This window comes from Mesorhizobium captivum (assembly GCF_033977165.1).
GTDB lineage: Bacteria > Pseudomonadota > Alphaproteobacteria > Rhizobiales > Rhizobiaceae > Mesorhizobium > Mesorhizobium captivum.
Window position 1 is genome coordinate 1 of record NZ_JAVIJB010000043.1, and the last position, 52,344, is coordinate 52,344.

Annotated in this window: 47 protein-coding genes; 22 read left to right on the forward strand and 25 right to left on the reverse strand. The window is 64.6% G+C overall.

Features of this window, described 5'->3' with window-relative positions; all coding sequences use genetic code 11:
* The first annotated feature begins 179 nt into the window (after positions 1-179).
* Positions 180-1,103 (forward strand): DMT family transporter, encoded by a 924-nt coding sequence (locus tag RFM40_RS27440; protein ID WP_320228239.1) that lies wholly within the window; start codon positions 180-182, stop codon positions 1,101-1,103.
* An 11-nt stretch (positions 1,104-1,114) separates the two neighbouring features.
* Here the strand turns inward: RFM40_RS27440 and RFM40_RS27445 are convergent, their stop codons facing one another.
* Positions 1,115-2,017, reverse strand: coding sequence for a phosphotransferase family protein (locus tag RFM40_RS27445; RefSeq protein ID WP_320278600.1), 903 nt, complete (start codon positions 2,015-2,017; stop codon positions 1,115-1,117).
* A 97-nt stretch (positions 2,018-2,114) separates the two neighbouring features.
* Between RFM40_RS27445 and RFM40_RS27450 the strand changes: the two genes are divergently transcribed.
* Positions 2,115-2,765 (forward strand): class I SAM-dependent DNA methyltransferase, encoded by a 651-nt coding sequence (locus RFM40_RS27450; RefSeq protein WP_320228241.1) that lies wholly within the window; start codon positions 2,115-2,117, stop codon positions 2,763-2,765.
* A 302-nt stretch (positions 2,766-3,067) separates the two neighbouring features.
* On the opposite strand, the gene RFM40_RS27455 is transcribed toward RFM40_RS27450, so the two are convergent.
* Together RFM40_RS27455 and RFM40_RS27460 are read right to left on the reverse strand one after the other, a co-directional pair.
* A complete protein-coding gene (locus tag RFM40_RS27455) occupies positions 3,068-5,521 on the reverse strand; it encodes a GcvT family protein (RefSeq protein ID WP_320278601.1) in 2,454 nt (817 codons plus the stop codon).
* Positions 5,518-6,417: a phosphotransferase family protein gene (locus RFM40_RS27460; protein WP_320228243.1), complete on the reverse strand. Its 900-nt coding sequence runs from the start codon at positions 6,415-6,417 to the stop codon at positions 5,518-5,520. Before RFM40_RS27460 ends, RFM40_RS27455 begins: the two co-directional genes overlap by 4 nt.
* Positions 6,418-6,817: 400 nt before the next feature.
* Here RFM40_RS27460 and RFM40_RS27465 point away from each other — a divergent pair, with 400 nt between their 5' ends.
* From RFM40_RS27465 to RFM40_RS27500, 8 genes are all read left to right on the forward strand, one after another.
* The gene (locus tag RFM40_RS27465; protein ID WP_320228245.1) at positions 6,818-7,582 is read left to right on the forward strand and encodes a DeoR/GlpR family DNA-binding transcription regulator; all 765 of its coding nucleotides are present in this window, start codon (positions 6,818-6,820) and stop codon (positions 7,580-7,582) included.
* A gap of 72 nt (positions 7,583-7,654) precedes the next feature.
* On the forward strand, positions 7,655-8,566 hold the full coding sequence (locus RFM40_RS27470) for a LysR family transcriptional regulator (RefSeq protein ID WP_320218908.1): 912 nt from the start codon (positions 7,655-7,657) through the stop codon (positions 8,564-8,566).
* Positions 8,567-8,849: 283 nt separating this feature from the next.
* Complete coding sequence (locus RFM40_RS27475) at positions 8,850-10,004, forward strand: ABC transporter substrate-binding protein (protein ID WP_320228246.1); 1,155 nt, start codon at positions 8,850-8,852, stop codon at positions 10,002-10,004.
* Positions 10,005-10,173: 169 nt separating this feature from the next.
* Positions 10,174-11,172 (forward strand): ABC transporter ATP-binding protein, encoded by a 999-nt coding sequence (locus RFM40_RS27480; protein ID WP_320228247.1) that lies wholly within the window; start codon positions 10,174-10,176, stop codon positions 11,170-11,172.
* Positions 11,173-11,479: 307 nt separating this feature from the next.
* Entirely contained in the window at positions 11,480-12,385 is a 906-nt protein-coding gene (locus RFM40_RS27485; RefSeq protein WP_320228279.1) for an ABC transporter permease, read from the forward strand.
* A complete protein-coding gene (locus tag RFM40_RS27490; protein ID WP_320278602.1) occupies positions 12,375-13,190 on the forward strand; it encodes an ABC transporter permease in 816 nt (271 codons plus the stop codon). Before RFM40_RS27485 ends, RFM40_RS27490 begins: the two co-directional genes overlap by 11 nt.
* A 105-nt stretch (positions 13,191-13,295) precedes the next feature.
* Positions 13,296-14,723 carry a gamma-aminobutyraldehyde dehydrogenase gene (locus tag RFM40_RS27495; protein WP_320228249.1) on the forward strand — a complete coding sequence of 476 codons (1,428 nt, stop codon included), beginning with the start codon at positions 13,296-13,298 and terminating at the stop codon, positions 14,721-14,723.
* 209 nt (positions 14,724-14,932) lie between these two features.
* Positions 14,933-15,418, forward strand: coding sequence for an ester cyclase (locus RFM40_RS27500; protein WP_320228250.1), 486 nt, complete (start codon positions 14,933-14,935; stop codon positions 15,416-15,418).
* Positions 15,419-15,569: 151 nt separating this feature from the next.
* On the opposite strand, the gene RFM40_RS27505 is transcribed toward RFM40_RS27500, so the two are convergent.
* The 10 genes from RFM40_RS27505 to RFM40_RS27550 all read right to left on the reverse strand — a co-directional run bounded on the left by RFM40_RS27505 (position 15,570) and on the right by RFM40_RS27550 (position 25,817).
* Complete coding sequence (locus RFM40_RS27505; protein WP_320218558.1) at positions 15,570-15,884, reverse strand: hypothetical protein; 315 nt, start codon at positions 15,882-15,884, stop codon at positions 15,570-15,572.
* 42 nt (positions 15,885-15,926) lie between these two features.
* Complete coding sequence (locus tag RFM40_RS27510; protein ID WP_292301572.1) at positions 15,927-16,289, reverse strand: nuclear transport factor 2 family protein; 363 nt, start codon at positions 16,287-16,289, stop codon at positions 15,927-15,929.
* A gap of 78 nt (positions 16,290-16,367) precedes the next feature.
* Positions 16,368-16,841 carry a carboxymuconolactone decarboxylase family protein gene (locus RFM40_RS27515; protein ID WP_320228253.1) on the reverse strand — a complete coding sequence of 158 codons (474 nt, stop codon included), beginning with the start codon at positions 16,839-16,841 and terminating at the stop codon, positions 16,368-16,370.
* Positions 16,842-16,949: 108 nt separating this feature from the next.
* The gene (locus tag RFM40_RS27520; protein WP_320228254.1) at positions 16,950-18,503 is read right to left on the reverse strand and encodes an alpha/beta fold hydrolase; all 1,554 of its coding nucleotides are present in this window, start codon (positions 18,501-18,503) and stop codon (positions 16,950-16,952) included.
* A gap of 124 nt (positions 18,504-18,627) precedes the next feature.
* On the reverse strand, positions 18,628-18,942 hold the full coding sequence (locus RFM40_RS27525) for a formate dehydrogenase subunit delta (RefSeq protein ID WP_320228255.1): 315 nt from the start codon (positions 18,940-18,942) through the stop codon (positions 18,628-18,630).
* On the reverse strand, positions 18,932-19,762 hold the full coding sequence (gene fdhD, locus RFM40_RS27530; protein ID WP_320228256.1) for a formate dehydrogenase accessory sulfurtransferase FdhD: 831 nt from the start codon (positions 19,760-19,762) through the stop codon (positions 18,932-18,934). Before fdhD ends, RFM40_RS27525 begins: the two co-directional genes overlap by 11 nt.
* 5 nt (positions 19,763-19,767) lie before the next feature.
* Positions 19,768-22,680 (reverse strand): formate dehydrogenase subunit alpha, encoded by a 2,913-nt coding sequence (gene fdhF / locus RFM40_RS27535; protein ID WP_320228257.1) that lies wholly within the window; start codon positions 22,678-22,680, stop codon positions 19,768-19,770.
* Between the two features lie 10 nt (positions 22,681-22,690).
* Entirely contained in the window at positions 22,691-24,247 is a 1,557-nt protein-coding gene (locus RFM40_RS27540) for a formate dehydrogenase beta subunit (protein ID WP_320228259.1), read from the reverse strand.
* On the reverse strand, positions 24,244-24,723 hold the full coding sequence (locus tag RFM40_RS27545) for a formate dehydrogenase subunit gamma (RefSeq protein WP_320228260.1): 480 nt from the start codon (positions 24,721-24,723) through the stop codon (positions 24,244-24,246). The genes RFM40_RS27540 and RFM40_RS27545 overlap by 4 nt, the downstream gene beginning before the upstream one ends.
* A 194-nt stretch (positions 24,724-24,917) precedes the next feature.
* Positions 24,918-25,817, reverse strand: coding sequence for a LysR family transcriptional regulator (locus tag RFM40_RS27550; protein WP_320218566.1), 900 nt, complete (start codon positions 25,815-25,817; stop codon positions 24,918-24,920).
* Between the two features lie 159 nt (positions 25,818-25,976).
* On the opposite strand from RFM40_RS27550, the gene RFM40_RS27555 reads away from it, so the two are divergent.
* A complete protein-coding gene (locus RFM40_RS27555) occupies positions 25,977-26,618 on the forward strand; it encodes a DUF47 domain-containing protein (protein ID WP_320278603.1) in 642 nt (213 codons plus the stop codon).
* A 3-nt stretch (positions 26,619-26,621) separates the two neighbouring features.
* Complete coding sequence (locus RFM40_RS27560) at positions 26,622-27,626, forward strand: inorganic phosphate transporter (RefSeq protein WP_320228261.1); 1,005 nt, start codon at positions 26,622-26,624, stop codon at positions 27,624-27,626.
* Between the two features lie 18 nt (positions 27,627-27,644).
* Here RFM40_RS27560 and RFM40_RS27565 read toward each other — a convergent pair whose 3' ends face one another.
* Positions 27,645-28,022 (reverse strand): VOC family protein, encoded by a 378-nt coding sequence (locus RFM40_RS27565; RefSeq protein ID WP_320228262.1) that lies wholly within the window; start codon positions 28,020-28,022, stop codon positions 27,645-27,647.
* A gap of 215 nt (positions 28,023-28,237) precedes the next feature.
* On the opposite strand from RFM40_RS27565, the gene RFM40_RS27570 reads away from it, so the two are divergent.
* A complete protein-coding gene (locus RFM40_RS27570; protein ID WP_320228280.1) occupies positions 28,238-29,425 on the forward strand; it encodes an Mrp/NBP35 family ATP-binding protein in 1,188 nt (395 codons plus the stop codon).
* Positions 29,426-29,442: 17 nt separating this feature from the next.
* Here RFM40_RS27570 and RFM40_RS27575 read toward each other — a convergent pair whose 3' ends face one another.
* On the reverse strand, positions 29,443-29,895 hold the full coding sequence (locus tag RFM40_RS27575; RefSeq protein WP_320228263.1) for an SRPBCC family protein: 453 nt from the start codon (positions 29,893-29,895) through the stop codon (positions 29,443-29,445).
* A gap of 151 nt (positions 29,896-30,046) precedes the next feature.
* On the opposite strand from RFM40_RS27575, the gene RFM40_RS27580 reads away from it, so the two are divergent.
* Together RFM40_RS27580 and RFM40_RS27585 are read left to right on the forward strand one after the other, a co-directional pair.
* Positions 30,047-31,852, forward strand: a complete 1,806-nt coding sequence (locus RFM40_RS27580; protein ID WP_320228264.1) for an IlvD/Edd family dehydratase — start codon at positions 30,047-30,049, stop codon at positions 31,850-31,852.
* 130 nt (positions 31,853-31,982) lie between these two features.
* On the forward strand, positions 31,983-32,381 hold the full coding sequence (locus RFM40_RS27585) for a hypothetical protein (protein ID WP_320228265.1): 399 nt from the start codon (positions 31,983-31,985) through the stop codon (positions 32,379-32,381).
* 1 nt (position 32,382) lies between these two features.
* Here RFM40_RS27585 and RFM40_RS27590 read toward each other — a convergent pair whose 3' ends face one another.
* The 3 genes from RFM40_RS27590 to RFM40_RS27600 form a co-directional block, all read right to left on the reverse strand.
* Positions 32,383-33,972, reverse strand: a complete 1,590-nt coding sequence (locus tag RFM40_RS27590) for a trimethylamine methyltransferase family protein (protein ID WP_320278604.1) — start codon at positions 33,970-33,972, stop codon at positions 32,383-32,385.
* A gap of 220 nt (positions 33,973-34,192) precedes the next feature.
* Positions 34,193-35,686, reverse strand: a complete 1,494-nt coding sequence (pdxR, locus tag RFM40_RS27595) for a MocR-like pyridoxine biosynthesis transcription factor PdxR (RefSeq protein ID WP_040993852.1) — start codon at positions 35,684-35,686, stop codon at positions 34,193-34,195.
* 117 nt (positions 35,687-35,803) lie between these two features.
* The gene (locus RFM40_RS27600; protein WP_320278605.1) at positions 35,804-36,064 is read right to left on the reverse strand and encodes a hypothetical protein; all 261 of its coding nucleotides are present in this window, start codon (positions 36,062-36,064) and stop codon (positions 35,804-35,806) included.
* A 108-nt stretch (positions 36,065-36,172) separates the two neighbouring features.
* Here RFM40_RS27600 and pgi point away from each other — a divergent pair, with 108 nt between their 5' ends.
* Together pgi and RFM40_RS27610 are read left to right on the forward strand one after the other, a co-directional pair.
* Positions 36,173-37,816, forward strand: a complete 1,644-nt coding sequence (pgi, locus tag RFM40_RS27605; protein ID WP_320278606.1) for a glucose-6-phosphate isomerase — start codon at positions 36,173-36,175, stop codon at positions 37,814-37,816.
* A 5-nt stretch (positions 37,817-37,821) separates the two neighbouring features.
* Positions 37,822-38,547 (forward strand): HAD family hydrolase, encoded by a 726-nt coding sequence (locus RFM40_RS27610; RefSeq protein WP_320278607.1) that lies wholly within the window; start codon positions 37,822-37,824, stop codon positions 38,545-38,547.
* Here the strand turns inward: RFM40_RS27610 and RFM40_RS27615 are convergent.
* Both RFM40_RS27615 and RFM40_RS27620 read right to left on the reverse strand, forming a co-directional pair.
* On the reverse strand, positions 38,544-39,182 hold the full coding sequence (locus tag RFM40_RS27615; RefSeq protein ID WP_320278611.1) for a class I SAM-dependent methyltransferase: 639 nt from the start codon (positions 39,180-39,182) through the stop codon (positions 38,544-38,546). The two genes, RFM40_RS27610 and RFM40_RS27615, sit on opposite strands and share 4 nt — an antisense overlap.
* Before the next feature lie 77 nt (positions 39,183-39,259).
* Entirely contained in the window at positions 39,260-41,242 is a 1,983-nt protein-coding gene (locus tag RFM40_RS27620) for a long-chain fatty acid--CoA ligase (protein ID WP_320278608.1), read from the reverse strand.
* Positions 41,243-41,721: 479 nt separating this feature from the next.
* Between RFM40_RS27620 and RFM40_RS27625 the strand changes: the two genes are divergently transcribed.
* The 5 genes from RFM40_RS27625 to RFM40_RS27645 are packed head-to-tail and all read left to right on the forward strand — an operon-like array spanning position 41,722 to position 46,996.
* The gene (locus RFM40_RS27625) at positions 41,722-43,320 is read left to right on the forward strand and encodes an ABC transporter substrate-binding protein (protein WP_292372303.1); all 1,599 of its coding nucleotides are present in this window, start codon (positions 41,722-41,724) and stop codon (positions 43,318-43,320) included.
* Positions 43,321-43,371: 51 nt separating this feature from the next.
* Entirely contained in the window at positions 43,372-44,379 is a 1,008-nt protein-coding gene (locus RFM40_RS27630; protein ID WP_320228271.1) for an ABC transporter permease subunit, read from the forward strand.
* Positions 44,379-45,290, forward strand: a complete 912-nt coding sequence (locus RFM40_RS27635; protein ID WP_430691736.1) for an ABC transporter permease subunit — start codon at positions 44,379-44,381, stop codon at positions 45,288-45,290. Before RFM40_RS27630 ends, RFM40_RS27635 begins: the two co-directional genes overlap by 1 nt.
* Positions 45,290-46,141, forward strand: a complete 852-nt coding sequence (locus RFM40_RS27640; protein ID WP_320228272.1) for an ABC transporter ATP-binding protein — start codon at positions 45,290-45,292, stop codon at positions 46,139-46,141. The genes RFM40_RS27635 and RFM40_RS27640 overlap by 1 nt, the downstream gene beginning before the upstream one ends.
* A 30-nt stretch (positions 46,142-46,171) precedes the next feature.
* Positions 46,172-46,996 (forward strand): dipeptide ABC transporter ATP-binding protein, encoded by an 825-nt coding sequence (locus RFM40_RS27645; protein ID WP_320278609.1) that lies wholly within the window; start codon positions 46,172-46,174, stop codon positions 46,994-46,996.
* A gap of 143 nt (positions 46,997-47,139) precedes the next feature.
* On the opposite strand, the gene RFM40_RS27650 is transcribed toward RFM40_RS27645, so the two are convergent.
* The 5 genes from RFM40_RS27650 to RFM40_RS27670 form a co-directional block, all read right to left on the reverse strand.
* A complete protein-coding gene (locus tag RFM40_RS27650) occupies positions 47,140-48,420 on the reverse strand; it encodes a cysteine desulfurase-like protein (RefSeq protein ID WP_320278610.1) in 1,281 nt (426 codons plus the stop codon).
* Between the two features lie 40 nt (positions 48,421-48,460).
* Complete coding sequence (locus RFM40_RS27655) at positions 48,461-49,138, reverse strand: amino acid ABC transporter permease (RefSeq protein ID WP_320228275.1); 678 nt, start codon at positions 49,136-49,138, stop codon at positions 48,461-48,463.
* A gap of 106 nt (positions 49,139-49,244) precedes the next feature.
* Positions 49,245-50,030 (reverse strand): ABC transporter substrate-binding protein, encoded by a 786-nt coding sequence (locus RFM40_RS27660; protein ID WP_292301618.1) that lies wholly within the window; start codon positions 50,028-50,030, stop codon positions 49,245-49,247.
* Between the two features lie 82 nt (positions 50,031-50,112).
* A complete protein-coding gene (locus tag RFM40_RS27665; RefSeq protein WP_320228276.1) occupies positions 50,113-51,252 on the reverse strand; it encodes an aminotransferase class V-fold PLP-dependent enzyme in 1,140 nt (379 codons plus the stop codon).
* Positions 51,253-51,412: 160 nt separating this feature from the next.
* Positions 51,413-52,141: a GntR family transcriptional regulator gene (locus RFM40_RS27670; protein ID WP_320228277.1), complete on the reverse strand. Its 729-nt coding sequence runs from the start codon at positions 52,139-52,141 to the stop codon at positions 51,413-51,415.
* Positions 52,142-52,344: the final 203 nt, after the last annotated feature.

The following is a 52,344-nucleotide window of genomic DNA, read 5'->3' on the forward strand; positions in this document are numbered from 1 at the left end:
CCACTCGGTCTCCTTCCCACTTCAACCATACACCAGAACCAACACACAGGATCCTCGGGTCTGCGCGTCCGCTTCGCCCGTGGATGACGAAGTTCCGGAACTTCGGCCAACCTAGATTTCCGCCGCTGGTCTTACGGATTTCGCTCGTCAAGCCGCCGGCTTGCGGCTAGGGAGCCGGCATGGCCCAGTCGCTTGCCCGCAATTTCACGATCCGCAACGTCCTGCTCGCCGGCATCCTCCTGATGCTGGCCGGCGATTTCATGTTCGCGCTGAACGACGCAATGGGCAAATGGCTGGTCGCCTCCTTCTCCGTCGGTCAGGTGGTGCTGATCCGTTCCATCGGCGCTTTCTTCGTGCTCGGGCCCATGATCGCCAACCAGGGCGCGGGCAAGCTGTTCCGGATGGAGCGGCCCGTGCTGCAGTTCCTCCGCGTCGTGGCGACCACGCTCGACACCGGGCTGTTCTATGCGGCCGTCGTCTATCTGCCGCTCGCCGACGTGATGAGCTTCTACATGGCCGGGCCGATCTATGTCGCGGCGCTCTCGCATCTCCTGCTTGGCGAGAAGGTCGGCTGGCGGCGCTGGCTGGCGATCCTGGTGGGTTTCTGCGGCGTGTTGATCATCCTTAAACCCTCGTCGGCGGCGTTCTCGCTGGCGTCGGCTTATGCGCTCATCGGCAGCGTCGCCTTCGGCTTCGCCATCATCCTCGGCCGGCGTTTGCGTGGAACGAGCGACACGACACTGGTGAGTTGGCAGACGATCGCCACGCTGATCGTCGGCGGCGCGCTCACCATCGGCGCCTGGCGGACCCCGACCGCGCTCGATTTCGGCGCCATGCTCCTCCTCGGCGTCGTGTCCTGCGCCGCCCATCTGATGATCACCCGGGCGCTGAAGCTGGCGCCGGCCTCGACACTGGCGCCGCTGCATTACAGCCTGCTTCTATGGGCGGTTGTCTTCGGCCTTGTCTTCTTCGGCGATATGCCGAGCCCGCGCATCCTTGTCGGCTCGGCCATCGTCGTGCTCGCCGGCATCTTCATCTTCCACCGCCAGAAGGTGGTCGAGACCGTCGTGCCGCCGGAAAACGTGCCGAAGGGCGTCAATTAGGTTTTCAGAACTCAGCCGGCCCGCACGGCCGCCAGATGCCGTGAAAATTCGGCCGTCTCCATCAGCACCCTGCAGCGCGCGAAGCGGCCGTCGGCATAGGCGCGGAAGTCGTCGACCGGGTTGCTGTTGGCGAGCTGGATCAGCCCCCACAGTGTCCAGAGCAAGTCGCACATCGCCTTGTGGATGACGACGCGGCCGCGCTCGACCGGTTTCGCCTCGCCGCCGAAATAGGCGCGCATCAGCTCCTCGTCCTGGCCGGCGTCGAACTTGCCTTCGACGGAGAGGTCGCCGAGGTCCCAAAGCGGATCGTTCATGCCGGAATATTCCCAGTCGACGATCCACATCCGCTCGCCCGTATCGAGGAAGTTCTCGCAGAGCGGATCGCAGTGGCAGGCAGCGAGCTGGATGGGATGGGCGGCAAGCGCCTCGCGCACAATGCCAGCCTCGCGCACCACGTCGTGATAGCCGGGAGGCAGCGCCACATCCTTGGTCGACAGCACCTTCAGATAGTCGTCGATCATCGCAAACAGCTCGAAACGAAACGGGAAGACCGCGCCCGACATATGCAGCTTGCGGAAGGCCTCGCCCGCGCGGGCCGCGCTGCCCGGCCTCGCCTTGAATTTTTCCGGCGACATTGTTTCAGCGCCGGCGATGAAACGCGTCGCCATTACGCCCGACGCCGGATCGGAAAAGAGCACCTCTGGACTGACGCCGGCCTTGGCCGCCTCCTGCGCCGCCACCGCCTCGTTGGCGCGGTTGATATATTCCTCCGTGCCCTTGCCGGGAATGCGCAGGCAGATGTCGCCGGCCCGGTAGACGCGGTTGGTGAGACCACCCAGACGCTCAAGCGGACCGTTGTAGCCGGCAAGCACCGGGATTGCGGCCAGCGCCGCGCGCGCCTCGTCCATCGTCATCCCCCTTAACCATCACGCCATGTTTTGTGGCGGAACGGTTCCACAGTTTTTGCCGCTTGGCTACCATAGGGCGCGCGAATCGGCGGCGGGAGCGGCAATGAAGGACGGCAAGCACAACAGCGCGCTGGGCGCTGCTTACGCCGCGACACGGCCGGATGAGGTGGCCGCGATCTACGACAGCTGGGCGGAGACTTATGACGCGGACATGTCGGCGGCCGGCTATCGCCATCCGACGATCTGCCTGGCGCTGCTTGCCCGCCATCTGCCGCGCGGCGCCGAACCACTGCTCGATGCCGGCGCCGGCACCGGCCTCATCGGCGAATGGCTCGCCATCACCGGCTACCCACAAGTCGAGGCGCTCGACATCTCGCAAGGCATGCTGGACAAGGCGGCCGCGAAGGGCGTCTATGCGGCGCTGCATCGCCTGGCGCTGGGCGGTGCTTTGCCCTTCGCCAACGGCGCCTATGCGGGCATCGTCTCGGCCGGCGTTTTCACCTCGGGCCATGTCGGGATCGAAGGCCTGGACGAACTGATCCGCATCTGCCGTCCAGGCGGCGTCATCGTGCTGACGGTGAAGAATACGCTCTGGCAGGCCGGCTTTGCCGAGCGGATCGCCGAACTTGAAGCGGAGGGCGTCATAACCCGGCTTGAGGAGACACGGCCTTACGCCTCGATGCCCGGCGAGGGCGACACGGTGCCGAGCAGGGGTCTCGTGCTGCGCGTCGGCAAAGTCCAACAAGGTTCATAAGTAACTTCGCCGCAAGGCCGATAAAGTCGCGCCCCAGTTATGTTGCGACGCCGGGACTATATCTCCGAGCGTCGCGCCGCCCCCCATCCGCCTCCCGGCACCTTCTCCCCGTAAAACGGGGAGAAGAAGGCTGGCCGCGGCCCCGGCGCTCATTCTGCGACGCTTGTGATTGGCGAAACGATGGGTGACAGCGACCCTTCTCCCCGTTTACGGGGAGAAGATGGCGGCAGCCAGATGAGGGGCAGCGCGACGCTCGGAGATCTGTTTCTCCGCGTTGAACCGACGTAAGCGGAGCGGAGACGTTACGCTTTGATCTTCTCTCCCGCCGGATCATACATCGGCTCGAGATGGATTTTTGCCGGCGTGCGCTCCGTCGCCACCATCAACTCGTAGTCGCGGGAGGCGAGGAAATCGTCGCCGACGCCGTCGGCGTTGCGCACATAGCCGTAGCCGATGTTCTTCTCCAGCGTATAGCCATAGCCGCCGCTGGTGAGATAGCCGACCGGCTCGCCGTTGCGCAGGATCGTCTCGCGGCCGACCAGCACGATTTCAGGATTGTCGACCGTGAAGCCGGCAAGCCGTTTTGTCAGCGGCTTGCCGGCCGCCGTCTCCAGTGCCCGGCGTCCCACGAAATCGGTATTCTTCCTGAGCTTGACCGCCCAGCCGAGACCCGCTTCATGCGGCGTGTCGTTCGGCGTGATGTCCGATCCCCAGGCGCGATAGCCCTTTTCCAGCCGAAGCGATTCCAACGCCCGGTAGCCGACCGGCCGGATGGCATATTTTTCTCCTGCCGCCATCAGCGCGTCGAAGATCTCGCCCGTGGCGGCGATCGGCACATGCAATTCCCAGCCGAGCTCGCCGACATAGGTTACGCGCAGCGCCCGCACCACGTGGCCGGCAATTCCAATCTCCCGCGCGTGGCCGAAAGGGAAGGCGGCGTTGGAGACATCGGCGTCCGTCACCGCCGCCAGCACGTCGCGGGCGCGTGGCCCCATCAGCGACAGCGTGCCGAAATCTTCGGTAACATCCTTCAGCCGGGCGTCGAGACCTTCGCCGATATGGTCGCCGATCCATGAAAGATCGTGGGTGCGGAAGCCCGTCCCGGTGACGATGTAGAACCGGTCCTCGCCGAACCTCGACACGGTAAGGTCCGCCTCTATGCCGCCGCGCGTGTTGAGGAGCTGCGTGTAGGTCAGCCGGCCGACCGGCTTGTTGATGTCGTTGGCGCAGATCCAGTCGAGCGCCTTCAGCGCGTCGGCGCCGGTTATCTCGTATTTGGCGAAGGAGGACTGGTCGAATATGCCGACTTTTTCGCGCACATGCCGGTGCTCGTCGCCGACCGGTCCGAACCAGTTCTGCCGCCCCATCGAATAGATGTCCTCAGGCGCTGTGTCATCCGGCGCGAACCAGTTCGGCCGTTCCCAGCCGAGCTTGGAGCCGAACACGGCGCGGTGCGTCTTCAGCCGCTCATAGAGCGGCGAGACGATACGTGGGCGGCCGGACAGATATTCCTCATGCGGGAAGCCGATCGTGTAGTGCTTGCCATAGGCTTCGAGCGTGCGGTCGCGGACCCAGTCGCGGTCGCGGTGCAGGTCGGAAAAGCGCCTGATGTCGACGACCCAGAGGTCGAGTGGCGCCTCGCCGTCGACAACCCACTGCGCCAGCACCCAGCCGGCGCCGCCGCCGGACGCGATGCCGAAGGCATTGAAGCCGGCGCCGACGAACATGTTGGCGCATTCGGGCGCTACGCCGAGAATGAAATTGCCGTCCGGGGTGAAGCTCTCCGGCCCGTTGATCATCTGCTTGACGCCGGCGTTGGCCAGTGCCGGCACGCGCTCGATCGCCTGGTGCATATGCTGCTCGAAGTGATCGTAGTCGTCGTCGAACAGCCGGAACTCCCAGTCGTTGGGGACGTCGCCGCCAGGAAGCTCGGTTGCCCAAGCCTGTGGATTCGGCTCATATCCGCCCATCACCAGCCCGCCGACCTCTTCCTTGAAATAGGTGCGGCGGTCGGGGTCGCGGATCGTCGGCGCGTCGTTGGCGAGCCCGTCGATCTTCTCGGTGATGATGTACTGGTGCTTGACCGGCTGCAGCGGCACGTTGATGCCGGCCACGGCGCCGACCTGGCGTGCCCATTGCCCGGCGCAGTTCACCACCTTGTCGCAGGCGATGTCGCCTTTTGAAGTCTTCACCGCGGTGATGCGGCCGTCCTTTATCTCGAAGCCGGTGACGCGCACGTCCTCGAACAGTTTGGCGCCATGCATGCGCGCGCCCTTGGCGAGCGATTGCGTGATGTCGGAGGGACTTGCCTGGCCGTCTGTCGGCAGCCAGGAAGCGCCGACGAGGTCGCTTGTTTCCATTAGCGGCCACATCCGCTTCACCTCGGCCGGCGACAGGAGCTGCATATCCATGCCGAAGCTCTTGGCGGTGGTCGCCAGTCGCTTGAACTCGGTCCAGCGGTCGGCGTTGGTGGCGAGCCTGAGGCACCCGGTCATCTTCCAGCCGGTCGCCAGTCCGGTCTCGGCTTCCAGGCCCTTGTAGAGCTCGACGGAATATTTGAGCACCCGCGTGATCGAGGCCGATGACCGCAGCTGTCCGACCAGGCCGGCCGCGTGCCAGGTCGAGCCGGAGGTCAGCTTGCCCTGCTCCAGCAGCACCACGTCGGCCTTGTGGTCGCGCGCCAGATGATAGGCGGTCGAGCAGCCGATGATGCCGCCGCCGATGACGACGATCCCGGCATGGCTGGGCAGGGTCATGGGGTTAGTCTTCCGTATTTCGTCCGGTAGTTTTCCAGCGCCGCATCGAGCCGCACGAGGTTCTCTTCGGTGTAAGCGACGTAGTCGATGCCGGGCGCGTCGAGATAGAGCTCGGAGACCATGCTCCACATCGCCTCGCGCAGCAGCGATGCGCATTGCATGGCGGCATGCGATCGGCGGATCTCGCTATCCGGCTCCTTCATGAAATAGGCGGTGAGGAAGGCGAAGGACTCGTCGTCGCTCATGCCGGCGTTGGAGGCGGCGCCCGCGAGGTCGAACATCGCGGTGTTGAAGCCGGCATATTCGAAATCGATCAGCCACAGCCGCTTGCCGTCGTCGAGGATGTTCGCCGGCAAAAGATCGTTGTGGCCGAAGACGATCGGCAAAAGCTTCTGCGCCCGTTCGAGCTCGTCGGCTAAAGTCAGATAGCGCGGCAGCTCGTCCTTCTTGCGGCTGCCGCCTTCGTCCAGCGTGCGGGCGTAGTCACGGATGACGTGGAACACCCAGAACATGAAGCCGGGACCGGAGACGTGGTTGGGCATCTCGCGATGGAAGGCGCGCAGCAGCGCCGCCACGCGGCCGAGATCGGCACGCACGTCCTCGGCGAGAAAGGTCCTGGCGCCGAGAAATGCCGTCACCAGAATTCCAGGCTCGGCATAATGCACGGCCGGCGCGAAGCCCGCCGCATGCGCCGCCCGCGCCGTCATCACCTCGCGCTCGCGAAAGACATGGTGGAACGGGAAGTCCTGGCCGAAGCGCACGACATGCCGCCCGGCGGCGTCCGTGACGACATAGTTGGCGTTGCTGAGACCGCCCGGCAGCGGCTCGATCTCGATGCTGCCGATCCAGCAGGGCAGGGCACGGATGCGGTCTTCGGCGACTACGGGGGCACTCACGGGTTTGTTCCTGCTTCAGCCGGCTTTCGACAAAGCGCCGGTTTTTGACAAAGCGATGAGAGAGAACAAAAAAGCCTCGTCGGTGCGGGACGCCAGGATCGATATCCCGCACCGCACCGACGAGCCCCTTGGCCAGGTTTAGGATCCCGGCATCCGCCCCCGCGGATTCGAAAAAAGCTCACGCCAGGCACGTTCCAGAAAATCTGGTCGGTCGATTGCGGCTCTGCCATCACCCTCCCGTGGCAGTTCCGAGCCTGTCACTCTATCAATCTCACGCCAGCGTGACATTGCTGTCAATAAAAAGCTGTGACCTTTTTTGGGTGTTTTGCCCGAAAATATAAGCAATTCCTTTAAAAGCGTTAGGAATGCCTTAGAATCGGTCAAAATCCCGGACATCCACATGATCCATTCGAAACGGCATGGCGAGATCCTGCGGCTCCTCGGCGAGGAGGGGACCATTACCATCGCCAGCCTGGCAGGGCGGCTGGGCGTGTCGCTGGAAACGGTGCGGCGCGACGTCAGGCCGCTTACTGACGAGGGGTCGATCCTCAAGATGCATGGCGCCGTCAGCCTGCCGTCGATGGCAGGCGAAGCCCCGTTCGAACGCCGCATGCGTGAGAACGCCGAGGCCAAGCGCCTGATCGCCCGCATGGTCGCGGCCACCATCCGCGACGGCGAGTCGGTCATGCTCGACACCGGCACCACCACGTCCTTCCTGGCGCGCGAATTGCTCGGCCACCGCCGGCTGACGGTGGTCACCAACTCGTCCGACATCGCCCGCACGCTGGCGACCGTGAACGGCAACAAGGTCTATATGGCCGGCGGCGAGCTGCGCAGCGATTCAGGCGCGGCTTTCGGCGTCACCGCGATCGATTTCGTCAGCCGCTTCTCGGTCAGCCACGCCGTGATCTCCATCGGCGCGGTCGACGCCGTCGCCGGCCTCGCCGACTATGAGCTGGAGGAAGCGGAATTCGCCCGCATGGTGCTGTCGCGCGGCCAGCGCTCGCTGGTCATCACCGACCACACCAAGTTCGGCCGCCAGGGGTTGGTTCAAGTCTGCGGCTTCGACGGCTTCTCGGAGCTCGCCACCGACCAGCCTCCGCCGCGCGACATCGCCGCCGCGCTCAGCCAGGCCGGCGCGCGGCTCACCATTGCGGCGGCCTGAAGCGAGATCCGAAAAGCGGCAATCGGTTGGCCGGCACTTCCCTCGGCGGTCGTCCCCGTGTTTAGTCCGGCCATGGCCTTCACCATCCGCCAGCTCCAGTTCTTCGTCGCCGTTGCCGAGCAGGGCACGGTGTCGGGCGCCGCCCAAAACCTCTCCATCTCGCAATCCTCGGTCACCGAGGCGATCAAGGAGCTGGAGAGCGATCTCGGCGTCGAACTGTTCGAGCGTCATCCGCGCGGCTTGAACATCACCCACAAGGGCCACCAGTTCCTGCGTCATGCGACAAAAATCCTGGCCGATGTGTCCGACGCGCGCCGTGCTTTCCTCGGCGACCAACTGACGGCCGGCGGGCGGCTGCAGCTCGGCGTCACCTCGCTGGTCGCCGGCTATGTGCTCTCCGATCTGCTGGCCCGCTACCGCCGCGCCTATCCGAGCGTCGAGGTCTCGGCCATCGAAGACAATGGCGACTATCTCGAGCACCTCTTGGTCGGCGGCAAGCTCGACATCGCCGTGATGGTCACCTCCAACCTGCGCGACCGCACCGCGCTGCAGTCGGAAATCCTCGAAGTCTCGACCTATCGGCTCTGGCTGCCGCTCAGCCACAAGCTCGCCAGCGCCGACATCATCTCGATCGGCGATATCGCGTCCGAGCCGCTGATCATGCTCACCGTCGATGAGATCGAGGAGAACACCGGCAAGCTGCTGTCGGCGATCGGCGCCAGGCCGCACGTCGCCTTCCGAACCCGTTCCGTGGAAGCCGTGCGCAGCCTCGTCGCCACCGGGGCCGGCGTGGCACTCCTGCCCGACCTCGTCTACCGGCCCTGGTCGCTGGAAGGCGACCGCATCGAATCCCGCGATATTTCCGGCTCGTTGCCGGTCGTCCAGGTCGGCATGGTCTGGCGCCGCGGCTCCGGCTTGCCGCAGGCTGCCCGCGACTTCATCGGCCTTGCCCAGTCGCAGCGCATGGTCCGCCAGCGGCTCTGATCGGAGCAATTCCAGGAAAAGTGTGAAACGATTGGGCTCGGCGACTTTGCCGTAGCCTTCGTCCGGATTGCGCCACATAAAAGTATCGGAAAAACCGATATCGGCTTTCTGATAAATGAATTTGCGAAACCGGATTTTTCGCAGCACTTTTCGCTCAGGGAACAAAGCCGCTCGGGAACGCGGCTGTCGGGGCACTTGAGAGTTCCGGCGTTCAGGTTGCGCATGATCCTTTCCGAAAACCGAAACCGGTTTCGGGGTCATGCGCCAAAATGGGAGATCGATGATGAATGCATTCCTGAAGTCATGCACGGCGTTGACGGTTGCGCTGACCTTCTCGGGTCAGGCGATCGCCCAGGTCAAGGAGCTCGGCAAGGGCGAGGGCGAGCTCAATATCGTCGCCTGGCCTGGTTACATCGAGCGCGGCGAGACCGACAAGAACTACGACTGGGTGACTGCCTTCGAGAAGGAGAGCGGCTGCAAGGTCAACGTCAAGACCGCCAACACATCGGACGAAATGGTCTCGCTGATGAACGAGGGCGGCTTCGATCTCGTCACGGCTTCGGGTGACGCCTCGCTGCGCCTTGTCGCCGGCAAGCGCGTGCAGCCGATCAACACCGATCTCATCAAGAGCTGGAAGACGGTCGACGACCGCCTGAAGGACGCGCCCTGGTTCACCGTCGACAAGGTGCACTACGGCGTTCCCTACCAGTGGGGCCCGAACGTCCTGATGTACAACACCGATGTCTTCAAGGAAGCGCCCAAGAGCTGGAACGTCGTCTTCGAGGAAATGAAGCTGCCCGACGGCAAGTCGAATAAGGGCCGCGTTCAGGCCTATGACGGCCCGATCCACATCGCGGATGCCGCCAACTATCTGATGTTCCACAAGCCGGAACTTGGTATCAAGGACCCGTACGAGCTCACCGAAGACCAGTATAAGGCTGCGCTCGATCTCTTGCGTACACAGCGCACGCTCGTCGGCCGTTACTGGCATGATGCCGCCATCCAGGTCGACGACTTCCAGAACGAAGGCGTGGTCGCCTCCGGCTCCTGGCCCTATCAGGTGAACACGCTCGTTGCCGCCAAGAAGCCGGTCGCCTCCACCGTGCCGGAAGAAGGCGTCACCGGCTGGGCCGACACCACGATGATGGAGGCGGACGCCGCCCATCCGAACTGCGCCTATATGTGGCTCGAGCACTCGCTCTCGCCCAAGGTCCAGGGCGATGTGTCGTCGTGGTTCGGCTCGCTGCCGGTCGTGCCTGCCGCCTGCAAGGGCAACGAGTTGCTCGGCGACGAGGGCTGCAAGACCAACGGCTACGACAATTTCGACAAGATCAAGTTCTGGAAGACGCCGGTGTCGAAATGCGCCACCGAGAACGACCAGTGCGTGCCTTACTACCGCTGGGTGTCGGATTATATCGGCGTCATCGGCGGGCGGTGACGCCATACCCTCCCCCTTGTGAGGAGGGTCGATGCGCAGCATCGGGGTGGGGGTCCGCGGCGGTTCGTGCCAGGCCACCCCCACCCGCGGCTTCGCCGCGACCTCCCCACAAGGGGGAGGTAGGAAGTCGCGCGAACTCAACCAGACCCTGGAACTGACCGACAGGCCCATGACCTCCGCCGTTTCCTTCAAACAAGTCTCGCGCCACTTCGGCAGCGTGCGCGCCGTCGACGCGGTCGATCTCGACATCGCGCCGGGTGAGTTCTTCGCCATGCTCGGGCCGTCCGGTTCCGGCAAGACCACCTGCCTTAGGCTGATTGCCGGCTTCGAGCAGCCGACGGCGGGCTCCATCTCCATCTTCGGCGAGCGCGCCGAGGGCGTTCCACCCTACCGCCGCAACGTCAACACCGTCTTCCAGGACTATGCGCTGTTCCCGCATCTCAACGTGCTGGACAACGTCGCCTATGGCCTGATGGTGAAGGGTGTCGGCAAGGCCGAGCGGCTGAAGGCGGCGGAAGAGGCGCTGTCGCTGGTCCGGCTGCCGGGCTACGGCGCCCGCCGCCCCGGCCAGCTCTCCGGCGGCCAGCGCCAGCGCGTCGCGCTTGCCCGCGCGCTGGTCAACCAGCCGAAGGTCCTGTTGCTCGACGAGCCGCTCGGCGCGCTCGACCTCAAGCTGCGCGAGAACATGCAGGAAGAATTGAAGTCGCTGCAGAAGGTGCTCGGCATCACCTTCGTCTTCGTCACCCACGACCAGGGCGAGGCGCTGTCCATGGCCGACCGCGTCGCCGTCTTCAACGACGGCAGGATCATGCAAATCGGCACGCCGGAGGATATCTACCAGCGGCCAAGGACGCGCTTCGTCGCCGACTTCGTCGGCTCGTCCAACGTGCTGCCGCCCGACTTCGTCCAGCGCTATTCCGGCCAGCACCGCTGGGGGAGTCTCAGGCCCGAATCCATCCGAATCTCCCACGCGACAAGCGGCGACGGCGTCGCCGCTCGCCTGGTCGGAACCAACTATCTCGGCGCCACCACAAGGCTGGCGCTCGATGCCGATGGGCTGCGGCTCCACGCCATGGTGCCGGCGGGGACCACGCTGCCGGCAGAGGGTGAGGCGGTGATGCTCACGTTCAACCGTGAGCATTTGCATCTGATGGATGAACAGGCATGAGGACGGATTGCGGAATTTGGACAAGCGTAGCGCTCTACGGCGCCCCCCTCTGTCCTGCCGGACATCTCCCCCACAAGGGGGGAGATCAGCAGTTTCGCCGCCGGCTCTCTTTTTCCAACGCTGACAATTGGCGAAAGCGGCCGCGACGTCCAATCTCCCCCCTTGTGGGGGAGATGTCCGGCAGGACAGAGAGGGGCGCGAAGGATCTCGGCCTCTCGCATAATTCGCATCAACACAGAGCGGCGCCATGACCGTCGCCGCGCTCAACTCGAACCCCGCCCCCGCCATCCTGCCCGGCAGCGGCGGCATGCGCGGCGCGTTCTCCGACCTCTTCTGGCGCCGCCCAAAACTCCTGCTGTTGCTGATGCTGCTGCCGCCGGTGCTGTGGCTGGGCATCGTCTATATCGGCTCGCTGTTTGCGCTGCTCTTGCAGAGCTTCTTCTCGATCGACGAATTCTCCGGCCTCATCAACCGCGAGTTCACGCTGAAGACCTATGGCGACCTCTTCCAGGCCGCCAACCTCGACATCATCCTGCGCACGGTGACGATGGCCGCCCTCGTCACGCTCGCCTCCGCCGTCATCGCATTCCCGATCGCCTACTACGCGGCGCGCTATGCGCGCGGCCGCTGGAAGGCGCTGTTCTATCTCGGCGTCATGCTGCCGCTCTGGTCGAGCTACCTGGTCAAGATCTATGCCTGGAAGCTGATCCTTGCCAAGGAAGGCATCCTCACCTGGCTGCTCGCCAAGCTCAATCTGCTTTGGCTGCTCGATGCCTGGCTGTCGCTGCCGATCGTCGGCGGCAACTCGCTCTCGGTCTCCTTCACCGGCACCTTCATCGTCTTCGTCTATGTCTGGCTGCCTTTCATGATCCTCCCTGTTCAGGCAGCCCTCGAGCGCGTGCCCGGCAATCTGGTCGAGGCCTCGTCCGATCTCGGCGCCTCGCCCGGCCAGACCTTCCGCAACGTGCTGTTTCCGCTGGCGCTGCCAGGCATCGTCGCCGGCTCGATCTTCACCTTTTCGCTGACATTGGGTGACTACATCATTCCGCAGATCATCGGCACCTCGCGGCTCTTCATCGGCCAGGCCGTCTATTCGCAGCAGGGCACCGCTGGCAACATCCCTTTAGCCGCCGCCTTCACCGTCGTGCCCATCGTCATCATGGGCTTCTATCTCTGGGGCGCCAAGCGCATGGGGGCTTTCGATGCGCTCTGATCGTGGCCAATCCGCCCCGCTCCGCCTGAAGATCGCCGCCGCCTGCGGCCTGCTCTTCCTGCATCTGCCGATCCTCCTGATCTTCGTCTACGCCTTCACGACGGAGGAGAAGAGTTTTGTGTGGCCGCCGCCGGGGCTCACCACGCAATGGTTCGCCGTCACCTGGAACCGGCCGGACGTGTGGGAGGCGCTGTCGCTGTCGATCCGCGTCGCCGCCATTTCGACGGCGATCGCACTGATGCTCGGCACGCTCTGCGCCGCCGCCGTGTCGCGGACCCGCTTCTTCGGCCGCGAGACCATCTCGCTGCTGGTCATCCTGCCGATCGCGCTGCCCGGCATCATCACCGGCATCGCGCTGCGCTCGGCCTTCGCGCTCGCCGACATCCCGTTCTCGTTCTGGACGATCGTGCTCGGTCACGCCACCTTCTGCGTGGTCGTCGTCTACAACAACGCCGTCGCCCGCTTCCGCCGCACCTCAGGCTCGATGATCGAGGCCTCGATGGACCTCGGCGCCGACGGCTTCCAGACCTTTCGGCATGTCGTCCTGCCCAACATCGCAACCGCGCTGCTTGCCGGCGGTATGCTGGCCTTCGCGCTGTCCTTCGACGAGGTCATCGTAACCACCTTCACCGCCGGCCAGCAGCAGACCGTGCCGATCTGGATGCTGGAGGAACTGATCCGCCCGCGCCAGCGCCCGGTCACCAATGTCGTGGCGATGGTCGTCGTGCTGGTGACGCTGCTGCCGATCCTGTTGGCCTATTACCTGACCTGCGACGGCGACCAGATTGCGGGCAGTGGAAAATGAAAACAGCGAATAGGGAATAGCCAATAGCGAATAGGGAAAATCGATCGCCAAACCCCTACTCGCTATTCGCTACTCGCTACTCGCTCCTGCGAAGGGAGAAACCCCATGGACACCCAGATGCTGATCGGCTCGAAGTTCGAGACGGGCACCGAGACCGAGGAGCCGATCCTCAATCCAAAGACCGGGGCGATCATTCTCAACCTGCCGGAAGCAAGTCCGGCGCAGATCGAGGCGGCTGTCAGTGCCGCCGAACAAGCGTTCGTCAGTTGGTCGCGCACCACTCCGGCGCAGCGGTCGGGCTATCTGTTGAAGATCGCCGACCGTATCGAGGCGGAGGCGAAGGAGTTCGCGGCGCTCGAGGCCTTGAACTGCGGCAAGCCGATCAATGCCGTGCTCAATGACGAGATTCCGGCGATCGTCGACTGCTACCGCTTCTTCGCCGGCGCGGTCCGCTCCATGCCCGGCCAGGTCGCCGGCGAATATCTGCCCGGCCACACCTCGATGGTCCGGCGCGATCCGATCGGCATCGTCGCCTCCATCGCGCCCTGGAATTATCCGCTGATGATGATGGCCTGGAAGCTGGCGCCGGCGATCGGCGGCGGCAACACCGTCGTCTTCAAGCCGTCGGAGCAGACGCCGCTGACGACGCTGAAGCTGGCGAAAATCCTCTCGGAGATACTGCCCGAGGGCGTCGTCAATGTTGTGCTCGGCCGTGGCGACAGCGTTGGCAACACGCTGATCAACCACGCCAAGGTCAACATGATCTCGATCACCGGCGACGTCGCCACCGGCAAGAAAGTGCTGCAGGCGGCAGCCAAATCGGTCAAGCGGACGCATCTCGAGCTCGGCGGCAAGGCGCCCGTCATCGTCTTCGACGACGCCGACCTCGGCGCGGTGGTCAACGGCCTGCGGGCCTTCGGCTACTACAATGCCGGCCAGGACTGCACCGCCGCCTGCCGCATCTATGCCGGCAAGAAGGTCTACGACAAGCTCGTCGCAGACCTCTCCTCGGCGGTCTCCACCATCAAATACAATCAGGCGGACGACACCGAAAACGAGATCGGGCCATTGATCTCGCGCCGCCAGCGCGATCGCGTGTCGAGCTTCGTCGAGCGCGCCTCGGAGCTGAATCACATCGAGATCACCACCGGCGGCAAGCCGGGCGAGGGCTCCGGCTTCTATTACCAGCCGACGGTCGTCGCCGGCGCGCTGCAGGAGGACGAGATCGTGCGCCGCGAGGTGTTCGGCCCCGTCGTCTCGGTGACCCGCTTCTCGGAGGTCGATGAGGCGGTGAACTGGGCGAACGACAGCGACTACGGGCTTGCTTCCTCGGTCTGGACCAAGGACGTCTCGCGCGCCATGGCGACCGCCGCTCGGCTGCAATATGGCTGCACCTGGATCAACACCCACTTCATGCTGACCAACGAGATGCCGCACGGCGGACTGAAGCAGTCCGGCTACGGCAAGGACATGTCGCTCTACGCGCTGGAGGACTACACCGCCGTCCGCCACGTGATGGTGGCGCACGGCTAGCGCCTTTACCTCTCCCCCTGTGGGAGAGGTCGGATTGCCCCGATTTGTCCTTCGCAAATCGGTTGGCAATCCGGGTGAGGGGTAAGCTGGCGCCAGGATGGAACACCCCTCATCCGTCTTGTCGCTACGCGACAAGCCACCTTCTCCGACAAGGGGAGAAGGGAAGACGAGTGCGTATGCAAGCATTCAACCAAGGGAGGAAAACAACAATGCAACGCCGCCAGTTTCTGACATCCGCAGCAATCGCCGCCGCGCTTCTCGCCGTGACGCCATCTTTCGCCGAAGACTCCTCGCAGTCGGTGGTCGAGGCCTATGTCGCGGCCTGGAATGCTCATGACTCGGCCAAGGCCGCCGGCTACTTCGCCGACGACGTCAGCTACTACGACGCTTCGGTCGGCAAGCCGGTGGCCGGCAGGGAAGCCGCCAAGACTGGCGTCATCGACAACTTTCTGAAGGCCGTTCCCGATGCGGTCTGGACGATGAAGGGCAAGCCGTTGGTCGACGGCGACCGCGTCTCCTTCGAATGGGAGTTTTCCGGCACCAACACCGGCGCCTGGGGAGACGGCACCGCCGCGACCGGCAAGAAGTTCTCCATCACCGGCGCTTCGATGTTTTCCGTCAAGGACGGCAAGATCGCCACCCAGAGCGACTATTATGACGCGCTCGGCTTCTACAAGCAGCTCGGCTTGATGTAGGGCGCGGCGATCTTTCCTTCTCCCCGTTCCACGGGGAGAAGGTGGCCCGAAGGCCGGATGAGGGGCAGCGCCAAGTTCTGAGAAACTGGCGCCGCCCCTCATCTGCCTGCCGGCATCTTCTCCCCGCAGGCGGGGAGAAGAACGCAGGCCACTACTCGACGACCCTCAAGATCTGCCAAAGGCTGGTGCCCGACACGACATAGGGTTCCAGCTCCTTGCCCCATTTGGCGTGCGCGTCGATCTTGGCGATCTTGGCGAAGAATTCCTCCAGCTGAGCCAGGCTTTCGACCTGGTGGTGGGCCTCGATCGTCGCTTCGCGCGCGCCGACGGAACCGGTCATGAGCTGGAACTTCAGATCGGCGAGCCCGACCTGCGAGCCGATCTCGCGCTCCCATTTCCGCATCAGCTCGAGCGCGGTCTGCTTGTGACCGAACTTGGCGTCGATCTGCCATCTGGCGCTGAACATCGTCATTCTCCTCCCTGACTTGCGGTTGAGCCCGCGGTTGATCTACTCGTCCCAGGCCTGCACGACGGTCTGCCGTGCGATGCGGCCGTTTTTCAGCTCCAGCATCGCCGCGCAGAACACTCTTGTGCCGTCCGGATAGGCGCAGGCCTGGGTGAAGGCGAGGCTGTCGCCCTCGGCGATGGTGGTATCGACCTTGTGGATCATCGCCCGGCTGCAGATGTCGTCCCAGAAGATGCTGATTGCCGCGCGGCCGCGGATTTCGCGCGGCTTGCTCGGCGGGTTGTTGCGGTCGATCACCCGCACGACCGCATCGTCGTTGTAGAAGCTCGACAGCATCTTGCCGTCGCGGCCTTCGATTGCCTTCTTGATCGCCGCGCCGTCCACTGTTTGGGTCTTGGTCAGCATTTCATCCTCCCTGTGCCCGTTCCTCGGGCGGCTGATGGGTGAAGTGCTGCCCGGCAGACATCGCCGGGCAGGGTTTCCTCACTGCGACTTGGCCTTGACGGCCGCGAACACGTCGTCGGTCTGCTTCTTGAAGGTGGCGAGGTCGACCTGGCTGCCGTTGAGCATGGTCGACCAGTGACGCACGATCGCCGCCATCGCCACCGCTTCCTTGATCTCCTCGTCGCTCGCGCCGTTGAGCTTGGCGGCCTCGGTGTGGAAATAGATGCAGTACTGGCAGGGGATCTGCGCGGCGACCGCAAGGCCCAGCAGTTCCTTGGTCTTGCCGTCGAGCGCGGTGTTGGGATTGAGCTGCACGCCCTTGATCTCGGCCCAGGCGCCGGCAACGGCCACGTCCGGCAGCGTCTTGAACATGTCGGGCACCGAGCCGAGCGTGGCCTGGATGTCCTTGTAGGTGGCGGTTGCCGAAGCGTCTTCGGCCTGCGCCGGGGTGATGGCCAGCAGCGCGCCAGCAGCCAATACGACCAGTCCGATCTTGCCTTTCAGTGTCAGCATTTCATCCTCCATTTGCAGTGCCGTCTCGGCGACATCGCCCGGCCTGCATGGGAAGAATTCGTAACCCTCGAGGTGCCTTCGCCGCTTCGCTCGAAAGCGCCATGGCTCTCATGGCCCGTCCGGGCCAGTGTGTCTGGCCGAGAACGCCGCCGCCGCCGCCCGGGACGGCAGGTCGAGCTTGAGCAATATATTGGCGACGTGCCGCTTGACCGTATGCTCGCTGAGCTTCAGCTCAGCGGCGATCGCCGCATTGCTCATGCCGTCCGCAATCAGGCTCACCACCTCGCTTTCCCGCGCCGTCAAGGCCGCCGGCTCCATCGGTTTGGATTTGGGGCGGCAGGCCGGTTCCAGATGCTGTTCGGACGTGGCCTGCACCACCGGCAGCGGCTCGCCCAATTCGTCCAGGCTGATGCGGCCAGCATCGACGAAACGCAGGCCGGAGCCTATCGCAAGTTCGGCGACCAGCCGCGAGGCAAGGATGTCGCCGCGCCCGGCATGGGTGGCAAGCTGCATCGTTACCCGCGCCGTCAGGCCGACCGGCGCGCCGCGCATCTCGATCTCGCCGACATGCACCCCTTGAGCGCTAGCCACGCCGATCTGCTGCGCGGCGTCGCGCAGCGCCGCCGCGCAGCGTATGGCGCGCGCCGGCCCATCGAAGCGCGAGATCATCAGCTCGCCATGCGTGCCGGCGACGCGCCCGCCATGGCGGCCGACCAGCAGCCGCCACGTCTCCTGGAAGCGCTGGCTGCGTTCGCTCCACATCCGGTCGCCGAGCTTGGCCGTGTCGTAGATGCGCGTCACCAGAAGTGCTGCCAGCACGCGCTCGGTGTCGGCGACCGCCGGCTGGCCGGTCAGGAACTCCTCGATCAGGTCGGCCACCCGGTCGACGTCCCCGGTCCAGATCGGGTGGTCGCGCCCGGGTAACTCGACCAGCCGGGCGCCATGGATCTTCCTGGCGAGGAAGCGGCTGGCCTCCGGGTCGACGCGCGCGTCGTTGCGGCGATGAATGAGCAGCGTCGGCGCGCTGATTGTCGAGAGAATGCCGCGCACGTCGATCCCGGCATTCATGCGGGCAAGCGCGGCCGCGGCGGTCGGGCTGGCCGACAACCGCTCGAACCGTCCCCACCACTGGGCGAAATGCGTGTCGTCCACCCGGCCCGGCGCGAAGTTCGGCAAGGTCGCGCCGGTGCCCCAAGACGTCTCCGCCGTCTCGACGAAGGCTTCCAGCCGCTCCGGCGCCATCACCCATTTGTGGAAATGTGCATAGCCGCCATAGAGCGCCAGCGCCCGGGTCCGCTCAGGGTAGGTGGCGGCGAACAGCATTGCCATCGGCGCGCCTTCCGAGGCGCCGAGGATCGCCGCGCGGCCGCTGCCGGCGGCGTCCATCACCGCGCGCACGTCGTCCATGCGGGTCTCCAGGCTGGGCAGGTGACGGGTGTCGACGCGGTCGGAAAGCCCGGTGCCGCGTTTGTCGAACAGGATCAGCCGTGAGAAGGCCGAGAGCCGTTTCAAGAGGCGGCTGTAGCCTTCGTCTTCCCACTGCAGGTCGAGATTGGAGATGAAGCCGGGAACGAAGACGAGATCGAACGACCCCTGGCCGACCACTTGGTAGGCGATCCGCACATCCCCGCTACGGGCATATCTGGTCTCGATCGGCCTCACGCAACTGTCCCGCCCGGCCAGACGATTTTCTGTCGCAGACCATAACAGAAGCCGGCCGCTTGCGGCAGCCAAACTTTAGAGAGCGGGAATATAAGACGTTCGGCGCCGACGAGGCGCGTCAGCACTATTTTCGCGGAACGGCGCCCTCGGCCTCCACCGGCCTGGCGTAGCCGAGGCTTTTGTCGGCCTGTTCCGATGTCAGCGGCCGCTTGATCTTGGCCGAGGCAGCGATCACCAGTTCGTCGAAATCCTCCGCGTCACCGTCCAGCAGCTCGAAGAACTGCCGCCGCATCCTGGGCTCCCAGAACTTGTTGATGTGCTCGGCAACGCCGGTAATGCCTTCCTCGCGCGGCTTCGAATGGAAGAAGGTGGCGATCTGGTTGGCCATGCGCACCAGCTTTTCCCTGGTGCCGGCGATGTGGTCTTCGTCATGCGACATGCTTGGCAACTCCGCAAGCCACCCGTTCGGGGTGGGTGAAAATATCGAAATCGTCGCCGCGCACCAGCGCCACCAGCGTCATGCCGGCGGCCTCGGCCGTGCGGATGGCAAGTGCGGTCGGCGCCGAGACGGCCATGATGATCGGCGCGCCGATGGCGGCCGTCTTCTGCACCATTTCCACCGACACGCGCGAGGTCACGACAACGGCGCCGGTCGCGCCGTCGATGCCGGCTTTCGCCAGCGCGCCGGCCAGCTTGTCCAGCGCATTGTGCCGGCCGACATCCTCGCGCGCCATGACGATGCCCTTGCCGGGAACATAGAAGCCGGCAGCATGCACCGCGCCGGTCTCGGTGTGCAGCGGCTGCAGCTTCGACAGCAGCCTGACCGAACGGGTGACGTCCTCGGCGTCAAGAGTAAGCTTCGACGAACCGACCGCGTCGACCGAGCGCATCGCTTCCTCGATGGATTCGATGCCGCACAAGCCGCAGCCGACAGGTCCGGCGAGCCGGCGACGCCGCGCCTGGAAGCGCGTGTTGGCCTTGTCCTTCAGCCTGATCTGGATGTCGATGCCGGCGCCGAGATCCTCGACCTCGATCGCCTCGATTTCTTTCGGGTCGGCAACGATCCCTTCGGTCAGCGAGAAGCCGAGCGCGAAATCCTCGAAATCGGCGGGACTTGCCATCATCACCGCATGCGTGGTGCCGGCATAGGAGAATGCCACCGGCGTCTCCTCCGGCACCATGCGGTTCGCGGCCGCCGTGCCGCCGGCGCGACGCGCCAGCCGCGAGATTTGGGTCGTGGCTTTGCGGCGCGCGGCCAAGAAGGCTACTCCGCCGCTTCCAGCGGGGCGATGCGACGGCTCTGGCGTGCCTGCTCGTTGTAGTCCTTCTGCCAGTCGGTCGGGCCGTTGGACGGCGCCACCTGCACGGCGGTGACCTTGTATTCCGGACAGTTGGTCGCCCAGTCGGAGAAGTCGGTGGTGATCACGTTGGCCTGGGTGTCCGGGTGGTGGAAGGTCGTGTAGACGACGCCGGGCGACACGCGGTCGGTGATCAGCGCGCGCAGCGTGGTCTCGCCGGAACGGCTCGCCAACCGCACCCAGTCGCCGTCGCGGATGCCGCGGTTCTCGGCGTCGTGCGGATGGATCTCCAGCCGGTCCTCGGCATGCCACGCAACGTTTTCGGTGCGCCTGGTCTGCGCGCCGACATTGTACTGCGAGAGAATCCGGCCGGTGGTCAGAAGCAGCGGATAGCGCGGGCCCGTCCGCTCGTCCGTCGCGACATATTCGGTGCGGATGAACTTGCCCTTGCCGCGCACGAAGCCGTCGACATGCATGATCGGGGTGCCGAGCGGCGCCTTGTCGTTGCAGGGCCACTGCACCGATCCGACGCGGTCGAGCAGCTCGAAGGAAACGCCGGCGAAGCTCGGCGTCGTCTTGGCAATCTCGTCCATGATCTCGGAAGGATGCATGTAGTTCCAGTCGAGCCCAATGGCGCGGGCAAGCTCCTGCGTCGCCTCCCAGTCGGCGTAACGCGCCTTCGGCTCCAGCACCTTGCGCACCATGTTGATGCGGCGCTCGGCATTGGTGAAGGTGCCGTCCTTCTCGAGGAAGGTGGAGCCCGGCAGGAAGACATGCGCGTAGTTGGCCGTCTCGTTGAGGAAGAGGTCGTGCACGACGACGCATTCCATCGCGGCCAGCCCTGCGGCGACATGCTTGGTGTCGGGGTCGGACTGCAGGATATCCTCGCCCTGGATGTAGATGCCCTTGAACGAGCCGTCGACGGCGGCATCCAGCATGTTGGGGATGCGCAGGCCCGGTTCGTCGTCCAGCTTCACGCCCCACAGGCTTTCATAGATGTCGCGCACCGCTTCGCCCGAGATATGGCGGTAGCCCGGCAGCTCATGCGGGAAGGAGCCCATGTCGCAGGAGCCCTGCACGTTGTTCTGGCCGCGCAGCGGATTCACGCCGACGCCTTGCCGGCCGATATTGCCGGTGGCCATGGCGAGGTTGGCGATCGCGATCACCGTGGTCGAGCCCTGGCTATGCTCCGTCACGCCGAGGCCGTAATAGATCGCGCCATTGCCGCCCTTGGCATAGAGCCGCGCGGCGCCGCGTATTGCCTCCGGATCGACGCCGGACAGCTTGCCGACAACTTCAGGGCTGTTTTCCGGCAGGGCGACGAAGGACGCCCAGTCCTGGAACTCGGCCCAGTCGCAGCGCTCGCGGATGAAGGCTTCGTTGTAGAGGCCCTCGGTGACGACGACATGCGCCAGCGCCGTCAGCACCGCCACGTTGGTGCCGGGCTTCAGCGGCAGGTGGTAGTCCGCTTCGACATGCGCCGACTTGACCATCTCGGTGCGGCGCGGATCGAGCACGATCAGCTTGGCGCCCTGGCGCAGCCGCTTCTTCAGCCGCGAGGCGAACACCGGATGCGCGGAAGCCGGATTGGCGCCGATGATGACGGCGACGTCGGTGAATTCGACCGAGTCGAAATCCTGCGTGCCGGCCGAGGTGCCGTAGGTCTGGCCAAGGCCGTAGCCGGTCGGCGAGTGGCAGACGCGCGCGCAGGTGTCGACATTGTTGTTGCGGAAGCCTTGCCGCACCAGCTTCTGGACGAGATAGGTCTCCTCGTTCGTGCAGCGCGAGGAGGTGATGCCGCCGATCGAGGCGCGTCCGTATTGGTACTGGATGCGGCGGAACTCCTTGGCAGTATGGGCGATTGCCTCTTCCCAGCTCACTTCGCGCCAGGGGTCGGTGATCTTCTCGCGCAGCATCGGCTTGAGAATGCGGTCCTTATGGGTGGCGTAGCCGTAAGCGAAGCGGCCCTTGACGCAGGAATGGCCATGGTTCGCCTTGCCGTCCTTGTAGGGCATCATGCGGATGACCTCGTCACCCTTCACTTCGGCCTTGAACGAGCAGCCGACGCCGCAATAGGCGCAGGTGGTGACGGCAGAGCGCTCCGGCATGCCCTTCTCGAGCACCGTCTTCTCGCGCAGCGCGTCGGTCGGGCAGGCCTGCACGCACGCGCCGCAGGAGACGCACTCGGAAGCGATGAAGTCCTCATGCATGCCGGCGACCATGCGCGACTCGAAGCCTCGGCCCTCGATGGTCAGCGCGAAGGTGCCCTGCACCTCTTCGCAGGCCCGCACGCAGCGCGAGCAGACGATGCACTGCGCCGGGTCGTAGGTGAAATAGGGATTGGATTCGTCGCGGGCGATGTAGTCGACGGCTAAAGAGCCATGGCCGGGCGCGACGCCGTTCTCTTCCTTGACGTGGTTGCGGCCTTCGACGCCGTAGCGGTTCTCGGAGAGGCCGACCGACTTCGCCACCGTGTCGAACTCGCTGGCGCCGGTTCCGGCCTTCTCGTTCCAGCCGGTCGGATGGTCGGAGACATAGAGCTCCATGACGCCGCGGCGGATGGCGTCGAGCCGCTCGGATTGCGTGCGCACCACCATGCCCTCGCCGACCGGCGTCGTGCAGGAGGCCGGCGTGCCGCCGCGGCCGTCGATCTCGACCAGGCAGACGCGGCAGGAGCCGAAGGAGTCCAGCATGTCGGTGGCGCAGAGTTTCGGGATCTCGACCCCGCCTTCCATCGCCGCGCGCATGATCGAGGTGCCTTCCGGCACGGTGATGCTTTGCCCGTCGACCGTCAGCGTGACCTGCTTCGTCGCTTTCGATTCCGGGGTGCCGTAATCGATCTCTTCGATGAGTGCCGGGAAGTCGGCTTTGATGTTCATCTGCCAGCTCCTATTCAGCAGCCACGCGCGCTGGCGCCGGCTTGAAATCCTCGGGGAAGTGCGTGATCGAGCTCATCACCGGGTAGGGCGTGAAGCCGCCCAGCGCGCAAAGCGATCCGAACTTCATCGTGTTGCAGAGGTCGGTGACCAGGGCGAGGTTCTTCTCCGCCTCTATCCCCGCGGCGACCTTATCGAGAACCTCCACGCCGCGCGTCGAGCCGATGCGGCAGGGCGTGCACTTGCCGCAACTTTCGATGGCGCAGAATTCCATGGCGAAGCGCGCCTGCTTCATCATGTCGGCGGTGTCGTCGAAGACGGTGAGGCCGGCATGGCCGATCAGCCCGTCCTTGGCGGCGAAGGCTTCGTAGTCGAACGGCGTGTCGAACAAAGCGCGCGGGAAATAGGCGCCGAGCGGGCCGCCGACCTGCACGGCCTTGACTGGACGGCCCGAAGCCGTGCCGCCGCCGATCTCGTCGACGATCTCGCCGAGCGTCAGGCCGAAAGCCGTTTCGAACAGGCCGCCATGCTTGACGTTACCGGCGATCTGGATCGGGATCGTGCCGCGCGAGCGGCCCATGCCGAAATCCTTGTAGTAGGCGGCGCCCTTGTCCATGATGATCGGCACGGAGGCTAGGCTGATCACGTTGTTGATCACCGTCGGCTTGCCGAAGAGACCCTGGATCGCCGGCAGCGGCGGCTTGGCGCGCACCACGCCGCGCTTGCCTTCGAGGCTGTTCAAGAGCGAGGTTTCCTCGCCGCAGACATAGGCGCCGGCGCCGACGCGGATTTCCATGTCGAAAGCGTTGGGCGAACCCAGCACGTTGACGCCGAGCACGCCTGCCTTGCGGGCGATCGCGACCGCCTTGTTCATCGTGGCGACGGCGTGCGGATATTCCGAACGGATATAGACAAAACCTTTGGTCGCGCCGGTGGCGATGCCGGCGATCGCCATGCCTTCGATCAGCACGAAGGGATCGCCCTCCATGATCATGCGGTCGGCGAAGGTGGCGCTGTCGCCCTCGTCGGCGTTGCAGACGATGTATTTGCGGTCGCCCGCCGTATCGAGGACCGTCTTCCATTTGATGCCGGTTGGGAAGCCGGCGCCGCCGCGGCCGCGCAGGCCGGATTCGGTAACTTGGCTGACGATGTCGGCGGGCGCCATGGCGACCGCGTTCTCAAGGCCCTTCAGGCCGCCATGCGACTTGTAGCTGTCGAGCGACAGCGGATCGATGACGCCGCAGCGGGCGAAGGTGAGCCGCGTCTGCTTGGCGAGGAAGGGGATTTTGTCGGGCGCGCCGAGCCAGCGCTTGTGATGGCCGCCCTTGAGGAAGCCGCTGTCGAACAGGCTTTTGACGTCCGACGGCTTCACCGGCCCATAGGCGACGCGGCCTTCGGCGGTCGCCACCTCGACCATCGGCTCGAGGAAATAGGCGCCGCGCGAGCCGTTGCGCACGATCTTGGCCTCGACGCCGCGCTCCTTGAGCTCTTTCTCGATCGCTCTGGCGACCTTTTCGGCGCCGAGCGCCAGCGCGCCGGAATCCGCGGGGATATAGATGCGCGGGATCATGAACGCACCTCCGCGACGATCTCTTCGATCTTCTCGTCGTCGAGCCGGCCGATCACTTCGCCGTCCAGCATCGCCGAGGGCGAGCAGGCGCAAAGCCCGAGGCAGTAGACCGGCTCCAGTGTAACCGATCCGTCACGGGCGGTCTCGTGAAAATCGATGCCGAGCAACTGCTTGACCTTGGCGGCGACCGCTTCCGAGCCCATCGACTGGCAGGCTTCCGCCTGGCAGAGCTTCAGCACGTGCCGGCCGGCGGGTTGAGCGCGGAAATCGTGATAGAAGGTGACGACGCCGTGAACCTCGGCCCTGGAAAGGTTCAGCCCGTCGGCGATGACCGGCAGTGCGGCTTGCGGCACATGGCCGAACTCTTCCTGGATGCCGTGCAGGATCGGCAGCAACGGACCTTCGAGGTCCTTCAACTCCTCGATGATCGCCGCAATGCGCGACGCGATCTCGGTACTTGCAGGCTGCACCGTCATGCAGCGCCCTCCCTGGTCATGGCGGCCCGATATATGTCACCCCAAGATATAGAGCGGTTTTGGGGTAACGACATGCACAGGGCGCAATATCGCTAAGTCCTTACGAAATCAGAGGAAACCCCCGAGATCAATAAAGCTGTCCCGTCGCTTGATAGAAATTTTCTATCGACAACGCTCAGCCTGCATTCTCTAGCCTAGCGGTGGGCGCGGAAATCGTCTGCCAGCGCCATCGCCTCGTCCAGCAGCGCCTGCACCAGCGGCGTGTGCGGCTCGCGCGGCGCCGCCACCAGCCCGACCGTGTGGCTGGCATCCGGCTCGACGATCGGAATGGCCCGGATCGGCTCGGAAAAACCGAACGTTTCCGCAAGGTTGAGCGGCATGATCGATGACCATTTGCCGGTCCGGATATGCGAGAACAAGACGATCATCGAGTTGGATTCCAGCGTCGGCCGCACCTGCACGCCGGCTTCCGCCAGATGCTGGTCGATGATGCGCCGGTTCTGCATGTCCGGTGTCAGCAGGCAGAGCGGCAACTGGCTGATCTCGGCCCACGTCACTTTGTCGCGGTCGGAATAAGGGTTCCCGACCGCCGTGATCAGCTGGTAGCGCTCGTCATAGAGCGGCACGCTCGTTACCCGCCCCAGCGGCTCGTTGTCGAGATAGGTGATGCCGGCATCGATGTCGAAATTGCCGAGCAGCGACAGCACCTCGATCGAGGTGCGTGACAGAACCGAGAACGTGACGCCCGGATGCTTTTCGCGGAACGGGGTTGTGAGCCGCGCCACCATGGCAAGCGCGGTGGGGACCGCCGCGATGCGAATGCGGCCGGACAAGCCGCGCCGCGCCGCCCGCATCTCCTCCCGCATCGCCCTGCTGTCGCCGACGATGCGGCGCGCCCACGTCAGCACCTGCCTGCCTTCCGGCGTCAGGCCCTGGAAGCGCGAGCCGCGCAGCACCAGCATCACGCCGAGCTGCTCCTCGAGCTGCTTGATGCCGGCCGACAGCGTCGGCTGGGTGACGCCGCACACCTCGGCCGCGCGGCCGAAATGCTCCTCCTTGGCTAAAGCGATGAAGAATTCCAGCTTGTCGATCATGCCATTCGATCCGCCGCGATTTGCCTAAGGTCAGGGAAATCGCCTTGCTTCGCAAGACACACGCAATCGAACCTCGTCCACATTTTTAAGCCGGCTCACCTGTTTTCCCGTGCTGTGCTTGGGGTTATGTGGTGGAGAAGCGGACGAATGGAGGACCAGATGCTGGGTTGGTTTCGCAAACTGTTGCCCCGCGAGGATCGCTTCTTCGACCTGTTCGAGAGGCATTCGCGCACGGTCGTCGCCGGCGCCGAGGCCCTCGAGCAGCTTCTCCAGGGCAAGGACATCGACCGCTGGTGCCAGAAGATCATCGATCTCGAGGACGAGGCGGACGGCATCACCGCGGAGGTGCTGCTTGCCGTCAGGCGCTCCTTCATCACACCCTTCGACCGCGGCGACATCAAGGATCTGATCCAGTCGATGGATGACGCCATCGACATGATGCACAAGACCGTCAAGACGGTGAAATTGTTCGAGATGAGGGAGTTCGATCCGCTGATGCGGGAAATGGGCGGCGTCATCGTCCAGGCGGCCCGGCTGGTCGCGGAGGCGATACCGCTGCTCGGCAAGGTCGGCGCCAACGCCGCGCGCCTGAATGCCATCGCCGAAGAGGTCATGCGCGTCGAGGGCCGCGCCGACGATCTGCACGAGCAGGGCCTGAAGGACCTGTTCAAGCGGCTCGGCCGCAGTGATCCGATGGCCTATCTGATCGGCTCGGAGATATACGGCGAGCTGGAAAAGGTGGTCGACCGTTTCGAGGACGTCGCCAACGAGATCAGCGGCATCGTCATCGAGAACGTATAGGCGATGGACGCCGCGATCGCCTTTCCCCTGCTGGTCGGCCTCGTCGCCGTGGCGCTGTTCTTCGATTTCCTCAATGGCCTGCACGATGCCGCCAACTCGATCGCGACCATCGTCTCCACCCGCGTGCTCAGGCCGCATTATGCGGTGTTCTGGGCGGCGTTCTTCAACTTCATAGCTTTCCTGTTCTTCGGCCTGCATGTCGCCGAGACGGTGGGAAAAGGCATCGTCGACGCCGAGATCGTGACGCCGGCGGTGATCTTCGCCGCGCTCGTCGGCGCCATCGCCTGGAACATCGTCACCTGGCTCGCGGGCATTCCGTCGAGCAGCTCGCATGCGCTGATCGGCGGGCTGGTCGGCGCCGGCGTCGCCAAGGCCGGCACGGGGGCGATCGTCTGGTCCGGGCTGGGCAAGACGATAGCGGCGATCGTGCTTTCGCCGGCAACCGGATTCGTGTTGGCGCTCGTCCTCGTTCTCGTCGTCTCATGGCTGTTCGTGCGCCAAACGCCGTTCGCCGTCGACAACGCCTTTCGTGTGCTGCAGTTCTTCTCCGCCTCGCTCTATTCGCTGGGGCACGGCGGCAATGACGCGCAGAAGACCATGGGCATCATTGCCGTGCTGCTCTATTCGCAAGGCATGCTCGGCCAGAGCTTCTACGTGCCGCTCTGGGTGGTCATCACCTGCCAGTCGGCCCTCGCGTTGGGCACGTTGCTCGGCGGCTGGCGCATCGTCCACACCATGGGCTCGAAGATCACCCGGCTCAATCCCATGCAGGGTTTTTGCGCCGAGACCGGCGGCGCCATCACCCTCTTTGCCGCCACCTGGCTCGGCGTCCCGGTGTCGACGACGCACACGATCACCGGCGCCATCATCGGCGTGGGCGCCGCTCGCCGCATTTCCGCCGTGCGCTGGGGCATTGCCGGCAACATCGTCGTGGCGTGGGTGATCACGCTGCCGGCGACGGCGGCGATCTCGGCGCTCACCTATTTTGTCACGCGCTTAGCGGCCTGACGCGAAGCGGGCTCAGATCTACTCGCCCACCAGGTTCAGGATATTGCCGTCGGGATCCTTGAACCAGGCGACCTTCATGCCGGAGCCTACATGGATGTCGCCCTCGAGCGACAGGCCGGGCATATCGTAGTGTTCGAAGGTGACGCCCTTCGACCTCAGCGCTTTGACGATAGGCTCGATCTGGTCGCCGACCGCCCAGGTCGCCGCCGTCGCCTTGTTGGTGCCGGCGTATTGCGAATGATAGACATTAACGACGGTATCGCCGCTTTTGTAGACGATCAGTTCGCCGTCCATATCGTCGACCTGCTTGAGGCCGAGCGTGCCTTCATAGAAGGCTTTGGCCTTCTCCAGGTCCTTCACCGCGAGATTGGCTGTCGCATTGCTGTTTTCGAGCATGACCCGTCTCCTTCTCCGGCTGTCGTTTGATAGCAATCGAAATAGCGCGGGCGACCTGTTTGGCCATGATCAAGAAGCCTAATTCAGGTTCCGGATCCCGATTGGCAAACCCGACACCATCGGTCGTTTTCCGGAGCACACCGGGCCAGCCATTGCTCCACGGCTTGGTTCTGCGGGAAAACTGCACTATCTGGACGCCAAACCCCGAGGAAAAGATCATGGCCGTCACCAAAGAAATCGTCATCGAGCGCCTGAAGACGGTGAACGGGCCGGACTTCACCGGCAATATCGTCGACCTCGGCTTGGTCTCCGAAATTTTCATCGCCGATTCCAAGGTGTTCTTCTCGATCACCGTTCCCGCAGCCCGCGCGCAGGAGCTGGAGCCGCTGCGCGCCGCGGCCGAGAGCGCAGTGAAGGCCATCCCCGGCGTTGCCAGCGCCGTCGTCGCGTTGACGGCGGAGAAGAAAGGCGGCGGCATGGAAGCGCCGGTTCGGCCGCGCCCGGCTTCGCAGGCAGCGCCGCCACGACCCGCTCCTCAGGCGGCACCGCAGCGTCCTGCGCCGCAGGCGCCTGCCTCGCACAGCCACGGCAAGCGCGGCGTGCCCGGCATCGATGCGATCATTGCGGTCGCCTCCGGCAAGGGCGGCGTCGGCAAGTCGACCACCGCCGTCAACCTGGCGCTCGGCCTTGCCGCCAACGGATTGAAGGTCGGCGTGCTCGATGCCGACATCTACGGACCATCGATGCCCCGGCTGCTCAACATCCATGGCCGGCCCCAGACCGTCGACGGCAAGGTCCTGAAGCCGATGCAGAATTACGGCCTCAAGGTAATGTCGATGGGCTTCCTCGTCGACGAGGAGACGCCGATGATCTGGCGCGGCCCGATGGTGATGTCGGCGCTCACCCAGATGCTGCGCGAGGTCGAATGGGGGCCGCTCGACGTGCTGGTCGTCGACATGCCGCCCGGCACGGGCGACGCGCAGCTCACCATGGCCCAGCAGGTGCCGCTTGCCGGCGCCGTCATCGTCTCGACGCCGCAGGACCTTGCCCTGATCGACGCCCGCAAGGGCCTCAACATGTTCAAGAAGGTCGACGTGCCGCTGCTCGGCATCGTCGAGAACATGAGCTACTTCCTCGCCCCCGACACCGGCAAGCGCTACGACATTTTCGGCCATGGCGGCGCGCGCCGCGAGGCCGAGCGCCTCGGTGTCACCTTCCTTGGCGAAGTGCCGCTCGAGATGGGCATCCGCGAAAGCTCGGACGCTGGGGCTCCCGTTGTCGCATCCAAGCCGGAAGGCGCCGAGGCGAAGATCTATCGCGACATCGCCTCGAAAGTCTGGGAAAGGATCCAGGAGGAACGCGGCGCGGCGGAAGCGGCTGTGCCGAGCATCGTGTTCGAGTAATCCCTCTTCAAGGAGGGTCAGTCGCCGTTCAGCTTCTTTCCGAATGTCGAGAAAAACTGCCCCGCCAGCTTCTTCGAGGTCGATTCGATCAGCCGGCTGCCGAGCTGCGCGATCTTGCCGCCGACCTCGGCCTTGGCGGCGTATTTCAGGATTGTCGTGTCGGTGCCGTCGGCGGTCAAGGTGACGTCGGCGCCGCCCTTGGCGAAACCGGCAATGCCCCCTTTGCCTTCGCCCTGGATCGTGTAGGAGTGCGGCGGCTTGAGGTTCTTCAACGCGACCTCGCCGTTGAACGTTGCTTTGATCGGCCCGATCTTCAGCACCACCGTCGCGGCCAGCTCGGTATTGGATTTCTTCTGCAGGGCCTGGCAGCCGGGGATGGCGTCCTTGAGGATGTCCGGGTCATTGAGGGCTTCCCACACTTTCTCGACGGGGGCGGCGATCCGCTCCTCGCCCTCGATCACCAAAGCCATCAAGACCTCCCGGGATTGCTGATGCCGATTGGTCCTAGCGCGCGGCTCTTTCTATGTCTATCGCACCAAAGTGTGGGTCTGCGACGCTCGTGCCCCTTGCTTGCATGAGCGCGTTGTCATATCGATTTGTCATACAAATACGGAGACCACCATGGCAGGCGCCCCTACCAAGAAGAAGAAATTTCGCTCGCAGGAGTGGTTCGACAATCCCGATAATCCGGGCATGACGGCGCTCTATCTCGAGCGCTACCTCAATTACGGACTGACGCGCGCCGAGCTGATGTCGGGCAAGCCGCTGATCGGCATCGCACAGACGGGCTCCGACCTCTCCCCTTGCAACCGGCACCATCTCGAGCTGGCCAAGCGCGTGCGCGAAGGCATCGTGTCGATGGGCGGCATCCCGTTCGAGTTCCCCTGCCACCCGATCCAGGAAACCGGCAAGCGCCCGACCGCGGCGCTCGACCGCAACCTTGCCTATCTCAGCCTCGTCGAGGTGCTCTACGGCTATCCGCTCGACGGCGTCGTGCTCACTATCGGCTGCGACAAGACCACGCCTGCCTTGCTGATGGCGGCGGCCACCGTCAACATCCCGGCCATCGCGCTTTCGGTCGGCCCGATGCTCAATGGCTGGCACAAGGGCAAGCGCACGGGTTCCGGCACCATCGTCTGGGAATCGCGCCAGCGCCTGTCGGCCGGCGAGATCGACTATGACGAGTTCATGGACATCGTCGCGTCTTCGGCGCCGTCGACCGGCTATTGCAACACCATGGGCACCGCCACCACGATGAACTCGCTGGCCGAGGCGCTCGGCATGCAACTGCCCGGCTCGGCCGCCATCCCCGCGCCTTATCGCGAGCGCGGCCAGATCGCCTACGAGACAGGAAAACGCATCGTCGACATGGTGCATGAGGACCTGAAGCCCTCCGACATCATGACCCGCAAGGCCTTCGAGAACGCCATCGTCGTCAACTCGGCCATCGGCGGCTCGACCAACGCACCGATCCACCTCAACGCCATTGCCCGTCATCTCGGCGTGCCGCTCGACAATGACGACTGGCAGAATGTCGGCCTCAACGTGCCGCTCCTGGTGAACCTGCAGCCGACGGGCGAGTATCTCGGCGAGGACTATCACCATGCCGGCGGCGTGCCGGCGGTTGTCGCCGAACTGATGAAGGGCGGCGTGCTGCCGCATCCGGACGCGATCACCGTCAACGGCAAGACGATGGGCGAAAACTGCCGCGATGCCGCCAACGAGAACCGCGAAGTGATCCGCAGCGTCGACAAGCCGCTCAAGGCCAATGCCGGCTTCATCAACCTCAAGGGTAATCTGTTCGATTCCGCCATCATGAAGACCAGCGGCATCTCGCCGGAATTCCGCGAGCGCTACCTCTCCAACCCGAACGACCCGGAGGCTTTCGAAGGCAACGCCATGGTCTTCGACGGGCCGGAGGACTACCACGCCCGCATCGACGATCCGGCGCAAGGCATCGACGAGCACACGATCCTGTTCATGCGCGGCGCCGGCCCGGTCGGCTATCCGGGCGGCGCCGAGGTGGTCAACATGCAGCCGCCGGCCTACCTGATCAAGAAGGGCATCCATTCGCTGGCCTGCATCGGCGACGGCCGCCAGTCCGGCACGTCCGGCTCGCCGTCGATCCTCAACGCCTCGCCGGAAGCCGCCATCGGCGGCGGCCTGGCGCTGCTCAAGACCGGCGACCGCGTCCGCATCGACCTCAAGAAGGGTACCGCCAACATCCTCGTCAGCGACGAGGAGATCGCCATGCGGCGGGCCGAACTGCAGGGCAATGGCGGCTATCACTACCCCAAGCACCAGACGCCGTGGCAGGAGATCCAGCGCGGCATGGTCGACCAGTTCTCGGCCGGCATGGTGCTGAAGCCGGCGGTTAAGTACCAGGACGTCGCGCATACCAGCGGCGTGCCGCGCGACAATCACTGAATTTCCTACTTCGGGAAATCGAAGGGCGGCTTGCAAGCGCGGGCCGCCCTTTCTCATGCCCTTGTTTCGGCAGCGCGGAACCTACAGATAAGCGTATCTCGACCGGTTCTGCGAAGGGGGAGAGACGATCATGACCAAGAGGCGCTCTTCCCTCGGCTTTCTCGGCATGTTCGGCCGCTCCGGCGACTTGCGCCAGCTCGACGATGCGTTGCGGCAGGCGGACCTGCATCCGGCGCTGGTGCCCGAGGGTGTGAAACTCACGATCGTCAATCTGATGAAGGATCATTGGCCGGAGGAGCCGCCGCCGCAGGCCTATGCATCGGTGGCGCAACTCTGCGGCTACTGCATTGCCGGCCCGGAGGTCTTCGAACAGGCCAACGGCAGGGAGCCGACGCTGGAAGCCGAACGCCGCATCGAGGCGGCCCTCGAATCCGGCGACAGCTTCGATGCGCAGATCGTGCTGATGACGCTGCATGCGAAGCTGATCAACGCCGAAGTCGTCGAGCGTTACGGGCTGAGCGCCGAGTAGATCAGCCGCCCATCCTGTTGCGCGGCAGCTTGATCATCTCGCCGAAGCGGGCGCGCAGCTTGTCGTCTACGAGCCGCGACACGTGGCGCGGAAAACGCTCGGCCAGCACGCGCTTCTTCTCGGCGATCGCCCGTTGCAGGATGTCCGGCCGGCCTTTCTCGTTCCATTCCTTGGGCGAGAAACGGTCGCCGACCGCGGGGTAGAAATATTCGGTCTGCATCAGCTTCAGCGTCTGCTCGTTGCCGAGATAGTGCCCCGGTCCCTTGAGGCAGACATCGGTAATCGTGTCGATCGACAGCGCCTCGTCGGTCACCTCGATGCCGCGCACGCAGCGCAGGCAGTGGCCGAGCATGTCGTTGTCGATGATCAGGCTTTCGAGGCAGAAGCCGAGCAGCGAGGCATGCATGCCGGCCGATTCATAGACCAGGTTCAGGCCGGCAAGACCGGCCATCACATCGGTGATGCCCTTCTCGTAACCGGACTGGATGTCGGGCAGTTTCGAGTCCGTCATGCCGGCGGCCGAGCCGCCCGGCAGGTCGTAATATTGCGCCATCTGCGCGCAAGCGGCGGTCAGCACGGCCTGCTCGGCCGAGCCGCCGGACATGGCGCCGGTCCTGAGGTCGGAGACGAACGGCCAGGTGCCGAAGATCGCCGGATGTCCAGGCTTGATCGCGTTGACATAAACCAGGCCCATCAGCACTTCGGCCACCGCCTGCACGACGGCGCCGGCAATCGCGGCGGGAGCCGTGGCGCCGGCTTGGCCGGCCGACAAAAGCAGGATCGGGATGCCGCCCTCGACGCAGGCTTCGAGCACGCCGCAGGCGTCCTCGGCGAACTTCATCGGCGGCACGACGAAGCAGTTCGAGTTGGACACGAAAGGCCGCGCCCGGAAGTTCTCCTCGCCGCCGGCGATCGCATAGAGCATGTCCAGCGCCGGCTTGACGTTCTCGCGCACCGTGAACGAGGTGCCGACATGCTTCGATGTCCCCATCACGCAGGCATAGAGCGTGTTGAAGTCCATCTCGAGCGGATCGGGGATGTCGCGCGGCACCATGGTGCGCTGGAAGAAATGGATGTTGTCGAGTCCGTCGACGAGGCGGGCAGCATCATAGATGTCCTGCAGCTGCGATTCACGGTATTCGCGCTTCTCGACGTCGACGAGGTGCACGGCCGCGCCCGCCGTGCCGTAATGCACCCGTTTGCCCTGGATCACCATGTCGTGCTTGGGGTCCTGGCCATGAAGCGTGAAGTGGCGCGCGGCGTTCTTGATGGTGTCGAGGACGAGCGCGCGCGGCAGGCGGACACGCCCGTCGTCGCCATAGGTGCCGCCGACCCGGGTCAGCGCCTCGATGCAGGAGGGGATGGCGTTGGCGAAGCCGACCGTCTCCAGAAGCGTCAGCACCGCCTCGTGGATGCGCTCCTGGTCGTTCTGGCTCAATGGCCCGTAGCTGCCGCCTTCGAGGCCGGGCCGCACCGGACGGATGTCGTCCGCGAGCGGCGCAGCCCGCATCGCGCGGCGCGCTTCGCGCCCGCCGGACCGCCGCGAACGCTGGTCCGACGACGCTTCCTGCTTCTCGAGAGCCACTGACATGAAAAGCACTCCACCTTTGGTTTTTCAGGGGCAGGGTGCGTGGCGGTTGGTCCACCATCGGCCTGCCTCGTCCCCTTTGTGCCTCGACTATGCCGCCGGCATTGGTACAGCCTATGAGCCAGCCAATCCCGTCGAATATGCCAGATTGCTAAAGCGATGAGGCGTGCCAAAACAAAAAGAGCCGGCGAAGCGCCGGCTCTCTCTTGGAAGTCGATGGCGATCAGGCCGCAGCGGGCCGGCGGCCGGCTGCCGTGGCGAGCTCGCGAATACCCGGCTCGATATGCTGCAGCGAGATCGAGGAGATGCCCAAACGCATGAAACGAGAGGGCTTTTCGCTGCGGTCGAAGAACCGGTCGCCGGGCTCGATGATGACACTGCGCGAAGCGGCCGCTTCAGCAAGGCCGCGTGAATCCGTGCCGCGCGGTCCTTCCAGCCAGAGCGACGTGCCGCCGGCCGAATCGGTCGAGCGCCACTCTGGCAGGAAAGCGGAAATCGCATGGACCAGACGCTTGCGCCGCTCGTCGAAGGCGGCGGAGAGCCTGCGCACCAGCGCCTCGTGATGGCCGAGCGACAAAAACAGCGCGACGGCGCGCTGGTTGTTCGCCGGCGGGTGCCTGAGCATGAAGCGGCGCAGCGCGCGCAGCTCCGCGATCAGCCCGGCCGAGGCGACGATGTAGCCAAGCCTCAAGCCCGGAGCCAGCGTCTTCGACATCGAGCCGACATAGATGACCCGGCCCGAACGGTCGAGGCTCTTCAGCGCCTGCTGCGGCGCCTCGTCGAGAAGCTGGCTGTCATAGCCGTCCTCGATGATGATCTGGTTGTTGCGGTTGGCCCGCGCCAGCAGATCCTGCCGCCGCTCGGCCGACAGCGGCACCATTGTCGGGCAATGGTGGCTGGGGGTGACGAAGACAAAGCCGGAATCGCTTGGGATTGCAGAGGTCACGATGCCCGACTGGTCGACCGGAACCGGCTGGATATCGGCGCCGGCCAGCCGGAAGATCGAGCGGGCATCCGGATAGCCCGGATCCTCCATCGCCACCTTCGAGCCCTTGGTCATCAGCAGCGAGGCGAGCATGTAGAGCGCGTTCTGCGCACCCAGCGTCACGATGATCTCGTCCGGGTTGGCGAAGATGCCGCGCCGCGGCAAAAGCCGGGCCTGGATCTGCTCGATCAGCAGCGGATCGTCGCGGTCCACCATGTCGGACGCCCAGTTACGGATCTCCAGCACGGCCAGCGCCATGCGGTTGCATTCGCGCCATTCGGCGGTCGGGAACAGCGCCGGATCGAACTGGCCGTAGACGAACGGGTAGGAGGACTTGATCCAGTTGTCGTGCTTGGCCGGCGGCGGCATGTCGCTGGCCGCGATCTGCCGGCGCGCCTTCCAGTCGATCTCGTTCTGCTGGTCGGGCGCTTTCTGGTGCGGCTTGGCGGGTGTCGCCAGCACGTCCGGGTTGACGAAATGACCGCGCCGCTCGCGCGCCACAAGGAAGCCCTGGTCGACCAGCTGCTGGAAGGCAAGCACCACGGTGCCGCGAGCAACGCCAAGTTTTTCCGCCAGAATCCGGCAGGACGGCAGCGGCATCGAAGCGGCTATTTGTCGGTCGAGGATGGCTGCGACGATCGCCTGGCGGATCTGTGCCTGGAGGGTTTGTCCGGATTCGGCCGAAATCCGGAACAGGCCGGACCATATGGCCGTGTCATTGCGCTGTGGCATGGGAGATCTTCCTCGGATGGCCAGCTGTTTTCACTTGGCTGGACCAGTCGAGTGTAGGGGTGGCACAAGGGGTTGCGCCAATCAATTTTTCTGATTGCTGGGATTTATGCCAGTGATCTATAGGGCGCGACGCGCAGCGTCGTCGTCGCGCGACGCGCAGCATCCAAGCGCGATGCGCAGCATCGTCGCCACCACCCCAAGCGCGATGCGCAGCGTCGTCGCGGCACCACCCAAGCGCGATGCGCAGCATCGTCGCGGCACCACCCCAGGCGCGATGCGCAGCATCGTCGCCCATACCGCCCAGCATCGTCGCGGTGAAATTCTCGGGTCCTCACCGTCCAATACCGCGCATCGTAAAAGCGTGATGCGCTGCGTCATCGCCGCGCTTGATCGAAATGAAAATCGGCTCAATAGAATGACGCGCCGACATGCGCCGGAAACATCCGGCTTGCTAAGATGGTCTAAAAACCCGCCAGGAGCCCGCCAGTGGATCAGTCAGCCTTCGATAAGCAGGTCACCGCTTTGCGCGAGCAGCGCGCGGCAGCCAAGGGCTCGATGCGCGAGGCTTTCGCCGCCGATCCCAAGCGCTTCGAGAGGTTTTCCGCCGCCGATGGCGACCTTCTGCTCGACTGGTCGAAATGCGCGGTCGACGCCGACACGATGGCGATGCTGGAGAAGCTCGCCACCGCCGCCGATCTCGCGGGACGCCGCGCCGCCATGTTCGAAGGCAAGAAGATCAACATCACCGAGAACCGCGCCGTGCTGCACACCGCGCTGCGCAACCTGACCGGCAAGGGTGTCGTGGTCGATGGCCAGGACACCAAGGCCGATGTGATTGCCGTGCTCGACGCCATGGGCGCCTTCGCCGACGCCATCCGCTCGGGCAAGGCGGCCGGCGCCACCGGCAAGAAGATCACCGACATCGTCAATATCGGCATCGGCGGCTCGGATCTCGGTCCGGCCATGGTCACGCTGGCGCTGGCGCCCTATCACGATGGCCCGCGCGCGCATTATGTCTCCAATGTCGACGGCGCCCACATCCACGACACGCTGAAGGGCCTGTCCCCCGAAACGACACTCATCATCGTCGCCTCCAAGACCTTCACCACGGTCGAGACGATGACCAACGCCGAGACGGCGCGCAAATGGGTGGAGAAGGCGCTGGGCAAGGAAGCGATCGGCAAGCATTTCGCCGCCGTCTCGACCGCGCTCGATCTGGTGGCGAAGTTCGGCATCGCCTCGGACCGCGTCTTCGGTTTCTGGGATTGGGTCGGCGGCCGCTACTCGGTCTGGAGCGCCATCGGCCTGCCGGTGATGATCGCCGTCGGTCCGCGCAACTTCCGCGCCTTCCTCGACGGCGCGCATGAGATGGACGAGCATTTCCGCTCGGCACCCCTGCAAAAGAACCTGCCCGCTTTGCTGGGACTGATCGGCTGGTGGCACCGGGTCGTCTGCAAATATCCGGCCCGCGCCGTCATTCCCTATGACCAGCGCCTGTCGCGCCTGCCGGCCTATCTGCAGCAGCTCGATATGGAATCGAACGGCAAGAGCGTCACGCTGGACGGCGGCGCGGTCACCACGCCGACCGGCCCGCTGGTCTGGGGCGAGCCGGGCACCAATGGCCAGCATGCCTTCTTCCAGCTTTTGCACCAGGGCACCGATTTCATCCCGGTCGAATTTCTCGCCGCAGCCGTCGGCCACGAGCCGGAGCTGAAGCACCAGCATGATCTGCTGCTCGCCAACTGCCTGGCGCAGTCGGAAGCCTTCATGAAGGGCCGCACTTTGGAAGAGGCGCGCGCGCAGATGCTGGCCAAGGGCATGAAGCCCGCCGATGTCGACCGCATTGCGCCGCACCGCGTGTTCTCTGGCAACCGCCCGTCGCTGACGATCCTCTACAGGAAGCTCGATCCGCGCACGCTCGGCCGGCTGATCGCGCTCTACGAGCACCGCGTCTTCGTCGAGGGCACGCTGTTCAACATCAACTCGTTCGACCAATGGGGTGTCGAACTTGGCAAGGAATTGGCGACGGGCCTGCTGCCTGTCGTGGAAGGCAAGGAGACTGCCGCAAAACGCGACGCCTCGACTGCCGGACTGGTGGCTCATATCCACCAACTGCGCGGCGCGGAGTGACAGGTTTGGCGGACATCAAGGGCATTCTCTTCGACAAGGACGGCACGCTTGTCGATTTCAACGCAACCTGGCTCGGCATTGCCGATTTCATGGCCATGGACGCCGCCGAGGGCGATCGCTGGAAGGCCGACCGGCTGCTCGCCGCGGCCGGTTTCGATTTCGTCAGCAAGCGCTTCAAGCCCGATTCGATCTTTGCCTCCGGCTCGAACATGGATGTCGTGGAGCTCTGGTTCCCGCGCCTGTCCGACGAGGACCAGATGCTGGCCGTCTCCCGCTTCAACGAGATCACCTCGGTGCAGGGTTCGTCGATGGCGGTCGCGCTTCCGGGCATCATCGATTCGCTGAGGACGCTGCACAAGAAATCCTTCCGCATGGGCGTCGCCACCAACGATTCCACCAGCGGCGCCGAGAAGACGCTCGCCACGCTCGGCGTCGCGCAGCTCTTCGACGCCGCCTTCGGCTATGATGCCGTGGCCAACCCCAAGCCGGCGCCCGACACGGTCGTCGCCTTCTGCGACCTGACCGGACTGAAGCCCAGCGAGATCGCCATGGTCGGCGACAACCGTCACGATCTCGAAATGGCGCGTGCCGGCGGCTGCGGGCTGGCGGTTGGTGTTCTTTCCGGCACCGGAACGCGCGACTCGCTGTCGCCGATGGCCGATGTCATTCTGGATTCCGTCGCCGACCTGCCGGATTTCCTGTCAGCGCGGGTGAGCGTGGCGGCGAGTTAATCAGCGTCTGCCACGACGAACGCAAAGACGGCGCTTGGCTTCGGCGCGCTGCCACCGTTTCCGCCGACATCAGGCACCAGATATTCGCCGACCAGCCGAAGCCGCGGCCTGGGCAGCCAGGCGCGGCCCGGATCGCCGACCAGCACCTCGATGCCGGCGGCAAGGCACCGGTCGAGGAACGGGACGACCCGCCGCGCGACCTCCTGTCCGTAGAAAACGTCGCCGGCCAGCACCAGATCGACGGCAAGCGGCGGACCGGCGGTGATGTCCTCGTCGATTATGGTGATGGCGACGCCGTTGGCTTCGGCGTTGAGGCCAAGCGCGACAATGCCGTTGCGGTCGATTTCCGCAGCGATCACCTCGCTCGCCCCGGCCCTTGCCGCCGCGATGCCGACAAGGCCGGAACCGGCGCCGAAGTCGAGCACGCGGCGGCCCGCGACGGTCGAGGGCCGGTCGAGGATATAGCGCGCCAGCACCGTGCCGCCCGCCCAGGCATAGGCCCAGTAGGGCGGTTGCGGCGCGACAACGCTTTCATCGGCTTCACCATCCGGTTCCAGCAGCCGCCGCAGCCCGCTGCCGGGATGGGCCATGTAGAGGCGGATTTCGGGAAGCGACGGCACCGGCAAAAGCCGCATGTTCGCCGTGATGAATTCCGCCGGCTCGAGCCTTTCGCTTGGTTCGCGCGATGTGCTGGCAGCGTGGTCGGCCAAGTCTACTCCCGCAATGCGCGCCGCAGGATCTTGCCGACCGGTGTCTTCGGCAGCTCGGTGCGGAATTCGATGTATCTCGGCCGCTTGTATCCGGTCAGGTTCTCGCGGCAATAGGCAGTCAGCGCCTCGACGGTGAGTGCCGCATCCTTCTTGACCACAAACAGTTTCGGCACTTCGCCGGAATGCTCGTCCGGCACGCCGATCGCCGCCACCTCCAGCACGCCGGGGTGATGCGCCACCACCTCTTCCAATTCGTTCGGATAGACGTTGAAGCCGGAGACCAGGATCATGTCCTTCTTGCGGTCGACGATCTTGGTGTAGCCGCGCTCGTCCATGAAGCCCATGTCGCCGGATTTGAAGAAGCCGTCCTTGGTCATCACCTTGGCGGTCTCGTCCGGCCGGTTCCAGTAGCCGGCCATCACCTGCGGGCCGCGGATGCAGATTTCGCCGACTTCGCCGAGCGGCACGTTGTTGTCGTCGTCGTCGCGGATGGCGATCTCGGTCGAGGGCAGCGGCAGGCCGATCGTGCCGGTGAACTCGCTGGAGCTGAACTTGTTGGCGGTGGCCACCGGCGAGGTTTCGGAAAGCCCGTAGCCTTCGCTCACCGGACAGCCGGACAGCGCCTTCCAGCGTTCGGCCACGCCCTTCTGCACCGCCATGCCGCCGCCAAGCGTCAGGATCAGCGGCCTGAAGTCAAGCTTGCGAAAATCCTCATTGTTGAGCAGTGCGTTGAACAGCGTGTTGAGGCCGGGGAAGATGTGGACCGGGTATTTCTGCAGCTCCTTGACGAAGCCCGGAATGTCGCGCGGGTTCGGAATGAGCACATTCTGCGCGCCCTGCTGCATGCCCATCAGCGCGTTCACCGTCAGCGCGAAGATGTGGTAGAGCGGCAGCGCGCAGACGAAGTTGAGATGCGCGGGCTTCGGCTTGACCGTATAGGCATCCTCCACCCAGAGCGAATTCTGCGCCACGTTGGACAAAACGTTCCGGTGCAGCAGTGTCGCGCCCTTCGAAATGCCGGTCGTGCCGCCCGTATATTGCAGGAAGGCGATATCGTCGCCCGAAACCGCCGCCGGCTTGAAGGCGCTTGCCGCGCCGGCCTTCAGCGCGGCATTGAATTTGACATGGCCGGGCAGCGACCAGGCGGGAACCATCTTCTTCACTCGCCGCACTACCAGATTGACGATCGCTCCCTTGAGGCCGCCCAGCATGTCGCCCATCGCCGCCACCACGACATGCTTCACCGGCGTGCGGGCGATCACCGCCTGCAGCGTGTTGGCGAAGTTCTCCAGGATGACGATGGCCTGCGCGCCGGAATCGTTCAGCTGATGCTCCAGCTCGCGCGGCGTGTAGAGCGGGTTGACGTTCACCACCGTGAAGCCGGCGCGAAGCACGGCCATCATCGCCACCGGATATTGCAGCACGTTCGGCATCATCAGCGCCACGCGCGCGCCTTTCTCCAGCCCCCTCGACTGCAGATAGGCGCCGAAGGCCGCCGACAGCCGCTCGAGCTCGGCGTAGGAAATCGACTTGCCCATGCACACATAGGCCGGCCGGCCGCCGAACTGCTTGCAGGCGCCCACGAGGAAATCGCCGATGGAACTGTAGGGCAGCGGACCGATCTCGGCCGGCATGTTCTTCGGATAGTTTTTGAGCCACGGCTTTTCCGGCAGCCCGGCGATGAGCTCCGTGATCGCCTTCGGCAGCCGCTTGGGCTGTGCCGAAGCCGGCTTGGCGGCGCCCGCCGCAGCTGCTTTCGCAGCGGCGGACTTGCCGGCAGGCTTGTCGGTTTTTGCGATTGTAGCCTTGATGGCGGACCTGGAGCTCGTCTTCACCTGAGCAGCAGCTGGCTTGGCCTTCGGCTTGGCGGCGGCCTTGGCCGGTGAAGCGGTCTTGGCAGATGAAGCTTTGGGCGTGCCGGCATCGCCGGTAGCGGCCTTGGCTTTTGCCTTCGCCGGGGGCGTCGTCTTTGCTGCTTTTGCCACCAAATCCCTCCCTGGTGTCCTGGTCGTGCTGCCTGGCGCCGCATTCGCTTCCGATACCGGAAACGTCCCCCGCCGCCGCCGATCGCGGATTCCCCAAGAAATCCCGCATGGCATCTATGTATTGCCTCTATCGGCGGCCGTGCAAGTCTTGCCCCAGCGGCAGCAGCGGAAAGATTTGCCGCCGAAATCCCTTCGCCCGACCGTTCCGCGAACTGTGTGCCGACAAGGAGCAGGGTCGCTACCGGTGAGCTTCCGGGCTGATTTCGGAAGGCAGCCAATCAATAAAAAAATGCAGTCGTTAACAATGTCGTGAGCGAAAAATTCTGCTCATATTTTCCGTCATTTGAGGAAAATACGGATTCTTTTCCTGCTTACCGTGGGGTACGCAAACGGGGTGTTCCAAAGCCCGAAAAACGGTGCTTATATGCGCGCTTCGCGAGCCTGATAGAGGGGCTTGGAAGAACATCAGGGAGTGCTCAATGAAAAAGACAATGACTTTTGCAGCCGCGTTGCTGGCTGCAAGCGTCCTGGGTGGCATGGCCAATGCAAAGACGCTTGTCTATTGCTCGGAAGCGTCGCCGGCCAATTTCGATCCGGGTACGACGACCGGCGGCAACGACTTCGACGCCTCGTCGCGCACCGTCTATTCGCGCCTGGTCGAGTTCAAGCATGGCGGCACCGAGATCGAGCCCGGCCTCGCCGACAAATGGGAAATCTCCGACGACGGCCTGGTCTATACTTTCCACCTGCATCCGGGCGTGAAGTTCCAGACCACCGACTATTTCAAGCCGACGCGCGACCTCAATGCCGACGACGTGGTCTTCTCCTTCGACCGTCAGTTCAACAAGCAGAATCCGTGGAACGGCGAGAAATATCTGCCGAACCTGACCTGGGACTACTACACCGGCATGGACATGCCGAAATACGTCGCCAAGTGGGAAAAGGTCGACGACCTCACCGTCAAGCTGACGCTGACCGAGCCGAACGCGCCGATGCTGGCCAATCTCGGCATGGACTTCGCCTCGATCGTCTCGAAGGAATATGCCGACCAGCTCGAGAAGGACGGCAAGATGGCCGACTTCTCGACCAAGCCGATCGGCACCGGCCCGTTCCAGTTCGTCGACTACCAGCTGGATTCGGTCATCCGCTATGCGGCCAATCCCGACTACTTCAAGGGCAAGGAGAAGATCGACGATCTCGTCTTCGCCATCACGCCTGACGCGACCGCCCGCATCCAGAAGGTGCTGGCCGGCGAATGCGACATCGCGCCCTATCCGAACCCGGCCGACATCGCCACCATCAAGGCCAACAAGGACGTCACCCTGCTCGACCAGGCCGGCCTCAACATCGGCTATATGAGCTACAACACGACGATCCCGCCGCTCGACAAGCCCGAGGTTCGTCATGCGCTCAACCAGGCGATCGACCGGGAAGCCCTGATCAAGTCGCTGTTCCAGGATGCCGGTGCGACGCCAGCCGAGAACCTGATTCCGCCGACCATGTGGTCGTGGAACAAGGACGTGAAGACCGACGCCTACAATCCGGAAGCGGCCAAGAAGGTGCTGGCCGATGCCGGGCTGAAGGAAATCGAGCTCTGGGCGGCCGACCGCGTTCGTCCGTACAACCCGAACTTCCAGCGCGCGGCCGAGCTGATCCAGGCCGACTGGGCCAAGGTTGGCGTCAAGGCGAACATCGTCAACTACGAGTGGACGAAGTATCGCGAGGAAGGCAAGAAGAAGGAACGCCCCGGCGCCTTCCAGATCGGCTGGACCGGCGACAATGGCGATCCGGACAACTTCTTCGCCACCCTCTTCGCCTGCTCGGCCATCGGTGTGTCGAACTACTCCAGCTGGTGCGACAAGGACTTCGAGGACCTGATCCAGAAGGCCAAGAAAACCAGCGACCAGGGCGAGCGCACCAAGCTCTATGAGCAGGCGCAGGAAATCTTCGCCAAGCAGGCGCCTGCCTTCCTGCTGGCCCACAGCCAGGTCTATGCCGTTGTCCGCAACAACGTCAGCGGCTTCAAGATGGACCCGCTCGGCATTCATCGCTTCGACGGCGTTGACAAGGCCGAGTAATATTTGCGAACGGGGCGGCGCAAGTCAGCGCCGCCCCATTCCATTTTCACGATGATTAGATATCTCCTCAGCAAAATCGCCCTTCTGATCCCGACCCTGGTCGGCATCACCATCTGCGCCTTCGCCTTCGTCCGGCTGCTGCCCGGCGATCCGATCCTGGCTATGGCCGGCGAGCATGGCGTGACGCCAGCGCGTTACGAAGAGCTCAAGGAACAGTTCGGCTACAATCTGCCGATCTGGGAGCAGTATGCGCGCTATGTCGGCGAGGTCGCCACCGGCGATTTCGGCGTTTCCATTTCATCCAAGCGCCCGGTTCTCGAGGAGTTCAAGACGCTCTTCCCGGCGACGCTGGAACTGTCCTTCTTCGCCATGATCTTCGCCATGGTGATCGGCATCCCGGCCGGCATATTCGCGGCCGTCAAGCGCGGCTCGTGGTTCGACCAGTCGCTGATGGGCACCGCCCTCGTCGGCTATTCCATGCCGATCTTCTGGTGGGGCCTGCTGCTCATCATCTTCTTTTCCGGCTATCTCGGCTGGACGCCAGTATCCGGCCGCATGGGCCTGCAGTTCTTCCTGAAGCCGATCACCGGCTTCATGACCATCGACAGTATTCTCTACGGCAAATGGGACGCGCTGCGCTCGGCGTTCAGTCATCTCATCCTGCCGGCGATCGTGCTCGGCACCATTCCGCTGGCGGTGATCGCGCGCCAGACGCGCTCGGCCATGCTCGAGGTGCTTGGCGAGGACTACGTCCGCACCGCGCGCGCCAAGGGCCTTTCCGCCGCCCGCGTCATCGGCGTGCATGCTCTCCGCAATGCGCTGATCCCGGTCGTCACCACCATCGGCCTGCAGGTCGGCACGCTGCTTGCCGGCGCCATCCTCACCGAAACCATCTTCGCCTGGCCGGGCATCGGCAAGTGGATGGTCGATTCCATCTTCAAGCGCGACTATGTCGTCGTGCAGTCAGGTCTGCTTTTGATCGCCCTCATCGTCATGGCCGTGAACCTCATCGTCGACGTGCTCTACGCAGTCATCAACCCGCGCATCAGGGCCGCGTGATGAGCCAGTCGACCGAAATCGCCCCCATGGCCGCCGGCAGCCCGGACCGCCTGACCGGGTTCAAGACCTTCTGGCATTATTTCTCAGTCAACCGCGGCGCCGTCATCGGCCTCTTCGTCTTCATCCTGCTGGTGCTGGCGGCGCTCTTTGCGCCGCTGCTCGCGCCCTATGCGCCCGACGTGCAGGACAAGACCGCGTTCCTCAGGCCGCCGGCCTGGCAGGCGGGCGGCAGCACCCAATATCTGCTCGGCACCGATCCGGTCGGCCGCGACATCCTTTCGCGCCTGCTCTATGGCGCGCGCTTCTCGCTGCTGATCGGCGCGGTGGTGGTCACGCTGGCTCTCACCGGCGGCATCACGCTCGGCCTGCTGGCAGGCTATTTCCGCGGCTGGGTCGACGTCGCGATCATGCGCGTCATGGACCTGATCCTCGCCTTCCCGTCGCTGCTTCTGGCGCTGGTGCTGGTCACCATCCTCGGTCCCGGCCTGTTCAATGCCATGCTGGCGATCTCACTCGTCCTGCAGCCGCATTTCGCCCGCCTGGTGCGCGCCGCCGTCATGGCCGAGAAGAGCCGCGAATATGTCGTGGCGGCGAAGGTCGCGGGCGCCGGCCATCTCAGGCTGATGCTTCGCACGATCCTGCCAAACTGCCTGGCGCCGCTGATCGTCCAGGGCACGCTGTCATTCTCCAACGCCATCCTTGAAGCGGCCGCCCTCGGATTCCTCGGCCTCGGCGCCCAGCCGCCGACGCCGGAATGGGGCACCATGCTTGCCTCGGCACGCGAGTTCATCCTGCGCGCCTGGTGGGTGGTGACCTTCCCCGGCCTTGCGATCCTGATCACCGTGCTCGCCATCAACCTGATCGGCGACGGCCTGCGCGACGCGCTCGATCCAAAGCTCAGGAGGTCGTGATGGCTTTGCTCGACATCCACAACCTCGTCGTCGAGTTCCAGACCGCGTCAGGCCCGTTCCGCGCCGTCGACGGCGTCTCGCTCCACGTCGACGAGCGCGAGGTGCTCGCCATCGTCGGTGAATCCGGCTCCGGCAAGTCGGTGTCGATGCTGGCGGTGATGGGCCTGCTGCCATGGACGGCCACCGTGACCGCCGACCGCATGACCTTCAGCGGCCGCGATCTCTTGAAGATCGGCCCGGCCGAGCGCCGCAAGATCATCGGCAAGGACATTGCCATGATCTTCCAGGAGCCGGTCGCCAGCCTCAATCCCTGCTTCACCGTCGGCTTCCAGATCGAGGAAGTGCTGCGCTTCCATCTCGGCATGGACCGTGCTCAGCGCCGGGCGCGCGCCATCGAGCTTTTGAAGCAGGTCGGCATTCCGGAGCCGGCCGAGCGGCTCAACTCCTTCCCGCACCAGATGTCCGGCGGTCAGTGCCAGCGCGTCATGATCGCGATGGCGATCGCCTGCAATCCGAAACTGTTGATCGCAGACGAACCGACCACCGCGCTCGACGTCACCATCCAGAAGCAGATCCTCGATCTGCTTGTGTCGCTGCAGGCCAAATACGGCATGGGCCTGATCATGATCACTCACAATATGGGCGTGGTGGCGGAAACCGCCGACCGCGTCATCGTCCAGTACAAGGGCCGCAAGATGGAGGAGGCCGACGTGCTGTCGCTGTTCGAGAACCCGAAGAGCAACTACACGCGCGCGCTGCTCTCGGCGCTGCCGGAGAACGCCGTCGGCGACCGGCTGCCGACCGTCTCCGACATGCTGTTCGAGCCGGCGCCCCAGGGAGCTAGTGCATGACCGGAGCTAGTGCATGACCGGAGCCAGCGCATGACCAAGGTTGTCGAAGGCAAGAACATCGTGCGCGACTACCACGTCGGCGGCGGCCTGTTCCGCCCCGCGCGCACGGTGCATGCGGTGAAGGGCGTTTCCTTCAGCGTCGAGAAGGGCAAGACGCTGGCGATCGTCGGCGAATCCGGCTGCGGCAAGTCCACGCTCGCCCGCATCATCACGCTGATCGATCCGGCGACGGCAGGCGAGCTGTTCATCGATGGCAACAAGGTCGACATCGCCAGGGACGGGCTGACCAAGGAGATGCGCCGCAAGGTGCAGATCGTCTTCCAGAACCCCTACGGATCGCTCAACCCGCGCCAGAAGATCGGCGACGTGCTCGGCGAGCCGTTGCTCATCAACACCGACAAGCCGGCCGAGGAGCGCCGCGACCTGGCGATGAAGATGCTGAAGAAGGTCGGCCTCGGACCGGAGCATTACAATCGCTACCCGCATATGTTCTCGGGCGGCCAGCGCCAGCGCATCGCGATTGCCCGCGCGCTGATGCTGAACCCGAGCCTCTTGGTGCTGGACGAACCGGTCTCGGCGCTCGACCTTTCGGTGCAGGCGCAGGTGCTCAACCTGCTTGCCGACCTGCAGGACGAGTTCAAGCTGACCTACGTCTTCATCAGCCACGATCTGTCGGTGGTGCGCTACATCGCGGACGACGTAATGGTGATGTATTTCGGCGAAGCGGTCGAATACGGTCCGCGCGATGAAGTCTTCTCCGACCCCAAGCACGCCTACACCAAGACGCTGTTCGCCGCGACGCCGCGCGCCGATGTGGCGAGTATCAAGGCAAGGCTGGCCAGGAAGGCTGCCTGACCAGCCCGTCCTGGGGCGGCGCAGGAGCGAAGCGTCGCCACGTGGCCGCCACGCCGCGATCTCGATCAGAAGATGCGCCGGCCGGAATGGGAGCCGTGGCGATCCTTCGCGCTGTCCCGCCAGCATCTCGCGAAGAGATCAGATCACGACAGCTTCGCGACGATCGCCCGCAGCGCCTCGCCGAAGCGGTGCACTTCCTCGACCGTGTTGTAGTGCACCAGCGAGGCGCGGATGGCGCCACTGTCCATCGACAGGTTGAGCCGCTTCATCAGGCGCGGCGCGTACATGTGGCCGTCGCGGATGCCGATCTGCATGGCCGCCATCTCCTCGACGATTCTTTGCGGCGACAGCTTGCCGATGTTGAAGCAGAAGGTCGGCACGCGCTCATGGATGCCCGCCTCGTCGGCGACGCCGTAGATCGTCGCGTCGCAATCCTTCAGCACCTTCAGCATCGCGCGCGCCAGCATCAGCTCGTAGTCGCGGATCGCGTTCATGCCGGCGACGATGTTGTCGCGGCGCGAACGGTTGTTCTCGGGCAGGAAATTTCGGCCGACCGATTCCAGGTAGCGCACCGCGGCGTCCATGCCGGAGACGTTTTCGTAGATGAAGGTGCCGGCCTCGACCTTGTAGGGCGGCTCGTTCGGAATGAAGTCCTCGCGGAAGGTCGGCAGCCGCTTCAGCGTTTCGAAGCGGCCCCACAAGAAGCCCATATGTGGCGAGAAATTCTTGTAGCCGGAGCAGACGAGATAGTCGCAGTCCCAGGCTTGCACGTCGATCAGCCCGTGCGGTCCGTAATGCACGCAGTCGAGGAAGACCTCCGCGCCGGCCGCATGCGCGATCCTGGCGACCGAAGCGACGTCGACGATCGAGCCGATCGAATGCGCCGTCACCGTGCAGGCGACGAGCCGCGTGCGGTCCGACACAAGCGGCTCGAGGTCGTCGACATGCAGGTTGCCGCCCTCGCGCATGCGCCACCATTTGAACCTGGCGCCGGCCTGCTCCAGCGCCAGCCAGGTGGCGATGTTGGCGTCGTGGTCCATGTCGGTAATGACGATCTCGTCGCGTTCCGAAAGCATTTGCCCGATGCCGAGGCTGACCAGGCGGATGAACGAGGTGGCGTTCATACCGAAGCAGATTTCGGACGGGCTGTAGGCGTTGATCAAAAGCGCCACGCTTTCGCGCGCCTCGGCGACCGATTGGTCGACGGTGACGCTGCGGCCATAGCGGCCGCCGCGCTGGACGTTGTGCCCGACGAGATGATTGGTCACCGCGTCGAGCACGCTTTGCGGGATCTGCGCCCCTGCGGCATTGTCCATGAAAATGAAGTCGCCCGCCTGTTGCAGCGCCGGAAACATGGCGCGGATCTTTTCGACCGGGAACGAAGCGGCGCTCTCCGGCGCTTTCGAAACATGGTGCTGGTTCACGGGAGTCTCCTTCAGGTCATCAGTGTCGTTCGAGGGGGGATTAGCGCGCGCCGGACTGGGCCTTGCCGCGCTGTTCGAGGTAGCCGACCAGCCGCACCAGCGGCCAAAGGAAGGCGAGATAGATGATTGCCGCGCCGATCAGCGGCGTCGGGTTGGCCATCAGCGCCTGCGCGTCGGTCGCCTGCTTCAGAAGGTCGGGCATCGCCACGACCGAGGCGAGCGCGGTGTCCTTGAACACCGAGACGCAGTTGCTGGTGAGCGGCGGGATGACGACGCGGATCGCCTGCGGCAGGACCACCTTGCGCATGGCGACCCAGAAGGGCAGGCCGAGCGCGGCACCCGCCTCGAACTGGCCCTTCGGGATATTCTCGATGCCGGCGCGGCAGACTTCCGCCGTGAAGGCGGCAAGCACCAGCGACAGCGCAAGTGCTGCCGACACGAAGGACGAAAGCCGGATGCCGATGAACGGCAGGGCGTAGTAGATCAGGATCAGCACCACCAGGATCGGCAGCGCGCGGAACATGTCGATATAGAGGATCGCCAGCTGCCTCAGCGGCTTCGGCGCGTAGAGCCGCATCAGGCAGATCGCCAGTCCGGCGATGGTGCCGAAGACGATCGCGGCGCAGCCGAGCAGGATGGTGTTGCCGAGCCCGCGGATCAGGATCGGAAACGATCGGACCAGGATGCTCCAGTTGAAGAAGGTGTCGATCAGTTCCATCGGCATCACCCACGAGACAAAGCCCGCACTGCTAGCGGACCCAAACGGTCGAAGCGAGAGCGCCAGCTGTTGCTGTCGCCCTCGTCGAAGGTTGTGATTAGCCGGCTTATTGCGGGATCGGTCCCGGCGTCACCGTGCTGGTGCCCGATTCCGGATCGACGCCGAACCACTTCTTGTGGATCGCGGCCATCGTGCCGTCCTTCTTCATTTCGCTGATGGCGTCGTTGACCTTCTCCAGCAGCGGATGACCCTTCTTGGTCATCATCGCGAAGCGCTCGCCGGTCGGGATGCGCACCAGGATTTTCAGCGCCGGCATCTGCTTGATGGCGAACAGGAAGCCGGCAAGCTCGCCGGCGCCGCCGTCGATGCGGCCGTTTTGCACGTCGAGCAAAAGGTCCTGCTGGGCGTTGTAGCTCTTGGTCTCGGCGACGCCGAGCTTGGCGGCGTTTTCCTTCATGTAGGCTTCGCCGGTGGAGCCGGCGATGACGCCAATGGTCTTGCCCTTGAGGTCGTCGAGCGACTTGATGGCGGAATCCGCCTTGCCGACGATGGTGCCGTCGCTGTCGTAATAGGCTTGCGTGAACCCCTGGTTCTGCAGCCGCTCCTTGGTCACCGAGATCGACGACACGGCGAAGTCGATGCGGCCCGAAGCGGTGGCCGCGAACAGCGCCTGGAAGCCGAGATCCTGGAACTCGACCTCGGCGCCGATGCGCTTGGCGACATCGTTGGCGACGTCGATCTCAAAGCCCTCGAAGCCGCCGGAATCGGTCTTGTATTCCCATGGCGGGTTGGCCGGATAGGCGCCCACCATGATCTTGTCGGCGAAGGCCGGCGCCGCGAAGGCGACGCCGGCGGCGACGATCACCCCAATCAGTCCTAGACGTTTCAACATCTTGCTTCCCTCTGGTTCGGTTCCTCATCCGCCCCTTCCGGCGCCCAGCTCCCGGGCGCCGCAGGCGAGGCGGTGCCTGCAATCAAGAGGCGCGGCGCTGCCGCGAACCGATATGCTCCCCGAGCTGCGCGATCAGCGCATCGACCGCAGCTTCCGTGGTGACCATGCCCGGCGACAGCCGCAGCGTGGTGCCGCGCGCATCGCAATAAAGCCGCTCCTTGCGCAGCGCCGTGACGATCTTCGCCGGCTCTGCGCCTTGCGGCAGGCCGAGCATTACGCTGCCGCCGCGCTCCTCGGCATCGAGCGGCGAGCGGACCGCCCAGCCATTCTCCAGAGCGGCGTTGATGATGCGCTCGACGAGAACGGCATTCTGCGCGCTGATGGCGTCGATACCGGTCTCTTCCACCCATTCCAGCCCTGGCAGCGAGGCGACGCTTGCCAGGATCGCCGGCGTGCCGTGGTCGAAGCGGCGCGCATCGTCGGCGTAAGTGAAGGCGTCGAGATCCCAGGAGAACGGGTTCGGCTGGCTGAACCAGCCGCGCAGCTCCGGCCGGCACGTCGCGAGAAGGTCCGGTGCGACCTGCAAGATGCCTGCGCCGGACGACCCGCACAGCCATTTGAGCGAGGTCGAGACGACGAAGTCGACCGGCGTCGCGGCAACCGAAAACGGCGCGACACCGATGCCCTGCGTGACGTCGACGCCGACGATGCTGCCGATGGCGCGGCCATGTGCGGCAAGCCGCTCGACGTCGCAGCGATGCGAGGCCGTCGAGGTGACGAAGGTGACGAGCGCCAGCCCGACGTCCTCCTGCCAGCGGGCGATGAAATCCTCGTCGCGCACCCAGCTCTCGCCCGGTCTGAGCGGCACGGTGTCGAGCGTGAAGCCGAAACGTTCGGCCAACCCCGCAAGCAGGAAATGCAGGCTCGGAAAACAGTCGCCCGCAACCAGCAGCCGCTTTCGCGCCAGGCGCTCGGCCGGCAGGCCGCCGATCAGGCTGTAGAGCGCGGTGGTTACATTTTCGGCGGTAGTAAGCGTGCCTTGCGGCGCCTCGATCAGGCGGCTCCAGGCATCGATGAAGCGTTGCCGCGCGGCAAGGGCGGCCGGCCATTGGCCGTCGTCTTCCGCCGACCAGATGCCGGAAAAATCCGTCAGCGCCGCGGCCATCCGCTCGGCTTTGCCGGGGAAAGTGCCGATCGAATGGTAGAGAAAATAGCCGGACATTGCTGTCTCTCGCTCACTTGTGATCATGTGATCACAAAACCATCGACGGATCAATCGCCGCCGCCGAAGAAATGGGGATCAGCGCAGCAAAGACCGGTTGTTCGGTTGGTCCAGGGAGGCTGGCGACGGACAGTCTGGACCGCCCGCGGCTGTGCCGACGTCAGGCCGATCTGCCGAAGGCGGAGAAATCGACCGGCCTGGGCTCCGGCACGTCAGGACAGATCGTGCGCAAAGTCTGTTGCGTCGCCGTGATGTCGGCCACCACCTCGTCGCGGGCGCGCATGAAATCCTTGTCCTTCAACGCCGCGATGATCGCGACATGCCGGCCCGAGGGCTCCATCGTGCCGGCGCGCATCAGTGGCGCGACATGGTTGGACAACAGCCGCATATAAGGGCCGAAGCGCAGCCAAAGCGTCTCAATCAACTGGAACAGAACATCGGAGCCGGAGGCGCGATAGATGGTGAAGTGGAACTGCTGGTTCTTGGCGATGAGCTCATAGATGCTGCCGTCGCGGCCGATCGCCTGCTGGTCGTCGGTGACCCTCTGCAAGGAGGCGATCTCGGCCGCGGTCAGGCGCGGCGCGCCGAGCTCGGCGGCCAGCCCTTCGACGGCCAGGCGGGCCCGGCAGAGGTCGTCGAGCCGGGCACGGGTGACGACAGGCACGCAGGCCGAACCGTTCTGCGAGATTTCCAGCGCGTTCTCCGCCGCCAGCCGTCGCAGCGCCTCGCGCACCGGCATGTTCGAAGTGCCGAAAGCCTCGGCCAGCGAGGCGATGGTCAGCACTTGCCCCGGATCGAAGCTGCCGACCATCAAGGCATGGCGAAGCTGCTGGTAGACGCCATCCTGGACGGTGATGCGTCCCGATACCGGTTCGAAGCCCAGAGCCACGCTTTTGCTTTCCTCCGACAAAGCCTATGTGCGAAGACACACAAGCGGCCCGCCGAAGCAGGCGTGATCATCTGATCACAAATTGTGGCGGGAGCCAAGCGGCTGCGGTGGCCTGACTGAGTTTAGGTGTTCCAAAGCTGGCGCTGCCCCTTGTATCTGCACGGACAGAGATTTGTGCGATGGAAGCGACTGAGCCTCGAACC

Coding starts and splice junctions, on each gene's coding strand:
- RFM40_RS27625 (WP_292372303.1), top strand. CDS start 41,722: ATGAAAAAGACAATGACTTTTGCAGCCGCGTTGCTGGCTGCAAGCGTC.
- fdhF (WP_320228257.1), bottom strand. CDS start 22,680: ATGAACATCAAAGCCGACTTCCCGGCACTCATCGAAGAGATCGATTAC.
- RFM40_RS27440 (WP_320228239.1), top strand. CDS start 180: ATGGCCCAGTCGCTTGCCCGCAATTTCACGATCCGCAACGTCCTGCTC.
- RFM40_RS27475 (WP_320228246.1), top strand. CDS start 8,850: ATGAATGCATTCCTGAAGTCATGCACGGCGTTGACGGTTGCGCTGACC.
- RFM40_RS27470 (WP_320218908.1), top strand. CDS start 7,655: ATGGCCTTCACCATCCGCCAGCTCCAGTTCTTCGTCGCCGTTGCCGAG.
- RFM40_RS27445 (WP_320278600.1), bottom strand. CDS start 2,017: ATGACGATGGACGAGGCGCGCGCGGCGCTGGCCGCAATCCCGGTGCTT.
- RFM40_RS27640 (WP_320228272.1), top strand. CDS start 45,290: ATGGCTTTGCTCGACATCCACAACCTCGTCGTCGAGTTCCAGACCGCG.
- pdxR (WP_040993852.1), bottom strand. CDS start 35,686: ATGCCACAGCGCAATGACACGGCCATATGGTCCGGCCTGTTCCGGATT.
- RFM40_RS27555 (WP_320278603.1), top strand. CDS start 25,977: ATGCTGGGTTGGTTTCGCAAACTGTTGCCCCGCGAGGATCGCTTCTTC.
- RFM40_RS27590 (WP_320278604.1), bottom strand. CDS start 33,972: ATGTCAGTGGCTCTCGAGAAGCAGGAAGCGTCGTCGGACCAGCGTTCG.
- RFM40_RS27455 (WP_320278601.1), bottom strand. CDS start 5,521: ATGACCCTGCCCAGCCATGCCGGGATCGTCGTCATCGGCGGCGGCATC.
- RFM40_RS27635 (WP_430691736.1), top strand. CDS start 44,379: ATGAGCCAGTCGACCGAAATCGCCCCCATGGCCGCCGGCAGCCCGGAC.
- RFM40_RS27525 (WP_320228255.1), bottom strand. CDS start 18,942: ATGTCGCATGACGAAGACCACATCGCCGGCACCAGGGAAAAGCTGGTG.
- RFM40_RS27485 (WP_320228279.1), top strand. CDS start 11,480: ATGCGCGGCGCGTTCTCCGACCTCTTCTGGCGCCGCCCAAAACTCCTG.
- RFM40_RS27575 (WP_320228263.1), bottom strand. CDS start 29,895: ATGGCTTTGGTGATCGAGGGCGAGGAGCGGATCGCCGCCCCCGTCGAG.
- RFM40_RS27550 (WP_320218566.1), bottom strand. CDS start 25,817: ATGATCGACAAGCTGGAATTCTTCATCGCTTTAGCCAAGGAGGAGCAT.
- RFM40_RS27490 (WP_320278602.1), top strand. CDS start 12,375: ATGCGCTCTGATCGTGGCCAATCCGCCCCGCTCCGCCTGAAGATCGCC.
- RFM40_RS27500 (WP_320228250.1), top strand. CDS start 14,933: ATGCAACGCCGCCAGTTTCTGACATCCGCAGCAATCGCCGCCGCGCTT.
- RFM40_RS27545 (WP_320228260.1), bottom strand. CDS start 24,723: ATGACGGTGCAGCCTGCAAGTACCGAGATCGCGTCGCGCATTGCGGCG.
- RFM40_RS27615 (WP_320278611.1), bottom strand. CDS start 39,182: ATGCGGCTTTTGCCGGTGCCGTCGCTTCCCGAAATCCGCCTCTACATG.
- RFM40_RS27585 (WP_320228265.1), top strand. CDS start 31,983: ATGACCAAGAGGCGCTCTTCCCTCGGCTTTCTCGGCATGTTCGGCCGC.
- RFM40_RS27495 (WP_320228249.1), top strand. CDS start 13,296: ATGGACACCCAGATGCTGATCGGCTCGAAGTTCGAGACGGGCACCGAG.
- RFM40_RS27580 (WP_320228264.1), top strand. CDS start 30,047: ATGGCAGGCGCCCCTACCAAGAAGAAGAAATTTCGCTCGCAGGAGTGG.
- RFM40_RS27510 (WP_292301572.1), bottom strand. CDS start 16,289: ATGCTGACCAAGACCCAAACAGTGGACGGCGCGGCGATCAAGAAGGCA.
- RFM40_RS27665 (WP_320228276.1), bottom strand. CDS start 51,252: ATGTCCGGCTATTTTCTCTACCATTCGATCGGCACTTTCCCCGGCAAA.
- RFM40_RS27505 (WP_320218558.1), bottom strand. CDS start 15,884: ATGTTCAGCGCCAGATGGCAGATCGACGCCAAGTTCGGTCACAAGCAG.
- RFM40_RS27540 (WP_320228259.1), bottom strand. CDS start 24,247: ATGATCCCGCGCATCTATATCCCCGCGGATTCCGGCGCGCTGGCGCTC.
- RFM40_RS27560 (WP_320228261.1), top strand. CDS start 26,622: ATGGACGCCGCGATCGCCTTTCCCCTGCTGGTCGGCCTCGTCGCCGTG.
- RFM40_RS27480 (WP_320228247.1), top strand. CDS start 10,174: ATGACCTCCGCCGTTTCCTTCAAACAAGTCTCGCGCCACTTCGGCAGC.
- RFM40_RS27450 (WP_320228241.1), top strand. CDS start 2,115: ATGAAGGACGGCAAGCACAACAGCGCGCTGGGCGCTGCTTACGCCGCG.
- RFM40_RS27660 (WP_292301618.1), bottom strand. CDS start 50,030: ATGTTGAAACGTCTAGGACTGATTGGGGTGATCGTCGCCGCCGGCGTC.
- RFM40_RS27645 (WP_320278609.1), top strand. CDS start 46,172: ATGACCAAGGTTGTCGAAGGCAAGAACATCGTGCGCGACTACCACGTC.
- RFM40_RS27465 (WP_320228245.1), top strand. CDS start 6,818: ATGATCCATTCGAAACGGCATGGCGAGATCCTGCGGCTCCTCGGCGAG.
- RFM40_RS27655 (WP_320228275.1), bottom strand. CDS start 49,138: ATGGAACTGATCGACACCTTCTTCAACTGGAGCATCCTGGTCCGATCG.
- RFM40_RS27600 (WP_320278605.1), bottom strand. CDS start 36,064: ATGACGCAGCGCATCACGCTTTTACGATGCGCGGTATTGGACGGTGAG.
- RFM40_RS27565 (WP_320228262.1), bottom strand. CDS start 28,022: ATGCTCGAAAACAGCAATGCGACAGCCAATCTCGCGGTGAAGGACCTG.
- RFM40_RS27515 (WP_320228253.1), bottom strand. CDS start 16,841: ATGCTGACACTGAAAGGCAAGATCGGACTGGTCGTATTGGCTGCTGGC.
- RFM40_RS27630 (WP_320228271.1), top strand. CDS start 43,372: ATGATTAGATATCTCCTCAGCAAAATCGCCCTTCTGATCCCGACCCTG.